This is a genomic window from Candidatus Polarisedimenticolia bacterium (genome assembly GCA_035764505.1).
Classification (GTDB): Bacteria; Acidobacteriota; Polarisedimenticolia; order Gp22-AA2; family AA152; genus AA152.
Genome location: DASTZC010000060.1, coordinates 1 through 43,154, shown reverse-complemented (window position 1 = coordinate 43,154; position 43,154 = coordinate 1). Strand labels below are relative to the sequence as shown.

Annotated in this window: 40 protein-coding genes; 20 read left to right on the top strand and 20 right to left on the bottom strand. The window is 65.8% G+C overall.

All coding sequences use genetic code 11. The features are described 5' to 3' along the window. A partial coding sequence (locus VFW45_04400; GenBank protein ID HEU5180007.1) for a hypothetical protein occupies positions 1-405 on the top strand: 405 nt, incomplete at its 5' end. A 52-nt stretch (positions 406-457) separates the two neighbouring features. Here the strand turns inward: VFW45_04400 and VFW45_04395 are convergent. Together VFW45_04395 and VFW45_04390 are read right to left on the bottom strand one after the other, a co-directional pair. Next, complete coding sequence (locus tag VFW45_04395; protein ID HEU5180006.1) at positions 458-1,753, bottom strand: FG-GAP-like repeat-containing protein; 1,296 nt, start codon at positions 1,751-1,753, stop codon at positions 458-460. A gap of 122 nt (positions 1,754-1,875) precedes the next feature. Then, on the bottom strand, positions 1,876-3,774 hold the full coding sequence (locus tag VFW45_04390) for a winged helix-turn-helix domain-containing protein (protein ID HEU5180005.1): 1,899 nt from the start codon (positions 3,772-3,774) through the stop codon (positions 1,876-1,878). Positions 3,775-4,217: 443 nt separating this feature from the next. Here VFW45_04390 and VFW45_04385 point away from each other — a divergent pair, with 443 nt between their 5' ends. From VFW45_04385 to VFW45_04370, 4 genes are all read left to right on the top strand, one after another. Continuing rightward, positions 4,218-6,860 carry a pitrilysin family protein gene (locus VFW45_04385; protein ID HEU5180004.1) on the top strand — a complete coding sequence of 881 codons (2,643 nt, stop codon included), beginning with the start codon at positions 4,218-4,220 and terminating at the stop codon, positions 6,858-6,860. A 392-nt stretch (positions 6,861-7,252) separates the two neighbouring features. Next, positions 7,253-7,762 carry a hypothetical protein gene (locus VFW45_04380; protein HEU5180003.1) on the top strand — a complete coding sequence of 170 codons (510 nt, stop codon included), beginning with the start codon at positions 7,253-7,255 and terminating at the stop codon, positions 7,760-7,762. After that, a complete protein-coding gene (locus tag VFW45_04375; GenBank protein ID HEU5180002.1) occupies positions 7,749-8,921 on the top strand; it encodes a hypothetical protein in 1,173 nt (390 codons plus the stop codon). Before VFW45_04380 ends, VFW45_04375 begins: the two co-directional genes overlap by 14 nt. Further along, positions 8,908-11,064, top strand: a complete 2,157-nt coding sequence (locus tag VFW45_04370; protein ID HEU5180001.1) for an EAL domain-containing protein — start codon at positions 8,908-8,910, stop codon at positions 11,062-11,064. Before VFW45_04375 ends, VFW45_04370 begins: the two co-directional genes overlap by 14 nt. A 61-nt stretch (positions 11,065-11,125) precedes the next feature. Here VFW45_04370 and VFW45_04365 read toward each other — a convergent pair whose 3' ends face one another. After that, positions 11,126-12,034, bottom strand: coding sequence for a hypothetical protein (locus VFW45_04365; GenBank protein ID HEU5180000.1), 909 nt, complete (start codon positions 12,032-12,034; stop codon positions 11,126-11,128). Between the two features lie 333 nt (positions 12,035-12,367). Here VFW45_04365 and VFW45_04360 point away from each other — a divergent pair, with 333 nt between their 5' ends. Then, a complete protein-coding gene (locus tag VFW45_04360; GenBank protein ID HEU5179999.1) occupies positions 12,368-13,852 on the top strand; it encodes a trypsin-like peptidase domain-containing protein in 1,485 nt (494 codons plus the stop codon). Positions 13,853-14,026: 174 nt separating this feature from the next. Here VFW45_04360 and VFW45_04355 read toward each other — a convergent pair whose 3' ends face one another. From VFW45_04355 to VFW45_04315, 9 genes are all read right to left on the bottom strand, one after another. Further along, entirely contained in the window at positions 14,027-17,596 is a 3,570-nt protein-coding gene (locus tag VFW45_04355) for a S8 family serine peptidase (GenBank protein HEU5179998.1), read from the bottom strand. A 131-nt stretch (positions 17,597-17,727) separates the two neighbouring features. Then, a complete protein-coding gene (locus VFW45_04350) occupies positions 17,728-18,030 on the bottom strand; it encodes a hypothetical protein (GenBank protein ID HEU5179997.1) in 303 nt (100 codons plus the stop codon). A gap of 27 nt (positions 18,031-18,057) precedes the next feature. Next, a complete protein-coding gene (locus tag VFW45_04345; GenBank protein HEU5179996.1) occupies positions 18,058-18,288 on the bottom strand; it encodes an Lrp/AsnC ligand binding domain-containing protein in 231 nt (76 codons plus the stop codon). Between the two features lie 62 nt (positions 18,289-18,350). Next, the gene (locus VFW45_04340) at positions 18,351-20,003 is read right to left on the bottom strand and encodes a ChaN family lipoprotein (protein HEU5179995.1); all 1,653 of its coding nucleotides are present in this window, start codon (positions 20,001-20,003) and stop codon (positions 18,351-18,353) included. A 32-nt stretch (positions 20,004-20,035) separates the two neighbouring features. Next, positions 20,036-20,209, bottom strand: coding sequence for a twin-arginine translocase TatA/TatE family subunit (locus tag VFW45_04335; protein ID HEU5179994.1), 174 nt, complete (start codon positions 20,207-20,209; stop codon positions 20,036-20,038). A gap of 62 nt (positions 20,210-20,271) precedes the next feature. Beyond that, positions 20,272-22,197 (bottom strand): selenocysteine-specific translation elongation factor, encoded by a 1,926-nt coding sequence (selB, locus tag VFW45_04330; protein ID HEU5179993.1) that lies wholly within the window; start codon positions 22,195-22,197, stop codon positions 20,272-20,274. A 7-nt stretch (positions 22,198-22,204) separates the two neighbouring features. Next, positions 22,205-22,489 carry a DUF507 family protein gene (locus tag VFW45_04325; GenBank protein HEU5179992.1) on the bottom strand — a complete coding sequence of 95 codons (285 nt, stop codon included), beginning with the start codon at positions 22,487-22,489 and terminating at the stop codon, positions 22,205-22,207. 5 nt (positions 22,490-22,494) lie between these two features. Further along, complete coding sequence (locus VFW45_04320; protein ID HEU5179991.1) at positions 22,495-22,773, bottom strand: DUF507 family protein; 279 nt, start codon at positions 22,771-22,773, stop codon at positions 22,495-22,497. Positions 22,774-22,955: 182 nt separating this feature from the next. Next, positions 22,956-23,858 (bottom strand): RNA polymerase sigma factor RpoD/SigA, encoded by a 903-nt coding sequence (locus VFW45_04315; GenBank protein HEU5179990.1) that lies wholly within the window; start codon positions 23,856-23,858, stop codon positions 22,956-22,958. 444 nt (positions 23,859-24,302) lie between these two features. On the opposite strand from VFW45_04315, the gene VFW45_04310 reads away from it, so the two are divergent. From VFW45_04310 to VFW45_04300, 3 genes are read left to right on the top strand one after another with little or no spacing between them, the layout of a single operon-like run. Then, positions 24,303-24,713 (top strand): helix-turn-helix transcriptional regulator, encoded by a 411-nt coding sequence (locus tag VFW45_04310; GenBank protein HEU5179989.1) that lies wholly within the window; start codon positions 24,303-24,305, stop codon positions 24,711-24,713. Positions 24,714-24,719: 6 nt separating this feature from the next. Continuing rightward, positions 24,720-25,628: a tetratricopeptide repeat protein gene (locus tag VFW45_04305; protein ID HEU5179988.1), complete on the top strand. Its 909-nt coding sequence runs from the start codon at positions 24,720-24,722 to the stop codon at positions 25,626-25,628. Positions 25,629-25,636: 8 nt separating this feature from the next. Continuing rightward, entirely contained in the window at positions 25,637-26,518 is an 882-nt protein-coding gene (locus VFW45_04300) for a hypothetical protein (GenBank protein HEU5179987.1), read from the top strand. Positions 26,519-26,554: 36 nt separating this feature from the next. Here VFW45_04300 and VFW45_04295 read toward each other — a convergent pair whose 3' ends face one another. The 8 genes from VFW45_04295 to VFW45_04260 all read right to left on the bottom strand — a co-directional run bounded on the left by VFW45_04295 (position 26,555) and on the right by VFW45_04260 (position 33,369). Then, on the bottom strand, positions 26,555-27,235 hold the full coding sequence (locus VFW45_04295) for a rhomboid family intramembrane serine protease (protein HEU5179986.1): 681 nt from the start codon (positions 27,233-27,235) through the stop codon (positions 26,555-26,557). Positions 27,236-27,484: 249 nt separating this feature from the next. Beyond that, on the bottom strand, positions 27,485-28,072 hold the full coding sequence (locus VFW45_04290; GenBank protein HEU5179985.1) for an HNH endonuclease: 588 nt from the start codon (positions 28,070-28,072) through the stop codon (positions 27,485-27,487). Between the two features lie 62 nt (positions 28,073-28,134). Next, positions 28,135-29,265 (bottom strand): D-alanine--D-alanine ligase family protein, encoded by a 1,131-nt coding sequence (locus VFW45_04285; GenBank protein ID HEU5179984.1) that lies wholly within the window; start codon positions 29,263-29,265, stop codon positions 28,135-28,137. Then, positions 29,265-30,548, bottom strand: a complete 1,284-nt coding sequence (hflX, locus tag VFW45_04280; protein HEU5179983.1) for a GTPase HflX — start codon at positions 30,546-30,548, stop codon at positions 29,265-29,267. The genes VFW45_04285 and hflX overlap by 1 nt, the downstream gene beginning before the upstream one ends. Before the next feature lie 42 nt (positions 30,549-30,590). Beyond that, positions 30,591-31,106: a TlpA disulfide reductase family protein gene (locus tag VFW45_04275; protein ID HEU5179982.1), complete on the bottom strand. Its 516-nt coding sequence runs from the start codon at positions 31,104-31,106 to the stop codon at positions 30,591-30,593. Further along, positions 31,103-31,837 carry a cytochrome c biogenesis protein CcdA gene (locus VFW45_04270; protein HEU5179981.1) on the bottom strand — a complete coding sequence of 245 codons (735 nt, stop codon included), beginning with the start codon at positions 31,835-31,837 and terminating at the stop codon, positions 31,103-31,105. The genes VFW45_04275 and VFW45_04270 overlap by 4 nt, the downstream gene beginning before the upstream one ends. Positions 31,838-31,850: 13 nt before the next feature. After that, a complete protein-coding gene (gene trxA, locus VFW45_04265; GenBank protein ID HEU5179980.1) occupies positions 31,851-32,177 on the bottom strand; it encodes a thioredoxin in 327 nt (108 codons plus the stop codon). A gap of 160 nt (positions 32,178-32,337) precedes the next feature. Beyond that, positions 32,338-33,369 carry an asparaginase gene (locus VFW45_04260; protein ID HEU5179979.1) on the bottom strand — a complete coding sequence of 344 codons (1,032 nt, stop codon included), beginning with the start codon at positions 33,367-33,369 and terminating at the stop codon, positions 32,338-32,340. Between the two features lie 108 nt (positions 33,370-33,477). On the opposite strand from VFW45_04260, the gene VFW45_04255 reads away from it, so the two are divergent. The 11 genes from VFW45_04255 to VFW45_04205 form a co-directional block, all read left to right on the top strand. After that, positions 33,478-34,776, top strand: coding sequence for an MFS transporter (locus VFW45_04255; GenBank protein HEU5179978.1), 1,299 nt, complete (start codon positions 33,478-33,480; stop codon positions 34,774-34,776). 221 nt (positions 34,777-34,997) lie between these two features. Further along, on the top strand, positions 34,998-36,818 hold the full coding sequence (locus tag VFW45_04250) for an amino acid permease (GenBank protein HEU5179977.1): 1,821 nt from the start codon (positions 34,998-35,000) through the stop codon (positions 36,816-36,818). A gap of 15 nt (positions 36,819-36,833) precedes the next feature. Further along, on the top strand, positions 36,834-37,169 hold the full coding sequence (locus VFW45_04245; GenBank protein HEU5179976.1) for a hypothetical protein: 336 nt from the start codon (positions 36,834-36,836) through the stop codon (positions 37,167-37,169). 40 nt (positions 37,170-37,209) lie between these two features. Continuing rightward, entirely contained in the window at positions 37,210-37,710 is a 501-nt protein-coding gene (locus tag VFW45_04240) for a tetratricopeptide repeat protein (GenBank protein ID HEU5179975.1), read from the top strand. Between the two features lie 142 nt (positions 37,711-37,852). Continuing rightward, positions 37,853-38,050 (top strand): hypothetical protein, encoded by a 198-nt coding sequence (locus VFW45_04235; protein HEU5179974.1) that lies wholly within the window; start codon positions 37,853-37,855, stop codon positions 38,048-38,050. A 106-nt stretch (positions 38,051-38,156) separates the two neighbouring features. Further along, positions 38,157-38,438 carry an HPr-rel-A system PqqD family peptide chaperone gene (locus tag VFW45_04230; protein ID HEU5179973.1) on the top strand — a complete coding sequence of 94 codons (282 nt, stop codon included), beginning with the start codon at positions 38,157-38,159 and terminating at the stop codon, positions 38,436-38,438. A gap of 28 nt (positions 38,439-38,466) precedes the next feature. Continuing rightward, positions 38,467-39,516, top strand: a complete 1,050-nt coding sequence (locus VFW45_04225; GenBank protein ID HEU5179972.1) for a hypothetical protein — start codon at positions 38,467-38,469, stop codon at positions 39,514-39,516. Beyond that, a complete protein-coding gene (locus tag VFW45_04220; GenBank protein HEU5179971.1) occupies positions 39,516-41,048 on the top strand; it encodes a nucleotidyltransferase family protein in 1,533 nt (510 codons plus the stop codon). The genes VFW45_04225 and VFW45_04220 overlap by 1 nt, the downstream gene beginning before the upstream one ends. A gap of 8 nt (positions 41,049-41,056) precedes the next feature. After that, on the top strand, positions 41,057-41,362 hold the full coding sequence (locus tag VFW45_04215; GenBank protein ID HEU5179970.1) for an antibiotic biosynthesis monooxygenase: 306 nt from the start codon (positions 41,057-41,059) through the stop codon (positions 41,360-41,362). Further along, positions 41,359-42,228: a hypothetical protein gene (locus VFW45_04210; GenBank protein HEU5179969.1), complete on the top strand. Its 870-nt coding sequence runs from the start codon at positions 41,359-41,361 to the stop codon at positions 42,226-42,228. The genes VFW45_04215 and VFW45_04210 overlap by 4 nt, the downstream gene beginning before the upstream one ends. Positions 42,229-42,340: 112 nt before the next feature. Beyond that, positions 42,341-43,154, top strand: an 814-nt coding sequence (locus VFW45_04205; protein HEU5179968.1) for a LarC family nickel insertion protein, incomplete at its 3' end; no start/stop codon positions are given.

The window sequence follows — 43,154 nt, the reverse complement described above, 5'->3', positions numbered from 1 at the left end:
CACAACCGCGATGCCTCGAATTGGACTTCGAGAGGCGGCCACTATGGGCACAGCCAGGTTCCTGAGAATACCCACTGGGATCCTGGCTATACCCAAGCCGAGCTGGCCATCGTCACTCCCGAGGCCATTCTCGAGGCCCCGCGGGAGCTCACCCGCACTGTGCTTGATTCGATCCAGGAATCCGTTCCGCGTCCGACCGGAGACCCGGAGCAGATTGCGCGTCGCCTGCTCGCGGATGCCCTCGAGCAGCTTCACGCCCGCTCGAGCAATGGTCGCTCCCGTGTCCGTATCAGCGTCGCCACCGGGGCGACCCGGATTGAGATTGACGTCGATCTCGGCACACCCGCTGGAGCAGCAAGCGTCGGGAAGCGGCCCCACCGAAGGAAACCCACCTCAACGTCCTGAGAAGGCCAGGTCGGACCAGAGGACTCTCCCCTGGCCCGACCCGCATCCTGATTCAGGGCTTGCCGGCCACGACATGGGCGATGTCGCTGCCGGTGATCAGGAAATCGATGGCGCCATCGCCATTGATGTCCCCTACCGGGAGCGCGTCGAAGCCCAGGGTGGCGCCTGATACGTTGCCGGTCATGGTGCGCAGGGTCATGCCGGTCTTGCCCGAGTAGAGATAGACCTTGCCTCCCGTCGGCGCGCCGGCGCTGCTGGTGTAGCCGGCCAGGATGAAATCGGCTGCGCCGTCGCCATTGAGATCGCCGCAGGCCCGCCCGATCCCGAATCCATCGCCGGCATTCTCGCCATTGAAAACTCTGAGCTTGTCCTGGTTGGCGCCGGAGAAGACATAAGCACGCCCGGTGTTGGGACCGAGGCGGTCATCGGCGAAATCGGCCACCAGGATGTCCAGCACTCCGTCGCGGTCGACGTCGCCGGCGTTGTGCACGAAGAAGTTGCCGAAATCGACCGCCGTGGCGGCGGGCTTCAGGGTTCGCAGGTAGGCGCCGGTGGTGCCGCGCAAGACGAACGCCTCGCCGGCATTTTTCGGACCCGAGCCCCTGCCACCGACCGCCACGTCCACCAGGCCGTCGCCATCCAGATCGCCCACGCCGGAGACCGCCGAGCCGAGCTGCGTCTGGATCGCCTGGCCGTCCTGCGTCCAGAGGGCCGAGCCGTCACGGCCGGAGATGAGATGCACCCGACCGGTGAACTGGCCGGTCACGGAGGAGAAGGGAGCCCCGGCGATGATGTCGGGAGTGCCGTCGCCGTTCACGTCACCCGCGGCATTGATGTCATAGCCGAAGAAAGAGAGGTGGCCGCCGCGGCGAATGTCGAAGATCACCGTGTGGTCGCTGCCGGAGAGGACCAGGAGCCGGCCGATCTGGGGTACCGGACCGCCGGGCGTGCCCGGACCGCTCACTGCGTAATCGGGCACTCCATCCCCGTTGATGTCCCCCACTCCGGCCACGCCGAACCCGAGGCGCTGGAAAGGACCGCCCGTGATCGTATTCAGCAGGGCGCCATCCCTTCCGGAATAGACATAGGCCCGTCCGGCCAGGTTTCCACCGGCGGCGTTCCGTGGCGCGCCGATCAGAATCTCCGAGGCGCCGTCGCCGTTCAGGTCGCCGATGACCGCGCCGACGAAGCCGAACTGGTTCCCCGCCGCTTCCGCGTGCAGGGTGTAGACCACACTCACATCAGGCTCCACGAACTGGGCATGGACGGGGGCCAGCTCCGCCGAAAGTGCCGCGAGACCGCCGGCCAGGCAGAGGGACGGTACCGCTCGTAACGCACATCGCAACATGCCAACCTCCTCGAGAAAGGGTTTGGGGGGAACGACGTGCGGAAGGTACGAAGAGCGAGGCTGATACACCATGAAAGGGAGATGAGACGAGGATGGGATGGAGATGATAAGCCCGGGAGGCGCTATCGACTCGCGGAGGGATCCGAAAGGAAGCTCATCTTTGCCATGAGGTTGCGGAAAGAGGGGTCGCTCCGAAGGGGGTCGAAGCGGGGGTCGACGGGGAGGAAGGGCAGAATCCATCCGGAGCGCTGCTCGAAGGCGGCTTCGAGCTCGGTCATCGCCTTGTCGCGCTCGCCAAGCGCCAGATAGGCGAGCGCCCGGTCGCTCGCCGCCGGCGGCATGTTCCTGCGCTCCCCTTCCGCCCGCTGCAGCTCCCATTTCCAGAAGGCGTCGAGCGTCTCGCGCGGCGTGAGCGGCTCGAGCTGGCGCAGGCGCATCTCGCCGACGCCCCGCAGCCGCATCTCGACCAGCGCCTGGGCCGCGGCGGAATCGAGGCGCCCGAGCTGGCTCTCGGAGACGACGACGCAGCGGGAGGCCCAGTAGTCGCCGGGGCTGATGCGGAGGGCATGGCGGGCAGCCTCGGTGGCCTCAGGATAGCGGCGGGCGAAATAGGAATACCACCCGACATCCGAGTTCACCATCGGCGAGATCGGATCCAGCTCGAGCGCCTTGTGCACCTGCGCCAGGGCCTCGTCGTGCCGCCCATGAATGGAGAAGTAGGCCGCGAAGGCATGGTGCGCTTCGGCGAAATCGGGTTGGATCTCGAGCGCCCTCTCGAACTCGCGGCGCGCCTCCTCCGGCTTCAGATCGAAATAGAAAAGGAGGTTCGCGAGAAGAAGATGGGCTTGAGGATCGGAATCATCCAGAGCAAGGGCTTTGGAGAGCCACTCTTTCGCCTGCGGAACGACCTCCCGGCGCGGCCGGGGGCGTCTCAGGGCGGCCTGAGCCATCCCGAAGTAGGCCGGCGCGAAGGCAGAGTCCGCCCGGATCGATTCCTGGAATGCGGTCTCCGCCCGGACCTGGGAGTCCGGCAAGGGGGCGGCGAGGGCCGCCCGTCCACGTAGATGAGCTTCGTAGGCATGGCTGGAGGTGGAGGCGGCCTGAAGAGGCTCGGCTTGCCGCGGAAGCAGGCGTAGTGCGAGAGCCTGCGCGATGCTCTCGCCGAGACGGTGGCGAAGCTTCAGGAGCTCGGGCAGCGTCCGATCGTAGCGTCCGGCCCAGAGCTGCATGCCATCGTAAGTTCTCTTGAGCCGCGCCGTGACGCGGATGACGTCTCCGGATTGCCGGACCGTTCCCTCCAGGAGGTAATCCGCGCCGAGCGTCTTGCGAACCTCCTCGCGGCTCGGGCTTTGACCCCGGTAGGTCATGGCGGAGGTTCGGGCGATCACGCCAAGACCCCCGGAGTAACGGCGCCCCAGCTCGGTGATCAGATCTTCGGTGAGGGCATCCTCAGGAAAACCATCGTGCGGCGCGGGCCCGACATCCTTGAAAGGCAGTACGGCCAGGGTCGGCTTGCCCAGCCGCGGAATGGTGCGGGAGGCGAGCTGCCGGGCACTCACCGAAATCAGAAAGACACCGGCAAGGATCGATGCGGCGAGCCAGTAGGCGCGCCGTCGCGGCCTGGAGGCTGGTGCCTCGTGCCGTGCCGGCGGAATGGCCGGAAGCTCGTGGGAAACTTGCGGCGGATCGACCGGCTCGAGCGTGGCGAGGAAGCAGTAGCCCTGCCGCGGGACGGTCTTGATGAACCGGGGCGAGTCGGCGTCGTCTCCCAGGGCGGTCCGGATCTGCCGGATGCAGTGGTTGATTCCCTGCTCGAAGTCGACGAAGGTCTGCTCGCCCCACAGCTCGGCCTGGATTTCCTCGCGGGTAACAAGGTCGCCGGCGCGGGACACGAGCAGGGCCAGCAGGCGGGCCGGCTGGGCATTGAGATGCACCAGGCCATGGCCGTTCTTCAGGCTTTTCGCCTCGAGGTCCAGCTCGAAGTCCCCGAAGCGCACCCTTCTGCAAGTACCGCAATTCATGGGCTCAGGCGCCTCGCGACGCCCTCCAGGGTTTTTTTAGCGGCCGGGTCGTCGGAAAGTTACGCTGAAACTCCCGCCCCGCCAGCGAATCCGCCCGTCAGCCCCCGGATTCTGCTGCACCAGCGTCGCAGGGGAAAAAGCAGGGACCTTCTGTCCCCGGACCGTGCTAGATTTGGCGAATCGAAACTCCGATAGGCCACCTTTCCTGGAATTTCCGCGAGGCCGGCGCGAGGCCATACATCAGAATCGCGCGGGAGGTCCCCATGCGAAGGCGTTGGTTGCTTGCCACTCTCCTCCTCGTGTCGGTGTCGGCCGTCCTTTTGGCTGCACCTGCGCCGCCTCCCGGCGCCGCGCGGGCAGCGGCGCCTGCCTCAGCCAAATCATCCCCCGCTCCCTCCTCGTCGACTGCGCCGCTTCCCGGGGGTGTCCAAAAGGTGGCCTCCGTGGAAGGGATCACCGAGTACCGTCTCGCCAACGGGCTCCGGATCCTGCTGTTCCCCGATCCGTCGAAGCAGACGACCACGGTGAACATCACCTACCTGGTCGGATCGCGGCACGAGGGGTATGGCGAGACGGGAATGGCGCACCTTCTCGAGCACATGGTCTTCAAGGGGACGCCGAATCACAAGGACATTCCTCAGGAGCTGACGGCCCACGGCTCTCGCTCCAACGGAACGACGGATTACGACCGGACGAACTACTTCGAGACCGTCACGGCTACCGCGGAAGCTCTGGACTGGGCGCTCGACCTGGAATCCGACCGCATGGTCAACTCCAACATGGCGAAGAAAGACCTGGACTCCGAGTTCTCGGTCGTGCGCAACGAATTCGAAATAGGCGAGAACTACCCCCAGGGCGTCCTCATGGAACGAGTCATGTCGGCCGCGTATCTCTGGCACAACTATGGCAAGTCGACGATCGGCTCGCGGGTGGACATCGAGCGGGTTCCCATCGAGAGGCTCCGGGCCTTCTACAAGACCTGGTACCAGCCCGACAATGCCGTCCTGGTCGTCGCCGGGAAGATCGACGAGGCCGGGACGCTCGCGAAGATCGCCAGGAAGTTCGGGAAGATCCCGAAGCCGTCCCGGACCCTTCCCGCGACTTATACGGTCGAGCCGGCCCAGGATGGCCCCAGGAGCGTGACGCTGCGCCGCGTCGGAGACTCGCAGATGGCCGCGGCCGCCTATCACATTCCTGCCGGCCCTCATCCCGATTTCGCGGCAATATCCCTTCTGAGATTCATCCTCACCGACGCGCCTTCCGGTCGGCTTTACAAGGCCCTGGTCGAGACCAAGAAAGCCGCGTCGGTGTTCGGCCGCGCGCAAGCTCTCCACGACCCGGGAATGCTCCTGGTCGGCGCAACGGTCCGGACCGAGAGCTCGCTCGAAGAAGCCCGAGACCTCCTCGTCCGCGTGACCGAAGAAGCAGCGACCAACGCGCCGACGGCGGAAGAGGTCGATCGCGCACGCGACAACTGGCTCAAGAACTGGGAGTCAACCCTTCGTGACTCCGAGTTCGTGGCCATCCGGCTCTCCGAGTGGGCGGCCCAGGGGGATTGGAGGCTGATGTTCCTCAACCGCGACCGCATCAAGGCGGTCTCTCCCGACGACGTGGCGCGTGTCGCCAAGGCCTACCTGACGCCCGAGAACCGCACGGTCGGTCTCTACATGCCCACCAACGCTTCGCAGAGAGCCGACATCCCCGCGGCGCCCGACGTAGGAGAGCTGGTGCGGAGCTACAAGGGTGGAGAAGCGCTGGCGCTGGGTGAGGCGTTCGATTCTTCGCCCGCGGCGATCGAGGCACGGCTGATTCGCGCGACCCTTCCACCCGGGATCAAGCTCGTCATGCTGCCCAAGAAAACCCGCGGCGCCACCGTTCAGGTGGTAATGAACATGAACCTTGGTGATGAGAAGAGCCTGCAAGGACGCGCGACGGCAGCAAGCTTCGCGGGGGCCATGCTGATGCGCGGCACAACGAAGCATACGCGCCAGCAGATCAAGGACGAGACCGCCCGTCTCAAGGCACAGGTTTTCGCCTACGGTTATGCCGCCGGGGCTTACGGGGGGGTGGAAGTCTCACGAGACAATCTTCCGGCCGCACTGCGGCTGATGGCCGAGATCCTGCGCGAGCCATCCTTCCCTGCTTCGGAGCTGGAGCTTCTTCGCCAGGAGAGGCTCGTACAGCTCGAGGCTTCCAAGAGCGATCCGGGGCAGAAAGCCTCCACCAGGCTCCAGAAGCATCTGAACCCCTGGCCGAAGCAAGACCCGAGGTACGAGCAGAGCCCGGAGGAGTCGATCGAGGCGGCCCAGGCGGTCAAGCTCGACGAGGTGAAAAAGTTTCATGCGGAGTTCTACGGTGCCTCATCCGCCCAGATCGCCGTCGTCGGGGATTTCGACCCCGACGAGATCAAGGCGCTCCTCACCGAGCTGTTCTCGGGCTGGAAGAACGCCCAGCCTTACGCTCGTCTCGTCGGCGTCTATCAGGATCGTCCGGCGATTCACGAGTCGATCGAGGCTCCCGACAAGGAGAGTGCCGAGTTTGTGGCGGGACTCCGGATCGACATGCGCGACGATGCCCCTGAATTTCCTGCCATGGTCCTCGGAGACTTCATGACCGGCGGCGGGTTCCTCAATTCGAGGCTCGCCGAGCGTCTTCGCCAGAAAGATGGGATCTCCTACGGCGCCGGCTCGTACTTCTATGCAAGCCCCTTGGACCGGGACGCCTATTTCGGCTCCAGTGCAATTTACGCGCCGCAGAATGCCGAGCGCCTCATGACGGGGTACAACGAGGAGATCGCAAAGATCCTTGACAAGGGCTTCACACCCGAGGAGATCGCCGAGGCGAAGAAGGGATGGCTGCAAGAGCAGACAGTATCCCGGGCAAATGATCGCCAGCTGGCGAGCACGCTCGCCGGCAACGAATACATCGGCCGGACGATGGCCTGGGACGAGACGGTGGAGAAGAAGGTGCAGGCACTGACGAGCGCCGAGATCCTGGCGGCGATGAAGAAGTTCATCGACCCGGCGAAGATCTCGACGGTGATTTCCGGCGACTTCGCAAAGGCCAAGCAGAGCGGCAAACCCTGATTACCGCGTTCCCTTGTTCCTCACCACGGCCGTCGTGCAGGCCTGAAAGAGGGTTCCATCCCTCTTGCCGGAGATACAGATCGTGGCCGCGGAACCGTCCGGGAGGGCCGAGAGGCGCGCGGACAGGTCCTGCAATTTCCGCCGCTGCAGGCGTCGCGCCGACCCGCGGTCTACGTTGTTCTACTGATGTCAAAATGTTGTCTCGAATGCTTGTCGTGTAAAGCTGTCCCGCCCGTGCTCTGACGGCTCCAATACCCCTTTCCTGCAACAACTTCCTCCGGTTGATCCCACTCGCCGGCCGCCTATATTTGCCAGTGTGCCTTGTGCGGTTTTCGAGCCTGGTCGCCGGCTCGTTACTCGAAACGTTTCTTGTCCCGGGAAAGGCTCCATTCGTGATCTCATGCCGCCGGAGCGTGCAGATCGGCTCCCTGCTCCTGGCACTGGCCGCGGCGTCCGCCTGCGTCAAGCCGATTCAGAGAGCCACTCTGACTCTCGAGCAGCATAGTCTGCGGATGCAGCTGCACGTCGGGAAGGATGGCACCATTCAGCTGGCGGAGCAGCCGCCGCTGACCGGCCGGGTCGACATCTCCCCAATCCTGCAAGCCGAGGGAATTCCCCTGGCCAAGAGGCCCGCAACGGTCCAGGGAATGATTCATTACGGCAGGCTCTACCTGGTCGCCGATGGCTTCCATGCCATCTGGGAGATCACCCCCCGGCCGGGCAGCACCATGGCGCAGTATCGCGCGGTGCCCATCTCGAAGGGCCAGACCCGGCCGGCCCTGCGCAACGTCCGTCTCTCCCGCTACGGCTCCGCGGGCTCCTCCTGCCTCCGGATCGATCGGGCCGAGGCAGAACCCGTCTTCCTCACGGCCCGGGGGACGCTGGCCCATGACTGTCCGTAGCACCTTCCGCTTCCTCGTCCTCGCCCTCATCGCCGGATCGCTGATTCACGCCGGCGAGATGGAGACCGACCCGCACCAGCTCTATGCGCAGGCCAAGGGCCAGATGCGCAAAGGAGACCTGGCGGAGGCGTCCGCCAGCCTGGCGAAGCTTCGGTCTCTCATCTCGCGCAACCCCAAATGGGACCCCGACGGGGCCTTCGCGAAAGAACTGATCCCTTCGTTTTCGACACGCCTCGAGCGCCTGCAAAAGGTGGCCGCCGACCTCGACGACTTCAGCGATCGGGCGCTGCAGGATCTGCAGCTCCCGCGACCCGCGAAGGATTTCCCGACCATCGACCAGTACACCCAATGGGCGACGACCACCATCCAGAAGCTGCGCGGCGAGCGCGACGGGATCGTGGAGGCCGGCCTCAAGGATTCGGAAGACAGGGCTTGCATCACGCAGACGGCCAGCTACGCGCGCACCGAGCAGCTGCTGCAGACCGATCTGCTCAAGAAGGCCTCGGACGCTTCGGGCAGCGAGGTGCTCGGGGTGCTTTCGGGCGACGCCGAGACGGAGACGGTGCTGGTCCGCTTCCGGCAGCTCAAGGTGGAACTGCTGAAGGTAATGGCGGAGCGCGACGCGTTGAGCGGCAATCTGCGCAAGTCGCGCGAGGACGAGTCGGCGCTGCAGCGGGCGCTGGCCGTCATCGTGGCCGAGGACGGCAACGGCAAGGTGATCGGGCGCGATGCCCGGACGGCGGAGGTCGGAGAGAGCTTCGCGCGCTTCCTGGAGCGCCGGATCGAGGCGGCCTTCGAGCGCGGGTCGCAGACCACGGTCGAGCGGGACGCATGGCTGGCGGATGTGGAGCGCTACCGCCGGATCAACCGGGCGCTGGTCGATGCCGGAATCGGCAAGGACCAGAAGATCCGGCTGGCCACTCTCGAGAAGTCCATCGAGAAGACTCCCGTCCACAAAGGGCCCGGCCGGCCGACGCCGCTGCTGGGCGCCCTTGGGAACCTGCTGCTGGCGCTCCTGGTCATGATCGCGGCGCTGACATGCTGGCTGGCGTTCGTACGCGGGCGGGCGTTAAAGGCGATGCGCCTCGTCAGCGCCCGGGGTGGCGCGCGTCCGACGGGAGCGCCCGAGGCGACGGAGAGGCACCATGACGCAGCCTGAAGCCTCCGCATCCGACGCCCGCTCCCGGTTCGCCTTCCTGACTTCCATCGCCCGCACCCGAAAGCTCCAATACGGCCTGCTGGGCTTCGGGATCGGCCTGATGCTGACCTGGGTCGGTTACCTGGTCGATTACCACGCCCTCTATCACGACTATCCTTCCACCCTCAGCCTGGCGGTAATCCGCGGCCTGCACGAGGTCACGCCGGTCCACTACTTCACCGACGGCTTCGCATTGATTCTGGCCCTGGTCGGCGCCATCGCAGGGGCCCTGCAGGATCGGCTGCGCTACCACTCGAGCCATCTCGAAGACCTGGTGGGGCACCGCACCGAGTCGCTGCGCCTGAGCGAGGAGCGCTACGCCCTGGCGGCGCGTGGCTCCAATGACGGACTGTGGGACTGGGACCTCGAGCACAACCGAATCCACTATTCGGCGCGCTGGCTGCAGACGCTCGGCCTGTCGGAAAGGACGGTCGGCGAAAGCCCCGAGGATTGGCTCGGCCGGGTTCATCCGGAGGACCGCGCCGGATTGGAGGCGCGGATCGCCAGCCACCTCGCCGGGACCCAGGGCCACCTGGTGGCGGAGTACCGCATGAGGCATGCCGACGGGTCGTACCGCTGGATGATGGCCCGCGGCATGGCCGTGCGGCATCCCGGCGCCGGCCGGCCGCACCGCCTGGCGGGCTCGCAGGCCGACGTGGACGAGCGCAAGAGGATGGAGGAGCAGCTCATCCACCTGGCGGTGCACGACCCCTTGACGTCGCTCCCCAACCGCAGCCTCTTCCTCGACCGCCTGACCCGCGCCTTCCAGCGCGCCGCCAAGCGCGGACGGCGCGAGAGCCTGGCAGTCATCTTCCTCGACGTCGACCAATTCAAGAACATCAACGACTCGCTGGGACACCAGACGGGCGACGCGGTCCTGGTCCAGGTGGCTGAGCGCTTCCGGGCGGTGCTGCAGGAAGTCTCCGACGAGCTGCGGCGGGAGATTCATGAGACCGAGGAAGGCTTTACGCGCGCCTCGGCCGAATGGACCGTGTCGCGCATCGGAGGCGACGAGTTCACGGTGCTGCTCGACGACATCCGCTCGCTGCACGACGCGATGCGCGTGGTGCGGCGCCTGGAAGACGCCGTGCGTACGCCGCTGGCATCGAACGGCCGCGAGCTGCAGGTCACGCTGAGCACCGGGGTGGTGCTGGGGCCGGCGGGCTACCGGCGCCCCGAGGACCTGCTGCGCGACGCGGACACGGCGATGTACCTTGCCAAATCCCACGGCCGCGGCAAGTGCGAGATCTTCGATGAGAAGATGATGGCCACCGCGCAGGAGCAGTTCCGGCTGGAAAACGATCTGCAGATGGCGCAGGCCCAGGGGCAGTTCCGCGTCGTCTTCCAGCCGATCGTGGAGCTGGGGACGGAGCACCTGCGGGGGTTCGAGGCGCTGCTGCGCTGGCATCACCCGGAGCGGGGACTGATTCCGCCGCAGCGCTTCATCCCGCTGGCCGAGGAGACCGGCATCATCCTCCCCCTGGGGGCCTGGGTCCTGAAAGAGGCTTGCCGGAATCTGCGTGCCTGGCAGGACAGCGACCCGAAATGGGACGGGCTGTTCGTGACGGTCAACCTGTCGTTACGGCAGATCTACCACCCGGGGCTGGAGGAATTGATCTCCAGGGCGATACAGGAATCCTCGCTGGATCCGTCGCTGCTGCACCTTGAGATTACCGAGAACCAGCTGATCGAGCACCCCAAGGAGGTCACCAGCATCCTGACGCGCTTGAGGCGGCGCGGCTTCCGGGTCGCCATCGACGATTTCGGGACGGGCTATTCGTCGCTGTCGGTGCTGCAGAGTCTGCCGGTGGACGTGCTCAAGATGGACAAGCTGTTCGTCGCGAAGATGAACGCCAGCGAGAAGGCGCGGAAAATCGTCGCCAGCATCGTCGGCCTGGGAGCGGCCCTGGATCACGACGTCATTGCGGAGGGGATCGAGAACGAGAGACAGCTGCGCGAGCTGCGCACCCTGCGCTGCCCTCTCGGGCAGGGGAATTTCTTCTCGGAGCCGATCTCACCGGAGGACGTAAGGAAGGTAATCCTCCCCTCCTTCAAGCCCAGCATCATGGACCGCCGCGAGCGCGCCTCCGGCGGCGGCCGCTAGCCATAGATCCAATGCTTCGCCGGATTGTCACGCTGGCGTGATTTCAGCGCGGGTATCCCGTCTACTTCAGACTCACGACGTAGATGCCGATGGTCTCCCCGCTTTCGCGGTTGAAGACGATTTTCGTGCCGTCGCGCGAAACGCTGGCCCGGGCGTCAAGGAAGGGGGGCTTGGGATCGGTGAGCTGGCGGGCATGCGAGCCGTCCGCATCCATCATGAACAGCGCGAAGGGACCGTTGCGCCGTGAGGAGAAGACGATGCGGCCGTCCGGGGTCCAGGTCGGCCATCCGTCCATGGGCCCATCGTTGGTGACGTTGCGAGGGTTGGAGCCGTCGCGGTCGCGCATCATGACGTCGTCGACGCCGGCCGCGAGATTGGCCAGGTAGAGGATCCGGTCGCCTTTCGGCGAGACGCGCGCGCAGGTGTCTTCATCGGGCGAGGTGGCAAGCCGCCGCAGGCCCGACCCATCGGAATTGATCTCGTAGATCTGCAGGTGGCCTCCGTCACGGCCCGAGTTGAACAGGATCTTTTTCCCATCCGGCGCCCAGTAGGGATGGATGTCATCGCCCGCGGCGTTCGACAGGTTCCTGGCGCCGCTGCCATCGGAGCGCATCACGTAGACATCCTCGTTGCCGCCCCGGTCCGAAACGAAAGCGATTTGGGAGTTGTCCGGCGACCAATCGGGGAAGTTGTTGTTGGCCTCGTCTTTCGTAATCTGGATTTCATTGGAAAGGTCGGCGTTCATCACGTAGATCTGCCACTTCCCCGTCCGGTTCGACTGGTAGAGGATGCGCTTGCCATCCTTCGACCAGCGCGGATAGGCGTTCTTCACGCCGTCCTTCCAGAGGAGCTTCTGCGGCTCCTTGAAAGCCGGAGCCGCTGGCGACGCGCCGACGCTGGCCAGCGCCAGTCCCGACGCCGTGACCGCGAGCAGACCCATGCCCGTTACAGCCTTGCCGATTCCCCGCATCGGATTCTCCCTGGTAGGCGAGCCGCTCCTTCCCCCAGGCTTCTAGAACGAATCAAGCCGGAAGAAGTTTCGAGCCGGCCCCACCTTTATGCCATTTCGCCAAGACTGGTTCGCGATTGGAATGCTGAGCCGGCATTTCGGGTGCCGCACCTGGTGTTTTGCCTTGACGCTCCGGATGGATGGGCGTAATAGAGGCACGCTCGACTCGAATCTCACACATCAAGAATCCCTCCAGCGGCCGGACTGCCGGCACGGGAAAGGAGGTGGACACCGCAGCCGGAGGGGTCCCGGGAAACGTTGTTGAGATAACTCATTCCATGGGAGTGCGGTTAAATGAAGAGCCCATCCAAAACGTGGAAGATTGCGTTTCTGGTGATTGCTGCCTTGGCGGTCGTGATCGCCATTTCGGCGGTGCCTTCCTCCGCCGGAAACGGGCGTGCCTATCCTGAGTTGCCCTCGGCCGTGTCCACCGAGGGGCCGACACAGGATGATGCCCGTGCGATGCAGGCGGATCTGACTCGCCGGCTCTCAGGCGAGCTGCCTCCGTCCGCCCTCGAATCCGCGATCAAGATTCAGATTCCCGCCGAAGAGATCGGTCTCGTGGATAACGGCAAGGACACGCCCCTCAAGATCGGTGTCGTGAAGCCCCTGACTCCTGGAGTCGAGGTTTCGGGCCTCTCCCGCGGACAGGACAACCAGCCTCGCCAGGGTCCCAGCGCCCCCGCCACGCCCACCGCTGACGGCGGGTTCACCTGGGCGGTCGCGATTCGCTCCGAAGAAGCCGGAGCGATCCGCGTGCATGTGGAGGGAATGTCGCTGCCCCGCAATGCGGAGATGTACTTCTACGCTCTGGACGGACAGGCCTATGGACCTTATAAGAGTTCCGGGCCCAACGGCACGGGTGAGTTCTGGACGTCGACGGTGTTCGGCACGGAAGGTGTCCTGCAGGTCCGCCTGTCAGCTCCTGTAACCGCCGCCGACCTTGCCGCCGTGGCTTTCAAGGCAACCGAGGCCGGGTTCATCACCCGCAAGGGCGCCGGCCAGATCATCCCGACACCGGACGCTCCTCCTCCTCCGGGAATCTGCGGCAACGCCACCTGCATCGTGGACGCGAACTGCTACGCCAACGCCAACGGCATCAAGGACGCCATCGCCAAGATGGAGTGGATCCAGGGCGCCTTCATCTACACCTGTACGGGCGGCCTGCTCAACGACTCGAATCCCTCATCCGACAGTTTCTTCCTGACGGCGAACCACTGTCTCAGCAAGAACAACACCGCGGCGAACGTCAACTTCTACTGGCGCTTCCGCACCAACACCTGCAACGGCACCTGCCCGAGCAACAACGGCTGGCCTTACCAGTCGTCGGGCTCGTCGATTGCTGCCACCAATCGGAAGGGGGATTTCACTCTGCTTCGTCTGAGCTCAGCTCAAGCCCCGCCTTCAGGCTCGGTTTACCTGGGCTGGACCTCCGCCCCGGTGGCCAACAGCAACGGCACAGCCATGCGCCGGGTCAGCAATCCGCAGTTCGGCACGCAGGTCTACTCCGAGCACAGCGTCGACACCGGCGCTCCGACCTGCTCCGGATGGCCGCGCGGCGAGCGCATCTACAGCCGCGACACCCTGGGCGGGATCGACGGAGGCAGCAGCGGCTCGCCCATCACCAACACCTCCAACCAGGTGGTGGGACAGCTCAGCGGCACCTGCGGTAGCAGCCCCAGCAGCACCTGCAGCAGCGGCCCGGGCGGAGCCAACGCCACGGTAGACGGCGCTTTCGCCTTCTACTTCGCGACGGTTCAGCCCATCCTCGCTCCTTAGCAATCAGAGAGGGGCGTCCGGGACTCGGTCCCTCGGGTCCCGGACGCCAGGCTTTTACCCTGCCGCTGTCCGTACCATCAACCCAGCCCTCGAGTTGACCCGAAAACCGCCGCTCCGGCTCGAGCCGGCTCGCGCTCGGTGTCGGCGCGGGGGCGCGCGATGTGACTTCCTTTGCTAAGGGCAGGCCAGGCTGGCGGTGCGGGGGTAGGTGAGCTGATCGGTCGCTTCGCCCAGGGAGCCGACCGTCGTCCCTTTCTGCGCGGCCACCAGGTAGAAGTAGGCGCCGGCGCCCGGGACGAGCGTGGCGTTCGTGCCGGTCAGTCCGCACAGGACGGGGGCGGTGTTCGACGAGGTCACTCCGGTATTGGCCAGGCTGGAGATGAAGCCCTGCAGGAGGCGGTAGCTGTCGGCTTGTATGCCGAGGTTCTCCCAGCTGAAGCTGATCTCCCCGGTGCCGAAGTTGTAGGTGAGCATCAGCGGCAGGCTCGACTCGGGGGCGCTGACCTCGGGCGGAGGCACGGTAGTCGAGCAGGTCGTGCAGGCCGGCGGCGTGGCGCGCGTCAGGTGCACCATCCAGGAATTGACCGTTCCCAGCGAACCGGGTCGATGCCCGCCAGTCGCGGTCACGAAGTTGTTCTTGTCGGTCACCCGTAGCGTCCAGGTCCCCGCCGGGTTCTGCCCCTTGAAGATATCGAGCGTGCCCGATTGCGGCAGGCGGGAAGCCGGATAGCTGGTGCTCATTGCCTGGCAAGGCAACGGATTCGAGTGGAGCGTGACGCCGGTGGTCGAAGGGGCGATGAGCGCAACGTCGTAGTTCTCGAACAGGAACGACTCATCCACGCTGGAAATGTTGAGATCGACCGAGACGCTGTCGAGGATTCCGGCGACCGCTCCAGGCGCGGTGAAGTTGCTGGGACTTGCCGGATCGTCGGTGACCTGGCCGGTGCTGCCGGCGATATTCTGCGTGGTCAGGGTCACCGCGCCCGCGTCGAAATGCACCGGGACCTGGAAGCTCCCCTGGGCCGTGGTGACGGTCAGCGTGAGATCGATGTCGGACCCGCAGGGAAGGGCGTCGGAGAGAGCGATTGACAGGGTGTCCCCCGCGTTGGGTCCGGCGGAGGCGCCCGCGGCGATGTTCGGGTAGGCGATACTCCCATCGAGGACGGTCACGTCGGGCGTCGATGGTCCCAGCGTAGCGGTGATGCCGGTCGCCGCGGCGCCGCCCGAGTTCACCAGGGGAAACGAGAAGGTCACCGTCTCTCCCGGATCGATCACGCCGTTGCTCCCTGCCCCAATCCCGCCGCAGGCGTCGGATTTCGTCATGGCTCCCGCCGCCAGGATCGGACCGCTGTAGACGGTGGCGTTGGTGACGACCAACGCGAAATCCTGATCCGTGGTGTCGGCATTTCCCGGGATTCCGTCGCCGGCAATCGCCGTGCCGCGCACCGTCAGGGTGTAGACGCCCGAGGGTGCCATCTGGATGATCTGCTCGACGTTGTTGATCGCGTCGGCGGGAGCACCCGCCACGCTGGCCCCGAAGGTCATGGCGTTGCCGCGGAACAGGTCCTTGCCATTTTGCAGCAGCTCGAGGTCGAGGTTGTTGACCAGCGACGGGCAGGAGCTCACCGCGCCGGGGGCGTCGGTCCAGACCAGTGTCGCCTTCAGGGGCTTCGACAGATCCGCCGGCGCCAGCATCAGCTGGTAGACGTCGCCGGTCGCCCCAAGGACGACACCCTGGTCGAGGTAGACGGCCGGCAGCCCGCTCGTCTTGCGGAAAAGCGGCGGCGCCGAGACGATGGTGGGTGATCCCGGCTCCAGGATGTTTCCCAGGTTCCAGCGTCCCCACCCCTCCTGGCGGTTGGGAATGGCGGCCGGCGTGTTGCCTCCCGACAGGTCGCGCGCACTGTTCAGGAGCAAAGCCTTCACCATCGCCGGGCTCGGAACGGCGGACGCTAACCCTTGCCACCATTCGACCAGAAGCGCCGCACCGCCGGCGGTCTGGGGCGTGGCGAAGGAAGTTCCGGCAGACAAGCTGTGGAGCCCATCGGCCAAGCCACTGCCGAAGCCGTTCACCGAGGCGGAAGCGATCGCGGAGAAGTTCTGCGCCGCCCCTCCGGGCGCCATGAAATCGGGCTTGATGCGGCCGTCGAAAGTCGGCCCCTGGCTGCTGAAGAAACTGCGATCCTCCGTGTTCGTCGCGCCCGACCCGGGACGATAGACCGAGCTGGAGCCGGTGGTCAGGATGTTCTTGGCGGCATGCGGTCGGGTCAGAGTGGCGGGATTATCAGTCCCGCCGTTCGGGGTCGTATTGCCTTCGTTCCCCGCGGAAAAGCAGGTGATCAGCGGCTGGTTCCCGGCAGTAGTCGAGTCACCGTCGCGCGCCAGGATGTCGAAGGTCCTCTCGTAGCTGGTGTAGGAAACATCCTCGACGATGTTCAGATCGGAGCTGTATCCCCCGGCGCCCCAGGAGTTGTTCTGGATCGTGCCGTGCGCGCCGTTGGGTCCCGTGTTGTTGAGGGTATCGCGGGCGCGCGTCGCGTCGTCATGGTTGCAGGCGCCGCTGGTCTTCAGATACGGGATGTTGATGAAGTTCACCGCCGGGGCGACTCCCAGACCGTAGCGGAAGCCGGTTCCGGCTTCGCCCGGGTGCGCGCAGCTGCCGCCCGCGGTGGCCGCCCCGAACTGGCCGTGCCCTTCCGAGCCGGTCGTGCCGCAGAGGAGATTCTCGTTTACCCTGCCGGTCGTGTGATTCGTCGGATCGAAGTTCATGACGCCGTTGTCGACGTAGCCGATGGTCACCCCGGAGCCGTCCAGCCCGCGCGCCGCCAGCCAGTCAGTGTAGGAATCCTCGCCCACCGCGGGACGGAAAGGCACGCCGTTGTTCAACTGCCCCGCCAGGATCTGCGTGGAGGATTCATCTTCCAGCCGCGGCTCGGGGGCTTCCTCCACGGCGTAGACTTCGGGCATGCGGGCCAGATCGGGAACGAGGCTCTCCGGCAGCACCACCGTGACCAGATCGTAGAAGTCGAAGGGGGAGCGGTTGAGGATGTCGCCGTGCATGCCGCGGATGCGGTTCACCGCGCCTTCCACGTCCATCGATTTGTAGATGAGGACATTCAGCCTTTCCGGCGTTTCGCGCAGCGCCGCGTCCCGGTGGCGCCGGGCAAGATCGGAGGAGAGCTTGAAAGCGGGATGGTAGGGACCGACCCACTCCACGAAAGGGAGCGCGGCAATCGCGGCCCGCCTCTCGGACGGAACCAGCGCCAGGTAGCTGAACGACGGGATGGGCGTGAGGACTTCAGCGCCCGCCACTTTCAGGCGGGACTGCCAATCCGGTGCCGGCGGCCCGATGAGACGGACCAGGAAGGCTTCCGCCCGGGCGCCACGGCTCTCCTTCCAGGTCAGATCGGCTGGAAGATTCCCGGGGCCGGCCGGCAGCGAGAAGCTGTACGGACCGATGCCAATCCGGTCGGCGCCTTCCAGGATGTCGATTTCGTAACCGGCGGCGCGCAGGGCCGACTCCTGCTCCCAGGTGAGCTGGACCAGGCTGAAGGGGCCGTAATCGTGGCGGAGCCTGGCGACGCTGTCCTGGAGCGACAGGCGAGCCCGACCCGGCTGGGGAGCGTTGGAAACGAGCCCGAAGCGCAGCGGCGGGTCCTGCACAGCAGCGGCACGGGTGGTTTCAAAGGAGAGAGCCGAGGCCAGGCACAGTGCCGCGCCGGCCGCCAAACGCAAAAAGCCCACACGTGGGCGTTCCTTCCTCTGGAAGAAGGGCATCCGCTTCATATACCGTCAAATCAAGAATTTGCAACCTGAAAGAAGCCCCGGCCGGAGGGGTATTTCGGTGCCATTTGGCACCAGACTACCGGGGCCGATCAGAGAGAAGCTTCCGGTCGACGGCCCGCGCGCGGGACGGGCAGGAAGGGCTTCTTGTCGAGGCTCTCCCGCACCTTGGCCAGGCAGGCCTGCAGGGCGTTCTCACGGTCCGCCCCGTACCCGACCGTCACGGCGGCGTGCAGGACCACCCGGTGAGAGTTCCGCAGGGCGGCGAGCGCCACCACGCGGTACCGGCAGGGATCCTGGGCCGACCGGGTGGTGCGCACGGAAACGAGGGTCTCTTCGTCGAGCTGGTAGAGTCCGGGAGCGACAGGATCGACTAGAAAATCCGCAGAGCTCATGGCCACCTTGTTGCCCCTACCGGGGGCTCATATCACCAGAAGCGTCGTCGTATGGCGGACGGCGGGAATCGACTGGATCTTCTTCATGATCATGTCGCGCAGACTGTTGATGTTGGTTCCCTCGACATAGACCACGACATCGTAGGGACCCATCACCGAGTGCGACAGCTTGACGCCCGGAAGATCGGACAGAGCGTCTTCCACCTGCTCGGACGTGCCGGACTTGACCTTGACCAGAACGAAAGCCTGGACAGGCATCCATCCCCCCGATTGGCGCCAAGTCTATCCCCGCGCGGCATGCCGGCGCAAGCAATGCCGCTTCAGGCGGGCACTCCGGAGAGTTTCTCCACGAGATCGAGGTAGGTGCGCAGGGCGCTCCCGCTCTCCACCATCTTCTTGCGGAACAGGTCGGAGATCTCCTTGCGGGTGATGGCGCCGGCATGGTAGCCGTCGTAGATCTGCTGACCCAGGAAATACCCCAGCTCGTGCACCAGCACGTTGCTGCGTTTCGGCCCGGAGCGGATGCCGCGCAAGAGCTCCCCCGGCACCTCTTCGTACTCCCCGTAGCGCGTCTCGAATTTCTTGTGCAGCAGGATGAAGTCGATGATCTCGCGGAACTCCTCGTAGCTGTAAGGGGTCTTGGCTTCAACCACCTCGGGATCCTTGCGATAGTACTGGTAGAACTCGGTCTCGAAGAAGTGGTTCCGGCCGGGGACAATCAGCTTCGACCCGAAGAACGCGAGCGCCTCCTCCACGACACGACCGTAGAAGAGATCGTGGGCCGGCAGCCGCGCGGGGGCCTCCTCGTACAGCTCACGCTTGAGGGCCAGGTTGACGAAGTGGGCCGCTTCCTCGCCGCCGTGCGCCAGATCGAACTGGCCGAGGAAGATGGCGTTCAGCCTCGGCACAAAGCAGGAGCCTTTCTTCTGGACGTGCGCCAGGATCGCCTCGCTCTCGTCCGAGCCGAGGTGGGCGGAGCGCAGAATCTTGCGGAAGACCGCCTCCTCGAGGGTGCCGTAGACCTCGGGATAGGCGTCCACCAGGTACTCGCTGCAGCGGCCTGAGTCCTTTCTCAGGCAGTGGGTGTACTTGTCGATGCGCAGGAAATCCAGAATCGTGTCGATGATGTTGTAGACGGTAGGGGTCAGGTCGACATCGGAGTCGTCCTCCTGCTCCCCTTTCCAGCGGTCCAGCACCTGGCGGTACGACTCGTATTTCTCGAGCGGGCTGGCGTTGAAGACGCAGTAGGCGTCGTCCGCCACCTGCACGACGTCGCGCCCGGGCTGTCCCTGCTCGGCCAGCTGCCAGTAGAGGTTCTCGAGGTTCTGCACGACGGTCAGCATCGAGGCGGTCCTGTGGCGCCGGCGCAGGGCGTGGCGCACCCTTCCTGGGAGGTGCTTGCGGCCGAGGTGGGATTCTCCGACGATGACCAGGAGGCGCGCGCCCGGGTTCTTCTCCGCCACCGTGGCGATGCGGGCGGCAGCGTAGGCATCGCGCTTGCGGATGTGACGGAAGCCGCTGCGCGGCTCGCAGTCGATGCCGTACACCGGCACCGAGCCGTCGCGCGCCGCCTGGAACAGGGGCCGGAAACCCTGCCAGTCGTAGCCCCATTCCAGGTCGTAGCGGATGCGGCGCAGGAACTCGTCCTCGGAGATCTCGCCCGACATGAAGCGGTCGAGAATGCGCTGCTGCCGGCCGTAGATCATCTCCAGGCAGAGGATGGTGCGGCCGCGGGAAGCGATCTCACTCAGCAGGCGCGCCTCGAACGCCTGGCAGGAAGGAAGCGCGTGGTAATCGCCGATGAAGACGATGTCGCTGTGGACACAGGCTCGCAGCAGGTCGTCATAGGAGCTGATCTCGCGGAACTGCTCGAAGTCCTGGTGGAATTCCTGGATGTACTTGCGCGCCGAGTTGGGGTCGACTCCGAAGATCTCCCGCTTCAACCGGGCGACGACCTGGCGCTGAAAGGCCACCTCTTCACGCAGGGCGGCGGAATCGCGGCGGGTCAGATGCCTCCTCCCCCGGAGAGGTCGTCATCGCGACCTTCTCTGGCCGCGTCCCGAAACTTGCGCACGGCGACCCCGAGGCTGCCGGCCAGCGCGGGAAGCCGGCCGGCACCGAACAGCAACAGGAAGATGAGAGCGATGAGAAGGATTTCGCCGATACCGAACGATCCCATGAGCAGTCTCCGAGGCCAGTCTAGGAACGCGACCATCGACTGTCAAACCGGAGGAACGCGGCTCAGCGAACGGGAGGCAGGATGCGCCGGCGATCGCCGTCGCGGCGCGTAACTCTCACCGTATCCAGGTATTCGAGAAGCGGGATGGCGTTCTTGCGGGTGGTCCCCGAAAGATCCTTGAAGGTCGCGATGTCCAGGAGATCGGACGTCTTGCCGTGCTCCCAAACCCTCGCCTTGAGGGCTTCCAGCGCCGCGGCGTGGAAGATCCGTCCTTCCTGCACGCGCACCAGCTTTCCCTGTTTGACCAGTAGAAAGAAAAGGTTCTCCGCCGTCTCGCGGCTCAGCGCCAGATCGGCCACGACCTGGGCCGGGTCGGGAGGATTCAATCCGGCATTTCGAAAGCTCTCCTCAATCCGCTCTGAAGCCGACACTTCCGCCTCCTTGAGGGTCACCTTGTGGCTGGCGGCCGCCACCAAGTCCCGATCCACGCGCAGGCGCCCGCGGCGCGCTCCTTCTTCCAGCAGCGCCCGGAACAGCTCCCCCGGAGCGCGCCGGAAGAAGCGGGAGCGGATTTCTTCCTTGGGAAGGCCGACCTGCAGCGGGTGCTCCCGGTGAAAGGCTTCCAGGGCACCGACAATCTCTCCAAGGAGCTCGTCGTGAAGGTCGGCGGCCAGGAAGCGGGGTGGCTCGGAAGAGACGCGGATGATTTCCCCGGATTTCAACGGACCGGCGAGGGACTCGAGGAGGAACTCGGCCGACCATCCGGTGCGGGCGCGCAGCTCGGTGAGATCCATCCCCTGTTTCCCCCCGCCACGGACCAGCTCTTTCAGCCGGATTCCTCCGTCGGGACTCTCCAGGCTCTGCAGCCGGCGGGCCAGGGTGGCGGCTTCCGGGGCACGCAGCTTGCGGGGCAGGTTGTCGAGAATCACCCCGCCGCCGAGCGTCGCCGCCGGGGAAGGACGGCGCAGGATGAAGCGATCTCCCGGAATAGCAACCGCCGGGCGGGAGAGGCGGATCTGGGCGAAGCCTGACTCCCCGGGCTCCAGGCGCTCTATCCCCGCCAGGCGGATCCTTCCCAGGGTCTCGAAAGAGAGATGGTGGAAGCGGACCGGCATCTGGTCTTCGATGCCCGCCTCGCTAGAGAGGGCCTCCACCTTCACGTCCAGCAGGCGCGATGGCCGCAGGACGTCGCGCGGCGCCAGCAGGTTTCCCCTCAGCACCGCGGCGGCTTCCAGACCTTGAAGGTTGACGGCGGTGCGCTGGCCCGCCGAGGCTTCGCGCCGTGCCTCGCCGAAGACCTCCAACCCTCGGACCTTGGCGCGCTGGCGCGTTGGAAGCACTTCGATCTCCTCCCCTGTCGTCACGCTTCCTGATATCAGCGTCCCGGTGACGACGGTGCCAAAGCCACGGATCGAGAAGGAGCGGTCCACCGGGAGCCGGAAGACGCGCCCCAAGGGGCGCCCCGGGACCGAGCCCGCCTCCGCGGCGAGCGCCTGCTTCAGCTCGTCGAGACCGGCGCCGGTTTTGGCGGAAACAGCCAGGATTGGAGCCTGCTCCAGGAAGGAGCCGGCGACGAACTCCCGCACCTCGAGGCGAACGATCTCCAGGATGTCGGTATCGACCAGATCGGATTTGGTGAGGACGATGACTCCTCGCGGGATGCCGAGCAGCCGGCAGATCTGGAAGTGCTCGCGCGTCTGCGGCTTGATCGACTCGTCGGCGGCGATCACCAGGAGAACCAGGTCGATTCCGCCCACGCCGGCCAGCATGTTGCGCACGAAGCGCTCGTGGCCGGGGACGTCCACGAAACCGGCCTGCGCGCCGCCGGGCAGCGCCAGCGAGGCGAAGCCCAGATCAATGGTGATGCCGCGCTCCTTCTCTTCCTTGAGTCGATCGGGATCGATGCCGGTGAGGGCGCGGACCAGGAGGGACTTGCCGTGGTCGATGTGGCCGGCGGTTCCGATGACGAGGCGGCGGGGCGCGTCCACGGCCGGCCTACTCCTTCAGCCGCTTCACCTTGCTCAGCTCTTCCTCGTAATACTTGCGGAAGAGGAGGTCCCATTCGGGGCTTCCCTCGGGGATGCCCCGCTTCTGGGACTCGATCTTGCGGCGGGCCGCATCCTCCATCGCGTCCTCCTGCTCCAGCTCCGTCTTGAGGAGCGTGACGATGCGCTGGCGCACCTCGTTCTCGTCCCCATGGTAGTCGACCCTGTCGTCTTCCAGCAGGGCGTCCAGCATCAGGTGGGAAAGGTGGACGATCTTCTCGTGGCTGAGCTTCATGGGACCTACAGGATGATGTGGCGCTCGCGCGCCAGCTTGGTCTTGATCTTGCGGAACATCTCCTGGTAGTTGATGTCGCCGCGCGAAATCTCCTCGGTGTACTTCTCCATGATCTCGCGCACCTCCAGGTTGAGGCGGTCCTCCACGGCCAGGTCCTCGGTGAAGACCCGTGAGAGGAGATCGATGATGCCCCCCGGCTCCTCCGTGGAGATTGTCCCCTCCTTCATGAGGGCATGGACGAGCCGCTGGGTGACCGTTTCGACCTGATCGCGCGTGAGTCTCATGGCCTGCCTCTCAGGAATCCACGGGGACGGCCGCGGAGTGCGGGAAAGAATAGCACATCGACCCGTCGCCGCCATGGGCGGCCCTGCGGACGGAGCGAGCGGCGGCGGGCCCCAAAAAGGGGCCTTGCGGGCAAAAAAAAGGGGCCTTGCGGCCCCGGATACGGAAATCGGCTGCGCCGGAATCAGTGCGACAGCCGCAGCCTCGAAGTTTCGATCCTGGCGATGACCTCGACCCGCTCCCGCGTCTTGCTGCGGGCCAGCGCGCGGTTGTGCGTGATGAGCTTGCGCAGCCGCTTCTTGGCCTGCGCCTCGATCTGTCGCACCCGCTCGCGGCTGATCCCCATGCGCTCGCCGATCTCCTTCAGGGTGAAGGTGCGTCCGCCTTCCAGGCCGAAGCGGTCGACGATGACCGTCTTCTCCTGCTCGTTCAGGTCCTTCAGCGCCAGGCGGATCAGGACTTCACTCTCCTCCTTGAGGAGCTCCTCTTCGGGGTTCGTGGAGCCCTCGTCGACCAGGTAGTCGGAGATGGGAGTGTCTTTGTCGCGGCCGATCTTGTCGTCGAGCGACAGCTCGCGCAGCTTGATCTGCAGGATCTCGTCGATCTTGGCGATCGTGCTCTGCAGCTCGCGGGAGATCTCCTCACGGTCGGGCTTGCGGCCCAGCTCCCGGACCAGCGCACGCTCGGTGGCCCGCACGTTCTTGACTTTCTTGAGCTGGTAGTTGGGGATGCGGACGAGGTTGGAATGCTGCGACAGGGCCCGGAGGATCGACTTGCGGATCCACCAGATGGCATAGGTGATGAACTTGGTGCCTCGGTTGTGGTCGAAGTGGTGCGCCGCCTCGATCAGGCCGATATTCCCTTCGTTGAGCAGATCTTCGAACGGCAGGCCCAAATTGCGGTACTCGGAGGCGATCTTGACGACGAAGGAGAGGTTCGATTCCACCAGCTCGTTGAGGGCCCCGTTGCCGTCCTGCAGCGCGGCGGCCAACTGCTGCTCTTCCTCGCGAGTCAGGAGGGGGAACTCACCGATGTCGGAGAGATACTTCGATACCGAACTGCTACGCTCCTGGGGCCTGGATTCCATCCACTACCTCAACTCAGGGCCTCCGTCGGGTGACGAAGGGTGGAACCGGCTGCTCAGGCTGACGGCCCGCAAATATTTCGCCCTTGACAATGGCCCCTCATGGGCCTAAACTTACGTCAAATTTCTGATGCTTCGTCCTGCTCCTGACGCTCAGCGAAAACCGACGACCAACAGGGTTTTGACATGAAAAACCGGGTTACCCTCCATGCAAATCGGTGGCGGCTCCGGAATCTCAATGGACCTTCCCCGTGCTCTGGTTGCCAAGCGTCGAGCGCCTCGAGAATCAGAAATTTGGCGTTTTGGACGAGCTTCGTTGTGAGCTGACGACGTGATTATAAGTTTCGCAACAATTCGTGTCAAGGAAATTTTGCGATAGCAGCATTTGCCGTAAGCCGCATCAACCAAGGCTTTTATCGGGATTTGGCTCCGAAAAGGACAGCGGTCGTGGGATCCAGCCGAGCGAAGTACCGGCAGCCTCTCCTGGTAGGTGATCGCATCCGGACTCTGCGCAAAGATCGGAACCTGACTCAAGCGGAGCTCGCGGCCAGCATCGGGATCCAGCAGTCCGATCTCTGCCGCATGGAGAACGGAGAGTACAAAGTCAGTCTCGAAAGCCTCTTCAAGATTCTGTCCATTTTCCAGATCAACATCGCGGAATTCTTCCACGAGGAAGCCCCGCCCAGTATTTCCGACAAGGACGTCGATTTCCTTCGGGAGTTCCAGAAACTGGACGCCGAGGCCCAGCGGGAGGTCTGGGATTTCATGCGTTTCAAGCGCTTCGAGGAGGGCGGAGGCGCCCCCGACCTGGATTTGCCCACGGGTTTCCGCCAAGAGCGGGACCACAAGAAAGAGTAGGTCGGTATGGATAGAGCATGGAAGGATAGCTACGACCAGCTCACCAAGGAGGCGTACGAGGAGGTGCGTCGCGGCAATTTCAAGACCGCGATGGACATGTTCGACCTCGCCAAGCGTCTCGCGGAATCGGGCCCGGACCAGAAGGAAATCGATCGCTCCATCTGCAACCAGAGCACGGTGCATCTTTGTCTCGGCGACTTCCGGGCCGCAGAGCAGGGACTGCGCGAGATTCTCCTGCGCTGCACCGATCCCCAGATCCTGTTCATCGCTTCCGCCAACCTGGCGAGCAGCCTTTCCAAGCAGGGAAGGATTCATCGCGCCTTCTTCTACTGCCGCAAGGCGCTGGCGGAAAGCGCGTTCCTCGAGCCCCACTGGAAGGCGATCGCCAGGAACCGGCTGGCGAATCTCTACCTCATGCAGAGCTATTTCCGGGAAGCGATTGCGGAGTACCGAGAGGCGCTGCGCATCGCGCGCGAGGCGGGACTGGCGGAGCGCTGGCCCACCGAGCACTACCTGGACAACCTGGGCTACTGCCTCATCCTCGTGGGAGAGCACCGCGAGGGCATCCTGCACATCCACGAAGCCCTCGGCCTGGCGCGCCCGCGCCGCAACCAGCGCTGCATCACCGAGTGCTTCCAGGACCTCAGCTTCGCCTACATGCAGCTGCGCTCGCTGCGCAAGGCGGAGATGTACGGGCGGCGGGCCCTGGGGATGGCTCTGCGCAAGCAATACACCGACATCATCAAGACGTGCTACTACCTTCTCGGCGAGATCCACTTCCTCCAGGGGAATGAGAAGGAATCGGATTTCTACTTCGGAAAGCTACAGGAATTCTATCCGGGACTGGACTTCCTGAAGGACTTCCTGAAGACCTTCGACGTCAGCAAGATTCTCAACTTCAAGAACCCGAGTTAGGTGCGACGATGAGAACGATAGCTCGTTGGGGTTTCGTTGCGGCGGCCGCGCTCCTCTTCGTCTCCAGCATCGGGGCGACCGTAATGGTGGTTGACGTCGACGGGACGAGCTACTCCGTGGACGTGGTGGAGGCACCGGGGGGAACCTCGGAAGACTCCACCGCCCTGGAGCTGACGCTCACGAACGAGTCCGGCACACAGACTTCGCTCATTGCCCCGACGCAGGATCACCAGGCGGACCACGACCCGTTCCTCATGCTGGTCCCGGGAAGCCCGGGGCCCGTGCTGATCTGGTCCCGCCGGAACGGCACGTTCGATCAAATTGCCTTTTCCAAGTTCGAGAATCAGCAGTGGTCCCCCGTCGAGTACCTCACCAGCTCGCCGCGGCACCATGTGCGCCCGGAGGCCGGCGTCGACGCCTTCGGCACCGGCTACATCGTCTGGACCGAATTGGGACGCAACGGCTCCGCCATGCTGGCGACTTTCGACCCGCTGACCGGCAACCTGGAATCGAGCCCGCGCGACCTGTTCCGCGAGCTGGTGCGGAAGGCCCCGGCCGAAATCCTGAAGGCGACTCACGTGCCGACGCTTGACGCTCCGATCCGGGGCGGGGGCCGCAACAACCATTTTGGTCCCGACGTCACCCCGGATGGCGGAGGAGATGTTCCGAACGTTCCTCCCGGAGCCAGCAACAACACCAACTCCGTGATGATTGCCTCGCCGGCCTGCGGCAACGCGGTCGCCGGAGTCGCCAAGAATCGCGCTCTGTGGCTGGGGATCCTGCATCACGGATCGGTGGTGCAGAACTTCCGGTCGGTGGTGCCGGAAGGGGCATCGGACGATTACGTGGCCCTGCTCCTCCAGACCATCCTGGAGCAGCACTGCAACTGAAGGACTGAGCTTAGGAATCCGATACCCCTATCACCTTTAGTGGTAGGGGTATTTTTTTCGCTCTTCGTCGCCGTCGAAGACCTGGAACCGCCGGCGCCGTGCCTTCCACCGCACCTCCGCCAGCCAGTCCCGCAGCCGCCACGCCTTCTTGAGATAGACGTAGCCGAACAGCATCCCTCCCAGGTGCGCGAAATGGCCGATGCCGTCGGAGACCCAGCTGGCCGATGCCAGCAGCTCGATGCCCCCCATCAGGAAGACGAAGTGCTTGGCCTTCATCGGGAAGATGAGCCAGAAGAGTATCTCGCGGTTCGGGAAGGTCATGCCGTAGGCAAGCATCACACCGAAGATGGCCCCCGAGGCACCGATGGTCCGGCTGCTCTGTGAGAAGAAGCAGGTCACGATTCCCGCGCCCACGCCGGTCAGGAAGTAGTACTTCAGGAAGCGGGAGGAGCCCCACAACCTCTCCATCTCGGCGCCGAACATCCAGAGCATGAACATGTTCATGAGCAGGTGCATCAGATCGCCGTGCAGGAACAGGTAGGTGGCTAGCTGCCAGACGTGCAGCCTCCCGTAGACCATGTCGGGCTGCAGCGCAAAAAGGCGCACGAAGACACCGTCCAGGCCCAGGCTGTGGAGGATGAACTCGAAGAGGAAGACCGCTGAGTTGGCGATGATCAGGCCCTTGACCGCCGGCGTGATCGCGCCTCCGATACCCATCGAAGCGCCGCCGCCGTAAGCCCGATTCATGATGCCGGAAAATACCACACTTGGAAGGACCCCGCCAGCCTCGGCAATCCGCCCGCGGCGAGGGAAATCAGGCCTCCGGGGTGTCGCATCAGAAACCGAGTTGGCAAAGAGGGCGCCGTGCCGCCCGGATCGCAAGGCACGTCGAGTGCCGCGATGCCGTTCAGCCGCCGGCCGTCTTCCGGCCGGTCGGCTGTAAGGGCAGTTATTTCTGGTTGGCGACTAATCGATGAGCTCTGTATTCCAGTAGGCAACGTCCAGGAAGTTCTTCCAGGACTCGTAGCGGGAGTGGCTGAAGGTGAGTTTGACGAACGGGTGCCAGCGCGGCTTCACCGGCAGCTTCACCAGGTGCATCCCTGCCTCGTGCGGCAGCATGCCGCCTTTGCGGCTGTTGCAGCGGACGCAGCAGCAGACCACGTTGTCCCAGGTCGACTTGCCGCCGCGCGACAGAGGAGTGACGTGATCCAGGTTCAGATCGCTGGTCGAAAAGCGGTGGCCGCAGTACTGGCAGCGGTTACGATCGCGGAAGAAGATGTTCTTGCGGGTGAAGCGGACGTCGTGCCGCGGGAGCCTGTCGAAGTGCAGCAGGAGGACGACGCGCGGAATGCGCACCCGGAAACCCGGAGTGGCGATGAACTCGTCGTTGCCCTGCGGCGGGATGTCCTTCCAATCCTCCCAGTCGTAGGTGGTGTAATCGGGCGCCACCGCCCGAACTTCTCCCTTGTAGAGCAGGCAGAAGGCCCGGCGGACTGAGGTGATCTGGATGGCCTGGAACAGTCGGTTGAGGACGAGAACGCCGGTGTCGGTCATATCGAAGGCCGTGCAGCCTCACTCATAAACACCGGTTACGATAATGCGCCCTCCCCTCCTTGTCAAGGATCCTGTCGCCCCGAGCCGGGACGGAAGTCGCTGGAAGAGCGCCGCTTGTCGTCCTGGCGCTCCAGCGCAAGGTCGAGCAGCCGGCCCAGCAGCTCGGGATAGGGAACTCCGCTCGCCTCCCACAGCTTGGGGTACATGCTGATGGAGGTAAAGCCCGGCAGCGTATTGACTTCATTGAGGACCAGGCGCCCTCCGGAGCGCTTCTCCAGAAAGAAATCGACGCGCGCCATGCCGCAGAGATCGAGCGCCCGGAAGGCGGCCAGCGCCATGCGGCGCACCTCCTCCGCGGCCTGCGGGGAGATCGGGGCCGGAATCAGCAGCTGCGACCCCTCGTCGATGTACTTCGCCTCGTAGTCGTAGAACTCCCGCGACGGGACGATCTCGCCGGCCACCGAGGCGACCGGCGCGTCATTGCCCAGCACGCTGCACTCGATCTCCCGCGCCTCCAGCCCCTGCTCCACGACAATCTTGCGATCGTAGCGGAACGCCTGATCGAGGGCGCGTCCCAGATCCCCGGAGCTCTTCACCTTGCTGATGCCGACACTGGAGCCCGTATTCGCGGGCTTCACGAAGCAGGGATAGCCCAAATCGCCGGGCAGCGACCGCAGGACGGCGGCACGATCCTCCTCGTAGGCGGCGCGCAGCAAGGTGCGGCTGCGCACGATCGGCAGCCCCGCCTCGTGGAACACCCGCTTCATCACGTCCTTGTCCATCCCCATCGACGAGCCGAGCACACCCGAGCCGACGTACGGAAGATCCGCCATCTCCAACAGCCCCTGGAGCGTACCGTCCTCTCCCTGGCCTCCGTGGACGATCGGGAACACCACGTCGAGCGAAATCGCCTCCGGCACCGACCCGGGACGCAGCACCAGGATGCCGTGCACGGCGGGATCCGGCGGCAGCGTGCAGGGAATCCGGTCGGAAGCCTGCGATCCCTCCCGAAAAAGCCTCTCCCCATCGGAGGAAGTGAACCAGCGCCCTTCCCGTGAGATGCCGATCGGCACCACCTCGTACTTCGCCGCGTCCAGGTTCTTCGCGATGGAGCGGGCCGACACGATGGAGACTTCGTGTTCCACCGAGCGTCCCCCGAAGATCACGCCCACCTTCAATCTGGCGCCCGCCATCAGCTCCCTCCCGCCTCTTGGATGAGCCGCCCCAGCGACGCGGCATCCTTGCGCCGTGCCCGGTAGCGGATGACCAGCTTCCCATCGACCATGGCGCTCCCCAGCACGTCGGCGATGGCGTGGATGCGCGCGATGGCCGATCCGGCCGCCGGATCCACGGCCGCCTGCCCCATCACCGTCTCCTCAGCCGCCGCCTCCTCCAGCACCCGGCGCAGAACCTCCATCCCTCGGCCCTCGACCGCCGACACCAGCACCGCCGACGGCTCAATCCGCAGCAGCGCCAACCGGTCGCTCTCCGCCGCGAGGCGATCGGCCTTGTTGAAGACGGTGATGACGGGCTTGTCGTCCAGCTTCATCTCCGCGAGGATCTGCCGCGTCGTCTTCATGTGATCCTCGAGCGAGGCATCGCTCGCGTCGACCACGTGCAGCAGCACGTCCGCCTCGCGCGCCTCCTCCAGGGTGCTGCGGAAAGAGGCCACCAGCTGCGGCGGTAGCTTGCGGATGAACCCGACCGTATCGATGAACAGGAAACGGGAGAAGCCGTCGCTCCCCTGCCGCACGAGCGGGTCGAGCGTGGCGAACAGGCGGTCCTCGACGAAAGCTCCGGCGCCCGTAAGCCGGTTCAGCAGCGTCGACTTGCCGGCGTTGGTGTAGCCGACGAGCGCGACCTGCGGCGCTTCGCTGCGGCGCTTGCGGCGCTGGCCGCGCTCCTGCTCGATGCGTCCGAGCTTCGACTCGAGATGGGCGATGCGCTTCTGGATCAGGCGGCGGTCGGTCTCCAGCTGGGTCTCTCCCACACCCCGAACACCGATGCCGCCCGCCTGGCGCTCCAGGTGGGTCCAGCGCCGCGTCAGTCGCGGCAGCAGGTAGCGCAGCTGCGCCAGCTCCACCTGGACGCGGGCTTCGCGGCTGCGCGCCCGCAGCGCGAAGATGTCCAGGATGAGACCGGCGCGATCCAGGACCGGCACGCCGAGATCGCGCTCCAGATTGCGCGCCTGGGCCGGCGACAGGTCCTCGTCGAAGATGACCAGCCCGGCGCGCAGCGACTCGACCGCGCGCGCCATCTCCTCGATCTTTCCCCGGCCGAGCACGCGCGCCGGATCCCGCCGCTGGCGCTCCTGCACGAAGACGCCGCTCACCGTTCCGCCCGCCGTCTCGGTCAGGCGGGAGAGCTCCTCGAGGTGTTCCTGGATCTCGTCGGGGGTCTGGCGCGGGCCGCGGACGCCGGCGAGGATTACCCGCTGGCGGGAAGTGCCGAGTCGGAACTCAGGCTGGACGTTCATCGATGCGGGCGCTCCGCGGTAAGGCGCCGGCCGGCGCCGGCCTCAGCCGCTGCGGCGCGGGGAAAGGAGCTTCTCGATCCGCCGCTCATAGTCCTCGGGCAGCTGGGCCCCTTCGTAGACCACGCGGCCATCCAGGTCCAGGATCAGGTTGGTCGGAACGGAATTGATGCGATACAGCTCGAGGACCTTGGTCCCGCTGTCGAACAGCACGGGATAGGGCAGGGAGAACTCCCGGGCGAAGCTCTTCACCTTCTCCAGGTCCTGGCCGTAGGGGCCGGTGAGGGCCAGTATCTCGAATCCGGAGCCGTGATACTTCTGGTAAACCTCCTTCAGCCGCGGGATCTCCAGGCGGCACCCGTGGCACCAGGCGGCCCAGCCGACGATCTGCACGACCGACTTCCCGCGATAGCTCTGCAGGGCAATCTTCTTTCCCGAGAGATCGGTGAGCGTGAAAGGAGGCGCCAGCTTGCCGATCAGGGATTCATCCGAGGCGGGCGCGGCGCCGGGAAAGGCAAGGAATACCGCCAAGCAGGCAGCGGAGAGGAGCCAACGTCTCATGGCATCAACCTTCCCATCCGGACGAGGAAATACTCGCCAACCAGAATCATGCCGAAGCCGAAGACTTTCTTGACCGTCACCATCCAGGCCCCCGCCCTGGGAAGCGAGGTGAGCGCGCCGGCGAAGATCCCCAGCAGCAGGAGGAGGAACCCGAGGCCGAGCGCGAAGGCGAACAGCAGCGATGCCCCATAGGGCACGTTACCGCGCGATCCGACGTAGATCAACACGGTGCCCAAAACGGGCGCCGTGCAGGGAGCGGCCACGAACCCCGAGGCCATCCCCATCACCATGGCTCCGAGGTAGCCGTCTCCCCGCTTGCCGCCGCGCGCCAGGATCCCGGGCACCGGAATCACGATGGCATCCAGCATCGACAGCCCGAACAGGAGGATGATGTTCCCCACCACGAAGTAGACCCATGGGTTGGTTGAGATTTGTCCGAAGAAGCGTCCGGTCAGCGCGGCAAACGCCCCGAGCGCCGCATAGACGATCGCGATCCCCAGGACGTAGACGACGGTGCGCGTCGCCGCGCGCTTCTTCGAGCCGGCCTGGGAGCCCCCGATGTAGGTCACCGTTACCGGGATCATCGGATAGACACACGGGGTGAACGATGTCAGGACCCCCGCCGCGAAGACGATGAGATAGGCGAGCGGCGAGAAGGAGTCGAGGCGCGATTCCAGCAGGACCTTGAGCTGTGCGTTCCAGCCGTTCAGGAGATCCTGGAAGGATTGCATCAAGCGGGGAAACTCAGAGAAGCCGCTGCAGGCGGGAGACCAGAGCGCTTTTCTGCGACGGACCGACGAGGGTCTCCTGGACCCGCCCGTCCTTGAAGAAAATCACCGTCGGGACCGACATCACTCCCAGGCGCACGGCGGTCTCCTGGGCAAGGCCGACGTCGATGGTGGCGACCTTCGCCCGCCCCTCGAACTCGGCGGCAATCTCCTCGAAGATCGGGACCATTTTCTGGCAGGGGCCGCACCACTCGGCAGAAAAATCGAGCATCACCGGAACGTGGGATTGAAGCACTTCCCGGTCGAAGTTGCCGTCCTGAACATCCAGAATCTTGGTTCCCATGGCTTACCCTCGTCGCGGGCAATTCTGGTGGGGCCGCCCGTTCCAATAAAGTCGGGGGCACGGGGGCGTGAGGCGGGCGTCATTATAGCACGCAGGTTTTGGGCCGAGCGCCAATTATCCGGCTGTCGCCGCCCGCTCCGAACCAGTCTGCGGGCTGCCTTCAGCGCAGGTCGAACAGCGCGCCAACCTTGCCGACCACCCGTCCCCGGACATTGCGGACATCTGGAAGTCTCTGGGATTTCAAGACTTTCGCTACAGCGCCCGCCTCCAGCAGCCCGAGCTGCGCAAGCATCTCCACGGCCACGCTGGTACGCGCCCTGTCGCCATCGCCGTCGGCAATCTTGAGGGCGATGCCGATCCCCTTCCCGCCGTCACGGTAAGCCATGCCGTAGAAGCCCTCGGCGCCGATCTTCGAGATGAAGACCCCGCCGATCGCCCGCATCAGGGCCGTGTCGAGCCGGCCCGTGCCGCCCACCATCCCCGGATAGGCGCGCATGGCGGCGACCACCCGGCCGGCCGCGGCGCGCTCCTCGGCCGTCCCAAAGCGCGGATCCAGCAGCCGGGCATAGGCCAGCGCCGCTTCCCTCAGGGAGAGTGCAAAAGTCGGCGCGGAGCAGCCGTCCACCCCTCCGAGAATGGCGCCTTCCGAAACTCCGGTATAGGTCGCGAGGACTTTCCGGATGGTCGATTGCACCGGATGGTCCGGATTCAGGTAGTCTCGCGCGGGAATCCCCCAGTGCCGGGCGAGCGCCAGCATTCCCGCATGCTTGCCGGAGCAGTTGTTGTGCAGGACCGAAGGAGAGCGCCCCTTGCTCGCCAGCGCGGCGGCCGCGGGACGGTAGAACGGCATGTGCGCGCCGCACTGCAGCTGGCCCGGCTTGCAGCCGGTCTTCTTGAGAATGGAAAGAACCGCGTCGAGGTGCGGCTTCTCGCCGTTGTGCGACGCGACGATCACCGCGAGCTCCCGAGCCGTGATGCGGAAACGATCGACCGCCCCGGAAGTCAGGAGCGGGAGCGCCTGGAACGGCTTGGCGGCGGATCGCAGGAAGGCGGTCGATTCGGGGCTTCCCACGCGCGCCAGCACCTCGCCCCGGCAATCGACCACGGCGAGCGCGCCGTAGTGCACCGACTCGATCGCCTCGCCGCGTGTCACTTTGACCAGGGGCTGGTGTCCGAACTCGATCGCCGCCATGGGATCTCCTGTTCCGGCCGGCCGGGATTCTAGCCGGGTGCCCCACCCCGCACAAGCGCCGTCTATAATGACGCGTTCTCCGACGCTCCTCCGACCCGAGGGACCTTCTTGAGCCGTCCTCCCCTGCCTTCGCTGCGGGCCGCCCTCGCGCTTCCCGCCGAAGGGTGGCGCCGCAATCAAGCTGCCGTGAACATCGCCGCGGGCCTGGTCTTTTTCGGCTTCACGCTGGTGATGCCCTTCCTGCCGCTGTACGTCGCCGAGCTCGGGGTGGTGGGAGTGGAGCGCATCGCCTTCTGGTCCGGATTGCTCCTGAGCGCGCCGCCCCTGCTGGCGGCGCTGCTCGGCCCGTTCTGGGGCAGGATCGCCGAGCGCACCGGCATGAAGCTGATGGTGGGGCGCGTTCTCATCACGATGACGGTCATCTGGGCCCTGATGTACTTTGCCGAGAACGTCACGCAGGTCCTGATCCTGCGCATCGTGCTGGGGATCTTTTCCGGTTTTTCCGCCATGTCGGCGGCGCTGGTGACCCAGGGCTGTCCGCACGAGCGCATCGGCCGCGCCATCGGGACGCTGCAGGCAACTCAGATCCTGAGCACCGCGGCAGGTCCCTTTGCAGGAGGGCTGCTCTACGCCCTGGTGGGAATCCGCAACGCTTTCCTGGTCACCTCGGCCTGCTGCGCCTTCGCCCTCATTCTGATTCTGATCCTCTACCGGGATTCCGCCGCCACGGCCCATCCCGCTCCCGGGAGCCTGAGCGGCGCCGACTCGAGGGGAAGCCGCTGGAAGCTCGTCCGCTCCCTTCCCGGCTTCCTGCCGCTCATCCCTTTCCTGTTCCTGGTTAACCTCGTGGACCGCTGCTTCCCCACGGTGATCCCGCTCGTCGTGCAGTCGATGGTGGGGGACGATTCGGTGCGCGTGGCCACCAGCTCCGGCCTCATCGTCACCAGCTACGCGCTCGCCGCCGCGGCCTCGGCCTATGTCCTGGGTCACGTGGCGGCGCGGCGCCGCCCCGCGGGCATCCTGGTGGGCGTCCTCTCGGGCTCGGCGCTGCTGACCGCCCTGATGGTGCTCTGCAGGACACCGACGCAGTTCCTGGTTCTGCGGGTCCTGGCAGGGATCCTGGCCGGAGGCGCCCTGACCCTGGGCTTCGCGGCGGCCGGTCCGCTCATCCCGCCGCATCGCCGCGCCTCGCTCTACGGCATCCTGAGCAGCGCGTCGCTCCTGGGTGGAGCGGTCGGCCCGCTGGCCAGCGGCATTCTGGTGGCGATTCATCTCAGGGCGCCCTTCGTCGCGGCGGCCCTGACTTACGCCGGGCTTGTGCTGTGGGTGATGATCCGGCTGAGGGATCTGCCGGCCGCGGGCGCCCCGGAGCCGGCACTCGCCACCCGGCCGGTCAACCAGGTCTAGGCTTCCCTTCCGCCTCGGCGGCCTCGTTCTGTGAGCCCGAGGGCCCTCCCGGCGGCAAGCGCCCCGAAGCCGGAGCCCGCCCTCGCCACGCGACCCGTCGACCAGGCCCAGGGTCGCGTGCCAACGGTCTCGTCTGATTTGCGGTTGACACTGCCGGGGCCGTCTCCGTACACTGCCGCGGCTTCTCCCTGTGCCCTGCTTCCCGGGAGCCGCGCAAACCGATGCTCGAGTCGCTCTTCCGCACCAAGAACGTCGATCGGATGACCCGGGAGGCTGACGGAGAAGCGCACGGGCTGAAGCGCTCCCTCGGCTGGCTCGATCTGACGATGCTGGGGATCGGCGCCGTCATCGGCACCGGGATCTTCGCCTCGATCGGGACGGCGGCGGCGGGGAACGCCGATCGCCCCGGGGCCGGCCCCGCCATCATCCTCTCCTTCATCCTCACCGCCGTCGCCTGCGTCTTTTCCGCCCTGTGCTACGCCGAGTTCGCCGCCATGATCCCGATCGCCGGCAGCGCCTATACCTACGCCTACGCCACCCTGGGCGAGATGATCGCCTGGATCATCGGCTGGGACCTGATCATCGAGTACGCGGTCGGAAACATCGCGGTGGCGATCTCCTGGTCGGCCTATTTCAACGACGTCCTGAAGCACGCCTTCGGCCTCACCATCCCTCCGTGGCTGGCGACCGACCTCAGAACCGCCCTGCGCACTCCCGAGATCCTCGACGCCGCACCGCACCTCTTCGGGTTCCCCATCGTCATGAACCTGCCGGCCGTGGCGATCGTCGCGCTGGTCACCTGGGTCCTGGTGATCGGGGTGAAGGAGAGCGCGGCGGTCAACAACCTGATGGTGGGACTCAAGCTCATGATCCTCGTGCTGTTCGTCTTCGTCGGCTTCAACTATGTGAAGGCCGAACACTTCACGCCCTTCTTCCCAGGGGGCTGGGCCGGCGTGCAGGCGGGAGCCGCGATCATCTTCTTCTCCTACATCGGCTTCGACGCCGTCTCCACGGCGGCGGAGGAGACGCGCAACCCGAAGCGGGACATTCCCATCGGCATCATCGGCTCGCTCGTCCTGTGCACGATCATCTACATCGCGGTGGCCGTGGTGCTGATCGGGATCATCCCCTATCCCGAGCTGGGGATCGCCGATCCGCTGGCCAAGGCCCTCTCATTCATCGGCAAGGATTGGGCAGCCGGCGTCGTTTCGTTCGGCGCGGTGGTGGCGATGACGGCGGTCCTGCTGGTGTTCCAACTGGGACAGCCGCGCATCTTCTTCTCGATGTCGCGCGACGGACTGCTGCCGCGCTGGTTCGCGCGGGTCCATCCACGCTACCGCACGCCGCACGTCACCACCATCTGGACCGGCGTCTTCGTGGCGACCTTCTCGGCCTTCGCCTCCATCGACGAGATCGTGGAGCTGACCAACATCGGCACCCTGTTCGCCTTCGTACTGGTATGCGTCGGCATCATGGTGCTGCGTCACAGCGAGCCCGATCGCGTGCGCCCCTTCCGCACTCCCTGGATCCCGCTGCTGCCGATCTGGATCGCCCTGCTCGCGTACCTTCCCGGCCTGGTCGCGAAGGCGGCCGACTGGGGAAGCAGGCTGGAGCTGGTCATCATGATCGGCATCGCCCTGACCGGCACCGCTTTCTCGGGCATCGGGCTGTTCAACAAGGCGACGGGCAGGCCGGTCCCGGAGCTGGTCAAGACGGAATTCGCGCTGGCGGGAGTCGCTTCGTGCATCTGGCTGATGCGGGGCCTTCCCACGATCACCTGGTGGCGCTTTCTGGGGTGGCTGGCGGTCGGCCTCGTCCTTTACGCCTTGTACGGGTACCGCCACAGCCGCCTGCTGGAGAAGCCCCTGGCCCTGCCGCGCCACGTCGCGATCCTTGCGGTGGTGAGCATCGGGGCGTCCCTGGCGGCCTGGATCCTGCTGCGCTCGACCGATTGGTCCACCGGGAGCCTTGTCGCTCCGATCCTGATCCTCTTTGTCTTCTCGCTCTACGCGATGTCGGCCATCCGGACCCGGACCTCCTGATCGGCCGCGGGGAACTTGCTGCACGCGCTTCGCGACTTGCTCGGGCTGGGCACCGATTGGCTGCACGACGCCGGCGTGGGGCTCAGCCTGCTCCTCCTGACGGGAGGGCTGGCGGCCCTGGCGAGAAGAATCACGGCGGCGCTGCGTCGCGAGCCGCCGCTGGATTCCACCCAGGTTCTGCGGATGCTGGCGGTCTTGGGAGCCCTGGGCGGATTCGCGGCCTACCTGCGGGAAGTCTCCTACGCCCAGGCGGGCCATGACCTGACCCTGGGCGGGCTGGCCGCCCTGGCCTGGATGGCCGTCGTTCTGCTCGAGACGTTGCGCCGCCCTCCCGCCCGCAGAGGGAAATAAGGACCATCCGTTCCAGGTTTTGAAGCCTGGGAGGAAGCGCATGGAAAGAACCGACGAAAAGACCATGCACGCCGAGCAGCGCGCCGCCCATCTCCTCAGGAACGCCTACGAGCGCCAGATGCAGGGCGACTACCAGGCGGCAATCCAGCTGTACCGGGCCTCCATCGACGCTCATCCCACCGCCGAGGCTCATACCTTCCTGGGTTGGACCTATTCCTTCCTGGGCCGCTACGACGAAGCGATCGCCGAATGCAAGACCGCCATCGAGGTGGACCCGGAGTTCGGCAACCCCTACAACGACATCGGCTCCTACCTCGTTCACCTCGGGCAGATCGAGGAGGCCATTCCCTGGCTGGAAAAAGCCAAGCTCGCGCGTCGCTACGAGCCGCGCCACTTTCCCTATCTCAATCTGGGCCGCATTTATTTGAAAATGGGACGGGTCCAGGAAGCCACCCGGGAGTTCGAGCAGGCCGAATTCATTCACAAAACGCTGGAAAACAGCGACTTGGCCGAGGATGACGAGGGTGCGACCATTCATTGAGCCGGAGCAGTCCCGGCAATAAGATGGACCAGGCCTCTTGACATCCTCTCCGCACTCGGGATAGCTTTGCGTATCGACGGACGGCAAAAGCACTTATTCCAAGCGGTCTTCACGACCCGGCGGCAAGACAGGAGCGGATGAGATGGCCAGCAATCGACGTCCTTACGAAGCTCCCTCCATCACCAGCTACACCGAATCGGAAATCATGGAAAGAATGGGATCCACCACGTCGTACGCAGCCCCCACCCTGGATACGGCTCCGGGTGCCGATCCGACCGGCTCGTCAGGAGGATCGAACTCGAAGGGTGGGCGTGGCAGAGGTATTGCTGGCAAGGACTGATCTTACGGATCGACGGTCCCGATGAATCGAGGGCAGCTCGTGACCGCGAGCTGCCCTTTCTTTATTATCGGGGTTCTCTTCGCGCGGATACGCGTTCCAGAGCGCAATGATTTCCACTCCCACCAGCACGGTTCAGCCCCGCCGCCGCGATGGCCTCGAGGAGCAGTCCATCGGAGGCGACCTGATGGTCTATGATGCGCGCGAGGGAGCCGTGCACCTCCTGAACGAATCGGCCGCGCACATCTACAGCCTGTGTGACGGAAGCCACGATCTCGACTCGATCGAGCGCGACCTGCGAGCCGAGTTCAAGGTCCCCGGGGATCGCGATGTCCGAAGCGACGTCCTTGGCGCACTCCGCGCGCTGCGCTCGAAACAGCTCGTTTTCTAGCCTTCGCCTGCAACTGCTCGGCAGCTCCGTGCGCATCCTCACGGACGACCTCTCCGTCGCCGGATTGCTGCGCTTCCAGTACCGGCACTTTCTCGCGCCGGGTGCCCTGCGCGCCCAGCGGCGCATCGTCCTGAGGCTGCACGCCCCGCGTCCTTCCATCACCATCGCGACAAGGCGCTTCCCGCTGCCGCGCTCGGCCCCCGCGAGCCACGGCCTGTCGCTGTTGACCGAAGCCCTCATCGACGCCCTGCGCGGCTACCTGATCTTCCACGCGGGGGTCGTCTCGAGCGAGGGCCGCGCGCTGTTGATTTGCGGCCCGCCGGGATTCGGCAAGACGTCGCTCGTGATGGAGCTCGCCCGGCGCGGCTGCGGTTTTCTCTCGGACGACTACGCCCCGATCGGTGTCCGCGATGGAGCGGTGCATCCGTTCCCGCGCAGCGTCGCGATCGTCTCCGATTCTCCCTGGGCGCGCGACCTGCTCCGCGTCTCCAAGGTCCGCGAGTGGGGCAAACACTTGCTGGATCCCGCGGCGGTCCCGGGAATGAGAGTGGGAGGTCCGTCGCCTCCCGCCGCGGTGCTTCTCCTGGGCCCCCGTTCCGGGACCGCCCAGACCTACGATCTGGTTCTCGACGAAGCCTGCCGCCCGTCGCTGCTCCGGAGGCTTTCCGGCGCCCGGGTGCGCCCTTTGCGCCCGTCCACGCCGGGGCGCGCGCATCTGCGTGTCACGCTCCCCGAAGGAAGGCTGCTCGCCGCGCGGCTGCAGGACTGGTTCAGCCAACACCGTGCGCGTGTCTATTCGATGGAACGCGTGCGCAGCCGCGCCGGAGCCTTTCGCCGGCGGCTGGCGATGCATCCGGTTCCCGCGGGCGATGCGCTGGTGGAGATGCTTTCGGACCTGCACAATCGGCGCCCGCAAAGCTCTGCCCTGGGCCGCGGCAAGATGTCGCCCGGCCTGCTCCTGGTGACGGCGGCGCGCCTGCTCGGCCATGCGCGCTTCGTGCGTCTGAGCGGTGGCACGCCTCCCGAGCGTGCCGAAGCGGCACTCGACATCCTGCATCATGGTGGGGCAAGAGCTTGATGGCGACGCAGCCGGATCGCATGGGGCTCGAGCTCTACCGTCTATGGAGAGGCTCGTGGCGACGCAGCCAGATGGCTTTTTCGGGCGGCAGCATGATGCCGCTCACCGAGCATGCCACCGGACTCGTCGTCTCGCATGGGTCGCAGGCACCAAGGCTCGGCGACGTCGTGGTCATCCTGCAGCCAGGCGGCCTGGTCACCCACCGGATCATCGGAAGCGAGATCGGCGATACCGGCTCCCGCCGCTGGATTACCCAGGGGGACGCTTCATCGCAGGCCGACCCGCCGATCGATCCGACCGACGTGATGGGAATCGTGGTGGCGCTGTCGGCTCCGCATGGTGCCCGCTTTATCGCCGGGCCCTGCTGGGAGTGGGTCGGGAAATGGGCGGCGGCGCAGACCCGCTGGGTAACGCGCGCCGCGGGAGCCTCTCCGAACCGGGTGGGCCGCTGGACCATGGCCCTGCACCGCCGCGCGCTGCGCGGTGCTTTCGGGATCGCCGACGCTTTGGAGAATCTGCGCGCCGGGCTGGAGGACTGGCAGGTGGATGCCTACCGCCCGCCTCTGGCCCGCCTGATTGCGCAATGTCGAACCGGGATGGCGCCCGCGGGGGATCTCATCGACTCGGGCCTGCGGGCTGCCGAAGCGCTCGGCATGGACTTGCTGCTCTTGCGATGGGTGGCGCAGCGCGGCCTGCACGGCCAGGCCGCGGGCGCCTGGCTGGAGCGCCGCAAGGCCACCGTCGCCTTCCATCAGCTCCGGTGGCGGCCGAAGCTGGAGGCTGTGGTACAAGCTTTGCGCGGCATCGGCGTCGAGCCGATGGCGCTGAAGGGCTTCGCGCAAAGCCTGACGCTCTACCAGGAAGACGCGCTGCGGGAGATGCGCGACGTCGATCTCCTCGTCCCCTCCGAGCGCGAGACCGATGCGCGGGCCGCGCTCGAGACGCTCGGCTTCGTGCCATGCTTCCAGGAGCCGCGGCCCGAATCGCCTCGCCACCATCATGGCGCCCCACAGATGGATCCCGGCTCGGGCCTGGTAATCGAGCTGCATCGCGAGGTCGTGCCGGAGCGGGTCCTGGAAAAGCCGCTGACGGATGCCTTCCGGAGCCGCGGCGAGACGGTGCGCTTCGCGGGTGGAGAGTTGAGGGTTCCCTGCCGCGAGGACCGGCTGCTGCATCTCTGCCTGCACCTCAGGCTGCACCGCTACCTCGGCTGCCTGCGCGATGTTTTGGAAATCGCCCTGCTGGTCGATGACGATACCCCGCCCTGGGACTGGGGTAAGCTCGAGCGCATGGCGCGTGAATGTGGCGCCGGGCCCTCTCTCTGCGTGGGGCTCCGTCTGGCGGTCCTGGCCTTCGGCGCCTCTGTGCCGCCCGAGTTTCTGCGGCACCTCCAATTGGAGATGCTGCCTGCACCGCTCGCCGAGACGCGCATCCGTTTTCTGGCGCGTCAGCTCACCGGATGGTCGCCGGTTCGGCGCGACGGCTGGGCCAAGGCCGCACGCCGGCTCTGCAAAGCGGTCGCTCCGCTCTGAGGTGTGTCGTGGCCTACGTGATCGTCTGGGAATTCGTGGTGCATGCCGCGACGCGGTCAGAGTTCGAAGCGCTCTATGGACCGCAGGGCGTCTGGGCAAAGCTGTTTGCCAGCAGCCCCTCGTTCCTCGGCACCCGGCTCCTGCGCGAAACCCGGGATTCGTCGCGTTACCTGACCTTGGATCGCTGGCAAGACCGGGATGTCTACGAGGATTTTCTGCGGCGACACCTATCCGAGTATCGTGATCTCGATGCGCGCTGCTCGAGCCTGACCCTGCGGGAATCGCCCCTCGGCTGCTTCGAGGAAGTGGAATGAGCGGCTTTTTTCGAAGGGTCGTGGCAACGGTCTTCCTGCTCGGGGCGGCGCCTCTGGCCGCGGCCTCGGAGCCCCAAGGCGTGGAATCCGTTGTCCCCGCGCCGCCCATGGATCAGATCGGCGAGCCCCATCCCCATGGCTGGCGCCAGGTGGGCAGCGACGCCCGTTACCTCTGGACACGGCCCGCGCACCTGGATCGCGTCGGCGTCACCAAGGTGGCCCTCACGGCCGGGACGGTGGGTCTGCTCTACCTGTACCGCGAGGAGATCCGCCGCTGGGTCCAGGAGCGCAGCGACCCGCAGACTTCCGAGTTCCTCGACCGGATCAGCGTCATGGGACATGAAGGCTTCGCGCCGACTCTGGCGCTGCTGGCTTACGGGGCATCTTTCGCGACCCGGAATGCGCGCGAGAAGGAGACCGCGGTCCTGCTCCTCGAATCGGCCGGTCACACCGCGCTGCTCACCGGCATCGGCCAATCGGTGCTTTCCACGCAGCGCCCCTTCGACGGCGAGGAGATCGATTATTTCTCTCGCCGCGGTCACGGCGTTTCCGGCCATGCCGCCCTGGCCGCCTCCGTCGTCCCGATCCTCAGCCGCCAGTACCTGGTGGTGCATTCCGACGACTCGGCCGCCGCGAGGTTCTGGAAGGTGGGTGGGGCCAGCGCGCTGTACGCCGGGGCGTTCCTGACCGGCTATCAAAGGCTGGATGCCGACGAGCACTGGGCGCCGGAAGTCTTCCTGGGCCTGGTGACCGGCTTCAGCGTGGGGCAGATTCTCTCCGACTCGCACGAGAGGGCGCGACGCGAGCCTCCGCCGGTCAGCTTCTCGATCGGCCCCGGCTCCTTCCAGGCGCGGGTGAGCTTCTGAAGGGGCGCCCCCGTGACATCCCCGGCGCCGCGTCCCATTTGACAGTCCTCCCACCCGCCGATAGCATCCTGACCCCGGCACTTCGACATTCCAATGAAAGGACGCTCCTGAGATGAAGCGGAGAGCTTCGGCCTACGGGCTGCCGGGCGCGGCCCGCCGGGTCCTCTACCTCGACTGTTTCTCCGGTATCTCGGGCGACATGTTCCTGGGTCTCTCCGTCGACCTGGGCGTGAGCCTGGCGACGCTGAAGCGGAGCCTTGCGAAGCTGCCGCTGGGCGGCTACTCCCTGTCGTCGCGGCGCGTGCTGCGCGGCGGGCTGGGGGGCACGCAGGTCCAGGTGAAGATCGACGATTCGCCGCGTCGTTCCATCCCGCGCCGCGGGCGCCACCGGGCCCGCGCTCCTTTGCCCCGGCACGACCACGGCCACTCTCACCCGCATACCCCGCATCGCGGCTGGCGGGAAATCCGCCGCATCGTGGCGGCCGGCGGATTGCCTCCGACGGTCCGGTCGCAGGCGCTGCGGGTTTTCGAGACGCTGGTGGAAGCGGAGGCCCGGGTGCACCGCATCGAGCCCGAGGCGGTTCATCTGCACGAGGTGGGAGCGGTGGACGCCATCGTCGACATCGTGGGGGCCTGCCTCTGCCTGCACGAGCTCCAGGTGGATCGCGTGATCGCCTCGCCGCTGCCCGCCGGCTCCGGAATCATCCGCTGCGAGCACGGCATCTTCCCGGTGCCGGCGCCCGCGACGGTCGAGATCCTGAAAGGCAAGCCGCTTTTCGGCGGCCCTTTCGAAGGAGAGCTGGTCACGCCGACCGGCGCGGCGCTGGTGGCAACGCTGGCCGAAGAGTTCGGACCGATCCCGCCGCTGCGCCTCGAGAAGGTGGGCTACGGCGCCGGCAGCCGGGATCCGGACGATCACCCCAACC

Coding starts and splice junctions, on each gene's coding strand:
- VFW45_04395 (HEU5180006.1), bottom strand. CDS start 1,753: ATGTTGCGATGTGCGTTACGAGCGGTACCGTCCCTCTGCCTGGCCGGC.
- VFW45_04390 (HEU5180005.1), bottom strand. CDS start 3,774: ATGAATTGCGGTACTTGCAGAAGGGTGCGCTTCGGGGACTTCGAGCTG.
- VFW45_04375 (HEU5180002.1), top strand. CDS start 7,749: ATGACTGTCCGTAGCACCTTCCGCTTCCTCGTCCTCGCCCTCATCGCC.
- VFW45_04370 (HEU5180001.1), top strand. CDS start 8,908: ATGACGCAGCCTGAAGCCTCCGCATCCGACGCCCGCTCCCGGTTCGCC.
- VFW45_04365 (HEU5180000.1), bottom strand. CDS start 12,034: ATGCGGGGAATCGGCAAGGCTGTAACGGGCATGGGTCTGCTCGCGGTC.
- VFW45_04360 (HEU5179999.1), top strand. CDS start 12,368: ATGAAGAGCCCATCCAAAACGTGGAAGATTGCGTTTCTGGTGATTGCT.
- VFW45_04350 (HEU5179997.1), bottom strand. CDS start 18,030: ATGAGCTCTGCGGATTTTCTAGTCGATCCTGTCGCTCCCGGACTCTAC.
- VFW45_04345 (HEU5179996.1), bottom strand. CDS start 18,288: ATGCCTGTCCAGGCTTTCGTTCTGGTCAAGGTCAAGTCCGGCACGTCC.
- VFW45_04335 (HEU5179994.1), bottom strand. CDS start 20,209: ATGGGATCGTTCGGTATCGGCGAAATCCTTCTCATCGCTCTCATCTTC.
- VFW45_04325 (HEU5179992.1), bottom strand. CDS start 22,489: ATGAAGCTCAGCCACGAGAAGATCGTCCACCTTTCCCACCTGATGCTG.
- VFW45_04320 (HEU5179991.1), bottom strand. CDS start 22,773: ATGAGACTCACGCGCGATCAGGTCGAAACGGTCACCCAGCGGCTCGTC.
- VFW45_04315 (HEU5179990.1), bottom strand. CDS start 23,858: ATGGAATCCAGGCCCCAGGAGCGTAGCAGTTCGGTATCGAAGTATCTC.
- VFW45_04305 (HEU5179988.1), top strand. CDS start 24,720: ATGGATAGAGCATGGAAGGATAGCTACGACCAGCTCACCAAGGAGGCG.
- VFW45_04300 (HEU5179987.1), top strand. CDS start 25,637: ATGAGAACGATAGCTCGTTGGGGTTTCGTTGCGGCGGCCGCGCTCCTC.
- VFW45_04295 (HEU5179986.1), bottom strand. CDS start 27,235: ATGGGTATCGGAGGCGCGATCACGCCGGCGGTCAAGGGCCTGATCATC.
- VFW45_04290 (HEU5179985.1), bottom strand. CDS start 28,072: ATGACCGACACCGGCGTTCTCGTCCTCAACCGACTGTTCCAGGCCATC.
- VFW45_04285 (HEU5179984.1), bottom strand. CDS start 29,265: ATGGCGGGCGCCAGATTGAAGGTGGGCGTGATCTTCGGGGGACGCTCG.
- hflX (HEU5179983.1), bottom strand. CDS start 30,548: ATGAACGTCCAGCCTGAGTTCCGACTCGGCACTTCCCGCCAGCGGGTA.
- VFW45_04275 (HEU5179982.1), bottom strand. CDS start 31,106: ATGAGACGTTGGCTCCTCTCCGCTGCCTGCTTGGCGGTATTCCTTGCC.
- VFW45_04270 (HEU5179981.1), bottom strand. CDS start 31,837: ATGCAATCCTTCCAGGATCTCCTGAACGGCTGGAACGCACAGCTCAAG.
- trxA (HEU5179980.1), bottom strand. CDS start 32,177: ATGGGAACCAAGATTCTGGATGTTCAGGACGGCAACTTCGACCGGGAA.
- VFW45_04260 (HEU5179979.1), bottom strand. CDS start 33,369: ATGGCGGCGATCGAGTTCGGACACCAGCCCCTGGTCAAAGTGACACGC.
- VFW45_04250 (HEU5179977.1), top strand. CDS start 34,998: ATGCTCGAGTCGCTCTTCCGCACCAAGAACGTCGATCGGATGACCCGG.
- VFW45_04240 (HEU5179975.1), top strand. CDS start 37,210: ATGGAAAGAACCGACGAAAAGACCATGCACGCCGAGCAGCGCGCCGCC.
- VFW45_04235 (HEU5179974.1), top strand. CDS start 37,853: ATGGCCAGCAATCGACGTCCTTACGAAGCTCCCTCCATCACCAGCTAC.
- VFW45_04230 (HEU5179973.1), top strand. CDS start 38,157: ATGATTTCCACTCCCACCAGCACGGTTCAGCCCCGCCGCCGCGATGGC.
- VFW45_04220 (HEU5179971.1), top strand. CDS start 39,516: ATGGCGACGCAGCCGGATCGCATGGGGCTCGAGCTCTACCGTCTATGG.
- VFW45_04210 (HEU5179969.1), top strand. CDS start 41,359: ATGAGCGGCTTTTTTCGAAGGGTCGTGGCAACGGTCTTCCTGCTCGGG.